Annotated in this window: 50 protein-coding genes (1 of these 50 cut by a window edge); 41 read left to right on the plus strand and 9 right to left on the minus strand. The window is 37.8% G+C overall.

What is annotated here, in order from left to right; all coding sequences use genetic code 11:
• Positions 1 to 115 precede the first annotated feature (115 nt).
• The 3 genes from AC4BB2_RS01275 to AC4BB2_RS01285 all read left to right on the plus strand — a co-directional run bounded on the left by AC4BB2_RS01275 (position 116) and on the right by AC4BB2_RS01285 (position 4,024).
• The gene (locus AC4BB2_RS01275) at positions 116 to 730 is read left to right on the plus strand and encodes a YesL family protein (RefSeq protein WP_490473665.1); all 615 of its coding nucleotides are present in this window, start codon (positions 116 to 118) and stop codon (positions 728 to 730) included.
• Complete coding sequence (locus AC4BB2_RS01280; protein WP_490473666.1) at positions 702 to 2,447, plus strand: sensor histidine kinase; 1,746 nt, start codon at positions 702 to 704, stop codon at positions 2,445 to 2,447. Before AC4BB2_RS01275 ends, AC4BB2_RS01280 begins: the two co-directional genes overlap by 29 nt.
• 80 nt (positions 2,448 to 2,527) lie before the next feature.
• Positions 2,528 to 4,024, plus strand: coding sequence for a response regulator transcription factor (locus AC4BB2_RS01285; protein ID WP_490473667.1), 1,497 nt, complete (start codon positions 2,528 to 2,530; stop codon positions 4,022 to 4,024).
• Positions 4,025 to 4,092: 68 nt separating this feature from the next.
• On the opposite strand, the gene AC4BB2_RS01290 is transcribed toward AC4BB2_RS01285, so the two are convergent.
• Both AC4BB2_RS01290 and AC4BB2_RS01295 read right to left on the minus strand, forming a co-directional pair.
• Positions 4,093 to 6,234 (minus strand): GH92 family glycosyl hydrolase, encoded by a 2,142-nt coding sequence (locus AC4BB2_RS01290; RefSeq protein ID WP_490473668.1) that lies wholly within the window; start codon positions 6,232 to 6,234, stop codon positions 4,093 to 4,095.
• Positions 6,235 to 6,237: 3 nt separating this feature from the next.
• Positions 6,238 to 7,272 carry a GntR family transcriptional regulator gene (locus AC4BB2_RS01295; protein ID WP_490473669.1) on the minus strand — a complete coding sequence of 345 codons (1,035 nt, stop codon included), beginning with the start codon at positions 7,270 to 7,272 and terminating at the stop codon, positions 6,238 to 6,240.
• A 160-nt stretch (positions 7,273 to 7,432) separates the two neighbouring features.
• On the opposite strand from AC4BB2_RS01295, the gene AC4BB2_RS01300 reads away from it, so the two are divergent.
• The 6 genes from AC4BB2_RS01300 (at position 7,433) to AC4BB2_RS01325 (ending at position 16,538) form a co-directional block, all read left to right on the plus strand.
• Positions 7,433 to 8,722 (plus strand): glycoside hydrolase family 125 protein, encoded by a 1,290-nt coding sequence (locus AC4BB2_RS01300; RefSeq protein WP_490473670.1) that lies wholly within the window; start codon positions 7,433 to 7,435, stop codon positions 8,720 to 8,722.
• Positions 8,723 to 8,745: 23 nt separating this feature from the next.
• Positions 8,746 to 11,436, plus strand: coding sequence for an alpha-mannosidase (locus AC4BB2_RS01305; protein WP_490473671.1), 2,691 nt, complete (start codon positions 8,746 to 8,748; stop codon positions 11,434 to 11,436).
• Positions 11,437 to 11,454: 18 nt separating this feature from the next.
• Positions 11,455 to 12,324 carry an ROK family protein gene (locus tag AC4BB2_RS01310; RefSeq protein WP_490473672.1) on the plus strand — a complete coding sequence of 290 codons (870 nt, stop codon included), beginning with the start codon at positions 11,455 to 11,457 and terminating at the stop codon, positions 12,322 to 12,324.
• Positions 12,321 to 13,619, plus strand: a complete 1,299-nt coding sequence (locus tag AC4BB2_RS01315; protein ID WP_490473673.1) for a beta-N-acetylhexosaminidase — start codon at positions 12,321 to 12,323, stop codon at positions 13,617 to 13,619. The genes AC4BB2_RS01310 and AC4BB2_RS01315 overlap by 4 nt, the downstream gene beginning before the upstream one ends.
• Positions 13,620 to 13,811: 192 nt before the next feature.
• A complete protein-coding gene (locus AC4BB2_RS01320) occupies positions 13,812 to 15,911 on the plus strand; it encodes an endo-beta-N-acetylglucosaminidase (RefSeq protein ID WP_490473674.1) in 2,100 nt (699 codons plus the stop codon).
• A gap of 15 nt (positions 15,912 to 15,926) precedes the next feature.
• Positions 15,927 to 16,538, plus strand: a complete 612-nt coding sequence (locus tag AC4BB2_RS01325) for a discoidin domain-containing protein (protein ID WP_490473675.1) — start codon at positions 15,927 to 15,929, stop codon at positions 16,536 to 16,538.
• Between the two features lie 185 nt (positions 16,539 to 16,723).
• Here the strand turns inward: AC4BB2_RS01325 and add are convergent, their stop codons facing one another.
• Positions 16,724 to 17,746, minus strand: coding sequence for an adenosine deaminase (gene add / locus AC4BB2_RS01330; RefSeq protein WP_490473676.1), 1,023 nt, complete (start codon positions 17,744 to 17,746; stop codon positions 16,724 to 16,726).
• A 307-nt stretch (positions 17,747 to 18,053) separates the two neighbouring features.
• Here add and AC4BB2_RS01335 point away from each other — a divergent pair, with 307 nt between their 5' ends.
• From AC4BB2_RS01335 to AC4BB2_RS01395, 13 genes are all read left to right on the plus strand, one after another.
• Positions 18,054 to 19,067 (plus strand): LacI family DNA-binding transcriptional regulator, encoded by a 1,014-nt coding sequence (locus AC4BB2_RS01335; protein ID WP_490473677.1) that lies wholly within the window; start codon positions 18,054 to 18,056, stop codon positions 19,065 to 19,067.
• A 137-nt stretch (positions 19,068 to 19,204) separates the two neighbouring features.
• The gene (locus tag AC4BB2_RS01340) at positions 19,205 to 20,506 is read left to right on the plus strand and encodes a pyrimidine-nucleoside phosphorylase (RefSeq protein WP_490473678.1); all 1,302 of its coding nucleotides are present in this window, start codon (positions 19,205 to 19,207) and stop codon (positions 20,504 to 20,506) included.
• Positions 20,507 to 20,523: 17 nt separating this feature from the next.
• Positions 20,524 to 21,186 (plus strand): deoxyribose-phosphate aldolase, encoded by a 663-nt coding sequence (gene deoC / locus AC4BB2_RS01345; RefSeq protein ID WP_490473679.1) that lies wholly within the window; start codon positions 20,524 to 20,526, stop codon positions 21,184 to 21,186.
• Positions 21,187 to 21,211: 25 nt separating this feature from the next.
• A complete protein-coding gene (locus AC4BB2_RS01350) occupies positions 21,212 to 21,607 on the plus strand; it encodes a cytidine deaminase (protein WP_490473680.1) in 396 nt (131 codons plus the stop codon).
• Positions 21,608 to 21,859: 252 nt separating this feature from the next.
• Positions 21,860 to 22,951, plus strand: a complete 1,092-nt coding sequence (locus AC4BB2_RS01355; protein ID WP_490473681.1) for a BMP family lipoprotein — start codon at positions 21,860 to 21,862, stop codon at positions 22,949 to 22,951.
• A 213-nt stretch (positions 22,952 to 23,164) separates the two neighbouring features.
• Positions 23,165 to 24,730: an ABC transporter ATP-binding protein gene (locus AC4BB2_RS01360; protein ID WP_490473682.1), complete on the plus strand. Its 1,566-nt coding sequence runs from the start codon at positions 23,165 to 23,167 to the stop codon at positions 24,728 to 24,730.
• Positions 24,723 to 25,859, plus strand: a complete 1,137-nt coding sequence (locus AC4BB2_RS01365) for an ABC transporter permease (protein ID WP_490473683.1) — start codon at positions 24,723 to 24,725, stop codon at positions 25,857 to 25,859. The genes AC4BB2_RS01360 and AC4BB2_RS01365 overlap by 8 nt, the downstream gene beginning before the upstream one ends.
• Entirely contained in the window at positions 25,859 to 26,821 is a 963-nt protein-coding gene (locus tag AC4BB2_RS01370; protein WP_490473684.1) for an ABC transporter permease, read from the plus strand. Before AC4BB2_RS01365 ends, AC4BB2_RS01370 begins: the two co-directional genes overlap by 1 nt.
• A 135-nt stretch (positions 26,822 to 26,956) precedes the next feature.
• A complete protein-coding gene (gene deoB / locus AC4BB2_RS01375; RefSeq protein WP_490473685.1) occupies positions 26,957 to 28,123 on the plus strand; it encodes a phosphopentomutase in 1,167 nt (388 codons plus the stop codon).
• A gap of 10 nt (positions 28,124 to 28,133) precedes the next feature.
• A complete protein-coding gene (locus AC4BB2_RS01380) occupies positions 28,134 to 28,952 on the plus strand; it encodes a purine-nucleoside phosphorylase (protein ID WP_490473686.1) in 819 nt (272 codons plus the stop codon).
• 26 nt (positions 28,953 to 28,978) lie between these two features.
• Positions 28,979 to 29,686, plus strand: coding sequence for a purine-nucleoside phosphorylase (gene deoD / locus AC4BB2_RS01385; protein ID WP_069635482.1), 708 nt, complete (start codon positions 28,979 to 28,981; stop codon positions 29,684 to 29,686).
• Positions 29,687 to 29,994: 308 nt separating this feature from the next.
• The gene (locus AC4BB2_RS01390) at positions 29,995 to 31,197 is read left to right on the plus strand and encodes an iron-containing alcohol dehydrogenase (protein WP_490473687.1); all 1,203 of its coding nucleotides are present in this window, start codon (positions 29,995 to 29,997) and stop codon (positions 31,195 to 31,197) included.
• A gap of 17 nt (positions 31,198 to 31,214) precedes the next feature.
• Positions 31,215 to 31,562, plus strand: coding sequence for a hypothetical protein (locus AC4BB2_RS01395; RefSeq protein ID WP_490473688.1), 348 nt, complete (start codon positions 31,215 to 31,217; stop codon positions 31,560 to 31,562).
• Between the two features lie 58 nt (positions 31,563 to 31,620).
• Here AC4BB2_RS01395 and gpmA read toward each other — a convergent pair whose 3' ends face one another.
• The 4 genes from gpmA to AC4BB2_RS01415 all read right to left on the minus strand — a co-directional run bounded on the left by gpmA (position 31,621) and on the right by AC4BB2_RS01415 (position 36,440).
• On the minus strand, positions 31,621 to 32,307 hold the full coding sequence (gene gpmA, locus AC4BB2_RS01400; RefSeq protein WP_490473689.1) for a 2,3-diphosphoglycerate-dependent phosphoglycerate mutase: 687 nt from the start codon (positions 32,305 to 32,307) through the stop codon (positions 31,621 to 31,623).
• Positions 32,308 to 32,531: 224 nt separating this feature from the next.
• Positions 32,532 to 33,119 carry a recombinase family protein gene (locus tag AC4BB2_RS01405; RefSeq protein WP_490473690.1) on the minus strand — a complete coding sequence of 196 codons (588 nt, stop codon included), beginning with the start codon at positions 33,117 to 33,119 and terminating at the stop codon, positions 32,532 to 32,534.
• A gap of 130 nt (positions 33,120 to 33,249) precedes the next feature.
• A complete protein-coding gene (rpiA, locus tag AC4BB2_RS01410) occupies positions 33,250 to 33,927 on the minus strand; it encodes a ribose-5-phosphate isomerase RpiA (RefSeq protein ID WP_490473691.1) in 678 nt (225 codons plus the stop codon).
• A gap of 104 nt (positions 33,928 to 34,031) precedes the next feature.
• Positions 34,032 to 36,440, minus strand: a complete 2,409-nt coding sequence (locus AC4BB2_RS01415; protein WP_490473692.1) for an Ig-like domain-containing protein — start codon at positions 36,438 to 36,440, stop codon at positions 34,032 to 34,034.
• Between the two features lie 270 nt (positions 36,441 to 36,710).
• On the opposite strand from AC4BB2_RS01415, the gene rpsL reads away from it, so the two are divergent.
• The 4 genes from rpsL (at position 36,711) to tuf (ending at position 41,152) form a co-directional block, all read left to right on the plus strand.
• On the plus strand, positions 36,711 to 37,130 hold the full coding sequence (rpsL, locus tag AC4BB2_RS01420; protein WP_010761696.1) for a 30S ribosomal protein S12: 420 nt from the start codon (positions 36,711 to 36,713) through the stop codon (positions 37,128 to 37,130).
• 56 nt (positions 37,131 to 37,186) lie between these two features.
• The gene (rpsG, locus tag AC4BB2_RS01425; protein WP_010761695.1) at positions 37,187 to 37,657 is read left to right on the plus strand and encodes a 30S ribosomal protein S7; all 471 of its coding nucleotides are present in this window, start codon (positions 37,187 to 37,189) and stop codon (positions 37,655 to 37,657) included.
• A gap of 80 nt (positions 37,658 to 37,737) precedes the next feature.
• Positions 37,738 to 39,825 (plus strand): elongation factor G, encoded by a 2,088-nt coding sequence (fusA, locus tag AC4BB2_RS01430; RefSeq protein WP_490473693.1) that lies wholly within the window; start codon positions 37,738 to 37,740, stop codon positions 39,823 to 39,825.
• A gap of 139 nt (positions 39,826 to 39,964) precedes the next feature.
• Complete coding sequence (gene tuf / locus AC4BB2_RS01435; RefSeq protein ID WP_207696468.1) at positions 39,965 to 41,152, plus strand: elongation factor Tu; 1,188 nt, start codon at positions 39,965 to 39,967, stop codon at positions 41,150 to 41,152.
• 152 nt (positions 41,153 to 41,304) lie between these two features.
• Here the strand turns inward: tuf and AC4BB2_RS01440 are convergent, their stop codons facing one another.
• Together AC4BB2_RS01440 and AC4BB2_RS01445 are read right to left on the minus strand one after the other, a co-directional pair.
• Entirely contained in the window at positions 41,305 to 41,697 is a 393-nt protein-coding gene (locus AC4BB2_RS01440; RefSeq protein WP_490473694.1) for a tautomerase family protein, read from the minus strand.
• 23 nt (positions 41,698 to 41,720) lie between these two features.
• Complete coding sequence (locus AC4BB2_RS01445) at positions 41,721 to 42,476, minus strand: DeoR/GlpR family DNA-binding transcription regulator (RefSeq protein ID WP_490473695.1); 756 nt, start codon at positions 42,474 to 42,476, stop codon at positions 41,721 to 41,723.
• A gap of 261 nt (positions 42,477 to 42,737) precedes the next feature.
• On the opposite strand from AC4BB2_RS01445, the gene iolA reads away from it, so the two are divergent.
• The 15 genes from iolA to rplB form a co-directional block, all read left to right on the plus strand.
• Entirely contained in the window at positions 42,738 to 44,198 is a 1,461-nt protein-coding gene (iolA, locus tag AC4BB2_RS01450) for a methylmalonate-semialdehyde dehydrogenase (RefSeq protein WP_490473696.1), read from the plus strand.
• Positions 44,199 to 44,217: 19 nt separating this feature from the next.
• Positions 44,218 to 45,036, plus strand: a complete 819-nt coding sequence (gene iolB, locus AC4BB2_RS01455) for a 5-deoxy-glucuronate isomerase (RefSeq protein ID WP_490473697.1) — start codon at positions 44,218 to 44,220, stop codon at positions 45,034 to 45,036.
• 17 nt (positions 45,037 to 45,053) lie between these two features.
• Positions 45,054 to 46,013, plus strand: coding sequence for a 5-dehydro-2-deoxygluconokinase (gene iolC, locus AC4BB2_RS01460; protein ID WP_490473698.1), 960 nt, complete (start codon positions 45,054 to 45,056; stop codon positions 46,011 to 46,013).
• 21 nt (positions 46,014 to 46,034) lie between these two features.
• On the plus strand, positions 46,035 to 47,948 hold the full coding sequence (gene iolD / locus AC4BB2_RS01465; RefSeq protein WP_490473699.1) for a 3D-(3,5/4)-trihydroxycyclohexane-1,2-dione acylhydrolase (decyclizing): 1,914 nt from the start codon (positions 46,035 to 46,037) through the stop codon (positions 47,946 to 47,948).
• Positions 47,949 to 48,091: 143 nt separating this feature from the next.
• On the plus strand, positions 48,092 to 49,096 hold the full coding sequence (locus AC4BB2_RS01470; protein ID WP_490473700.1) for a Gfo/Idh/MocA family protein: 1,005 nt from the start codon (positions 48,092 to 48,094) through the stop codon (positions 49,094 to 49,096).
• Between the two features lie 25 nt (positions 49,097 to 49,121).
• Positions 49,122 to 50,150: an inositol 2-dehydrogenase gene (iolG, locus tag AC4BB2_RS01475; protein ID WP_490473701.1), complete on the plus strand. Its 1,029-nt coding sequence runs from the start codon at positions 49,122 to 49,124 to the stop codon at positions 50,148 to 50,150.
• Between the two features lie 30 nt (positions 50,151 to 50,180).
• Entirely contained in the window at positions 50,181 to 51,074 is an 894-nt protein-coding gene (iolE, locus tag AC4BB2_RS01480; RefSeq protein WP_490473702.1) for a myo-inosose-2 dehydratase, read from the plus strand.
• A 24-nt stretch (positions 51,075 to 51,098) separates the two neighbouring features.
• Positions 51,099 to 52,700: a solute:sodium symporter family transporter gene (locus tag AC4BB2_RS01485; RefSeq protein ID WP_490473703.1), complete on the plus strand. Its 1,602-nt coding sequence runs from the start codon at positions 51,099 to 51,101 to the stop codon at positions 52,698 to 52,700.
• A 55-nt stretch (positions 52,701 to 52,755) separates the two neighbouring features.
• Positions 52,756 to 53,061 carry a PTS sugar transporter subunit IIB gene (locus AC4BB2_RS01490; protein WP_490473704.1) on the plus strand — a complete coding sequence of 102 codons (306 nt, stop codon included), beginning with the start codon at positions 52,756 to 52,758 and terminating at the stop codon, positions 53,059 to 53,061.
• Positions 53,062 to 53,442: 381 nt separating this feature from the next.
• Positions 53,443 to 55,227 (plus strand): Cna B-type domain-containing protein, encoded by a 1,785-nt coding sequence (locus tag AC4BB2_RS01495; protein WP_490473705.1) that lies wholly within the window; start codon positions 53,443 to 53,445, stop codon positions 55,225 to 55,227.
• 369 nt (positions 55,228 to 55,596) lie between these two features.
• Positions 55,597 to 55,905 (plus strand): 30S ribosomal protein S10, encoded by a 309-nt coding sequence (gene rpsJ / locus AC4BB2_RS01500; RefSeq protein ID WP_002389727.1) that lies wholly within the window; start codon positions 55,597 to 55,599, stop codon positions 55,903 to 55,905.
• A 24-nt stretch (positions 55,906 to 55,929) separates the two neighbouring features.
• Positions 55,930 to 56,559: a 50S ribosomal protein L3 gene (gene rplC, locus AC4BB2_RS01505; RefSeq protein ID WP_490473706.1), complete on the plus strand. Its 630-nt coding sequence runs from the start codon at positions 55,930 to 55,932 to the stop codon at positions 56,557 to 56,559.
• A 25-nt stretch (positions 56,560 to 56,584) separates the two neighbouring features.
• On the plus strand, positions 56,585 to 57,208 hold the full coding sequence (gene rplD / locus AC4BB2_RS01510; protein ID WP_490473707.1) for a 50S ribosomal protein L4: 624 nt from the start codon (positions 56,585 to 56,587) through the stop codon (positions 57,206 to 57,208).
• On the plus strand, positions 57,208 to 57,501 hold the full coding sequence (gene rplW / locus AC4BB2_RS01515) for a 50S ribosomal protein L23 (RefSeq protein WP_069635462.1): 294 nt from the start codon (positions 57,208 to 57,210) through the stop codon (positions 57,499 to 57,501). Before rplD ends, rplW begins: the two co-directional genes overlap by 1 nt.
• Before the next feature lie 39 nt (positions 57,502 to 57,540).
• Positions 57,541 to 57,671, plus strand: the 5' portion of a protein-coding gene (gene rplB / locus AC4BB2_RS01520) for a 50S ribosomal protein L2 (protein ID WP_490473708.1). Its footprint extends 700 nt past the window's final position; the window shows 131 of its 831 coding nt (coding positions 1–131); the start codon lies at positions 57,541 to 57,543; its stop codon lies off the right edge, out of view.

A 57,671-nucleotide genomic window follows, 5' to 3' on the forward strand; every position in this document is an offset into this window, starting at 1 on the left:
ATAAAAAAATAACCATCATTAATTGCGTATAATATCTTTAGTGGTGAGTTTTATATTTGGAATATGAGCCATAGTTATTTATTATATTAATGTAGTAGTAGAAAGGAAGAGTTAGATGGTTGGAAAAGCGCTGGAAACGTTATTCATCAAGATTTGGGTCATTGTGAAATTGAATTTATTCTTTTGGTTGTTGAGTTGTTGTGGATTGATTGTGGTAGGGGTTGGTCCTGCATTGAAAACAGTCAATGATTTATTTATCAGTCATGAATTTAATTATAAAGATATCACGTTAAAGGAAGGCTGGCGCTGTTTTAAACAAAATTTTGTTAGAGGGAATCTACTCTTTTTTGGTACAGGATTATTGTTAGCGGTTTTAGCATATAATTTATTTTTATCTGTTCAAATACAAGGACTGCTGTTTTTAGCGATTGATTTTCTTTTAGTTTTTGCTATGATTTATGGACTTGTTACGTTTCAATATGCGTTATTGTTAGATAGCTATTATGAAATCGGTTTAAAAAATTTACTGAAACTGGCGTTTATTTCGACGTTATCTAATTTTATGAATTTATTGAAGATTGCTATTGGAATCAGCGTAATCTTGTTTTTCACTTGGAAATTCAAAGGGTTAATTTTATTTGGTACATTTTCCATGATGCAAATTTGGAGTTTTACTGCAACCAAGTCTTGGCGACAAACTATTGACCAAAGATTGGGGTTTCATGGGTAGCAAGTCCCCTTCTTCTTTTAACAAAAAAACATTGTTGAACCGACTACTGAAAAATTATGCTGTGATTCTGGTTTCTTTGATTTTGATTGGCATGTTCAGTATTGGTATGAATACTTATTGGCAATCGATGGGAAGAGGGGAAATGACCGCACAAGAAGCAGTCGATGGGATTGGCCGATCCATCAATGATAAAAATTTACAAGGTAAAACGATGCTGAATGGTTTAGCGGATAATCAAGATAAGATCAAAAACTTAAATCGTTATATGGATTCTTCGATTTCGGATTATTTGAACTATTCCTATGACCAGCAATTAGAAACAGGCAATTATTTATTTCTACCTAGTCAGGTGAAAAATTTTTATACGATGTACGACAATATTGAATCGGTTATTATAGTATTGAATAATTATGAGGGCTATTATCTTTCTACCGCTAAAAATAAAGGTGGAGAAAAAAATAATGGTACGCCTCGTCTAAACAATAAATTTTATTTAGCGTATCCAATCACTAATCCAGTAACTTTAGAAGTTTTGGGAAGTTTTTATGTTGAATTTTCTCAAAAAGACATTATTGACAGTTTGACTCATTTGACTACTTTTGATGGGTTGTCAGCGTATGTATTTTCAAATACAAGGTATCAATTATTAACGTATACGGAAATAAATGACAAATTAGACCAGCAGTTGATTCAACAGGAAATGAAAGAAACATCCATGTTGCCAATCCAACTATTGAGCGATAAAAATTTGTTGGAGCATTTGAAAACAACCAGTGGTTTTGACATCTTGGTTACGGTATCTAAGCAAAAGATTCTTGAACATGTTTTTTTTGACTTGCGTATTTTAATGCTAGGTGGCTTAGTTTTAATTTTATTACTGTTGTATTTATTGTATCGAACATTTACAAAGTATTCACAACAGGTTGATATCATTATGGGATCGATGGCATTGGTTACTAAAGGGGAGCTGAATACACGAATCAATGAAGAGGCGACTCAATTTGAATTAAGAGAGCTTTCTAACGGTATCAATACGATGCTGGATAATATTGAGCAATATATAGCTGATATTTATAAGTTAGAGATCAAGCAGCAAGACGCCCATATGCGAGCGTTACAGTCTCAAATCAGCCCACATTTTTTATATAATACATTGGAATATATTCGAATGTATGCATTAAGTGAAGGCAGCGAAGAACTTGCTGACGTTGTTTATGCATTTTCAACATTATTAAGAAATAATACCGATCAGGCTAAAACAACGACGTTAGAAAAAGAATTAAGTTTCTGTGAAAAGTATGTTTATTTGTATCAGATGAGATATCCAGATCAAGTAGCCTATCATTTTGAGATTGATGAAGGGCTAAAAGAGCTTGTTTTACCGAAATTCTCAATTCAGCCTTTAATTGAAAATTATTTTGTCCACGGTATCGATTTTTCAAGAAACGACAATGCCATCAGTGTGAAAGCTCAGTTGGTTGATGGTCAAGTGAAAATTTTGATTCGTGATAATGGGAAAGGAATCTCAGAACAAAAGTTGACGTTGATCCGAAGAAAATTAGAGAGCCAACAAATTGAATTACATGACTCAATTGGATTGCAAAATGTCAACGAACGTCTTAGAGCTTATTTTGGTCCGACATTTTTGATGACAATCACACAAAATGAGACAAAAGGAATTACTATTCTACTGTCATTCAGTGATTTTATTTCTTAAAAATTAAATCTGACGTGAGAATAAGAGTAAAAATCAAGGCTCAATAAACACACTATTTTTCAAAGAAAAGGAGTGAGACCATGACATATAATGTTTTGTTAGTCGATGATGAGTATATGATTGTTAATGGTTTGAAGAAAATTATCTCTTGGGAAGCGGAAGGATTTTCGATTCAAGGAACGGCGAGAAATGCCATGGAAGCTTTATTAATGATGGAGACACAAGCTATTGATTTAGTAATCACAGATATTACCATGCCTGAAATGACAGGATTAGAGTTTATTGAAGCTGCTCAAAAAGAAGCGCGGCAATTTGAATTTATGATTCTATCTGGTTATCAAGAATTTGATTTCTTAAAAGGTGGTCTTCAGCTAGGTGCCATTAACTATTTGATGAAACCAGTAGATAAGTTGGAGCTTCTAAAGAGTGTGAAAAAGGCAAAAAAACGTTTAGATAGTCGTAATCAGCAGGAGACGAAGGCTGGTTTATACAGTGAAATTTTGTTATCTCAATGGGTTAATGGCGAGATTGACACGGATAATTATCAAGAGTTGGATCAATTGGTCAACACCTCAGAGAAAGCGGAATGGACAGTCTTGTTGATAGAAGTAGCTCGTGAGAAAAAGGCTAAAGTTGTTAAATGGTTAGAAGAACAACAGCAGTCATTATTTTTTTCGAGGAATTTAGGCGATAAAAGTTTGCTTGTACATATTTTTAAAGGTGGAAAATATCAGCTAAACCAATTACTTGCAGTCAATCCGCTACAATCGGATGAAGATGGCAGTTGGTTGATTAGTGTAGGCGAGACTGTTAACGATTGGGAGGATGTTCCAGATAGCTTTGAAAAAGCAAGTCAAACCTTACAACGGTATAAGTTTTATGAAGCAAGCGGCAGCAATTTGTTGTATTCGGTTTTTTCAGATGATTTTGATCTTTCCGCTGATATTATTAATTTTAATAAAACTTTGATGGTGGGAGATTTTACGACGATTGAAACAACGATTACTGATATTTTTGTTAAAACACAAAAAATCGGTGCTCGTCCAGAAGATGTCCGTCATATAACATTTATGCTTTTTATGGATATTTATCGTCGGTTTAATCATTTAGACGAAGGCGAGTATCAGCAAGTGTTAGATGATATCAACCATTCATCCAATGTGGATAAACTGCGGGAAATTTTAGCTATTACGGTTAAACAAATCACGCAGGAAAAATTAGCTTGTGATTATTCAGAAAATGTCCAAAACGTAATTGATAAAATCCGTTCTGAATACAACAACGAACTAACGCTAAAATGTGTGGCTCAATCGTTGCATTTAAATGTGATGTATCTGGGTCAGTTATTTAAGAAGGAAACGAAAAAAAGTTTTTCTCAGTACCTAAATCAATATCGTATGAAAAAAGCACAAAATTTACTGTTGTATTCAGATGATAATGTAAGCGAGATTGCTGATAAAATTGGCTTTAACAACAGTACGTACTTCTCTCAAATGTTTAAAAAAATGAATGATTTAACGCCTAAAGAATTTCGGGAAAAGTATAAACATCGTTATCATTCTGTTGTGGAAGAATAGTCGATAGGAATAGAAAGAACTGAATGGAAAGCTCGAATGTAGGAGCCTTTCATTCAGTTCTTTTTTGACTAAATACTAAATGGAAGTTGGGTTTGTGACAGTGTTCTTGGTTTGGGGACAACCCCAAGCGTAAAGTCGATGCTTCCACCATTCATCAGTTTTTCATGAGTAAAGAATAGATCCTCATGAATCTGTCCATTAGAACAAATGTGATCTACAAACTGCTGCTGCTCGTTATTTGGACTGGTAGTGACTGTTAACGTTTTACCATTCGATAAATGGATGATAGCTTTATCAAATAAAGGCATTCCAATCACGTATTCGCTTGATCCAGGACAGACGGGATAAAAACCAAGTGCACTGAAAATGTACCACCCAGCCATGCTGCCATTGTCCTCATCTCCAGGATAACCAGTAGGACTATCGTTAAATTCTTGGATCATTAGTTGTTTTAATAAAGGTTGAGCAAACTCTGGTTTTCCGAGATAGCTAAATAAATAAGGAAAATGAAAACTAGGTTGGTTAGAAATCGCTAATTGACCAAAATCAGCAGCAGCCATTTCACTCATTTCGTGAATCTCAAAGCCATATCCATCAACATCGAATGTAGGTGATTGGTTACATAGTTTGATTAATTTTTCTTGGAATTTTTCATTCCCGCCAAAAGCTGTAATCAACCCCTTAAAGTCATGATATACAGCAAAACTACTTTGCCACGCACTGCCTTCTGCATAATCTCCCCCCCAGCGATGACTGTTAAAAGGTTCTGTGAATGTTCCATCTGTTTGTTTTGCTCGCATAAAACCTGTTTCAGGATCAAAAATAGCCAAGTAATTTTTTACTCGTTTTTTATACTGTTCCGCTGTTTCATTATCGTTCAAAAGAGAGGCCACTTGGCTAATGCAAAAGTCACTATAACAATAATCTAACGTGTGATTGACTGACTCGTGATAATCCGCAGGAACATAGCCATAAGTCAAATAATCCTTCGTTCCTTGACGACCGTAATTAGGGTTTTCGCTTTGAACAGTTGCGCCTGTAATCATAGCTGTCAAAAACTCAGGCATTAAATCAGCACGGATATTTTTCACTGCAGCATCAGCGATCACGGCATCAATCAAGGTTCCAGGCATCAAGCCTCGCTCGTCTGGCGATAACCACTTAGGTAAATAGCCGCTTTCTCGATAGCTGTTTAAAAAACCTTCAAGCATTTCTGCATATTTTTCCTGAGCAATTAATGAATATAAAGGATAAACAGTTTTATAAGTGTCCCAGAAACCATTATTTGTATAAAGAAAACCTGGTTTTACCTCTTTGGCTAACGTGTCATAATGAATAATTTGATCCTTTGAATCTTTTTCATAAAAGGTTTGTGGAAACAAAAATGTGCGGTAAAGATTATGATAAAAGGTTGAACGACGTTGCTGATTTTTATCCTGAATGTCGATTTTATTCAAATAATGTGCCCATTGTTCCTGAGAATTTTTAAGATAATCTTCAGGCTGCCAATGAGACTCTCGAGACAAGTTTAATTTTGCTTGTTCTAAGCTAATAAATGAGGTGCCAAATTGAAGGGTTTGTTCTTCAATATCTCCGAAATAAAAAGTAATACAGCCATCTTCTCCTTTTATCTCTACAGATTTTTCAAAAATTAACGGCTGTTGAAAGTGAAGGGTAAAATAAAAAGAAAAATCAGAATCCTCGCAACCTGCGTAGTTTATTATAGAACCAGAAACGGTATGAGGATCCTCAATTATAAGTTGATACTTTCCAGGGAATGAAAGTAATAATCCTGCGGCTGGTTGTGTGTATGTCGCTGTTAAAACACCACCATACATACTTGGTATCAAGCGAGTGGTTAATTGATAGCGCTGCTGGGTAATTTCTAAATAACTAGGATTAAAAACGCTTTCATCTGATCGATAAGAAGACTGAGCATGAAATACAGTCTTCTCCTTTAGAGGTCCACTAAAAGGCAGCATGACGAAATAGCTGAAATCTCCCATCCAAGGACTAGGTTGATGCGTTAGACGGAAGCCTTGAAAGACCCGATCACGAGGATTAAACCACCAACTACCATTATCTCCATTTGTTTGTGGGGCGAAATAATTCATGCCCCAAGGGACACCTGTATAGGGGAGGCAGTTACCGTTTGAAAAAGAATGTTGATTATCTGTTCCGTGTCTAGTATCGATTAATGTTTGCTTCATTCTTTAGTTCTCCTTTGTTGAGTGTCGAATGATTTGTTTGACTGGGACTTGTTGGTCTGTGGGAATCACTTGATTTTCGATCCAATCAATCAGCAATGTTCCAGCAAGTTGTCCCATTCCTTTAAAATCCTGTGCAATAGTTGTTAGTGCTGGATCTACTAAGGCGGCAGCTTGAATATTATCGAAGCCGACAACTGACAGTTGATTGGGTATATCAATGTTTACTCGTTTTGCTTGATTCATCAAAGAAATAGCAACTAGGTCATTTTCACAGACAACACCGGTAATCGCATTTTCGCGAAGATAGGCAATAACGTTATCGTTTAAAAAGGCCTGTTTATCTGTCAAGGCAGTATGGAAGGCCAAATGTTGTTCTTTGGTTCCGTGGATATACCCTAAGTATCTTTGCCTAACTGATTGAGGTAATGTCGGCTCGCCGAAAATATAAGCAATTCGCTGATGCCCTTGTGAGGCTAAGAAAGTTGTTGCCATTTCACCACCAGAAAAGTTATCTGACTGAACAGTGGGGTAAGGCAAATCGTGAATTTTTTTATCTAAGATGATTACAGGGAATTGTTGGATAGATAACTCAAATAAAGTATCCAGAAAGTCTTCTGTATTATGAGCGTAATAGATCATCCCATCAAAATCGTCAATGATATCTGACGCCTGTTTATTAATTAAAAACTCTGCTGATGACATGATGACTTCATAATGGTGCTCGCTTGTTATGGGTGCAAGCCCTTCGTTGAAATTTCCTAATGAAAGATCGTTAACAAATGGGATTAAAAATAAAATACGAGCAACCCGTTTCTTCTTTGGTTTACGTTTTTGAACATAACTGCCTTTTCCTTGGATTCGGTAGATCAAGCCTTGGTTTTCCAGTTCCGTAAGCGCTCGTTTTGATGTGATTCTACTGACATTATAGCTTTGAGAGAGTTCTTTTTCTGTAGGAAGTTGCGCGTTCTCTGGCAATTTCCCGGTCTCGATAGCTTCCAATAAATCATCAATAATTTTTTTATATAAAGGTTTTGACATGATTGGTCTCCTAAATGTGAAATGATATATCATTGTTGTTAGTTTAACATAGATGGAAAAAGAGTTCAATTTAAAAATATCAGAATAAACACTAGACAAAACGCTTTCATTAGCATATACTTTCGTTGTGAAATGATATATCAACTAGCAGGAGGTAATTATGACTTATCAAAAAATACCAGATTCAGTTCAAGGATTTATGGATAAAATTACTCAGTTATGTGGAGAAAAACATGCTGGCTGGGCGGAAAATTTCAACGCCGCTTTTGCAAATACCTTAACTACAACGGTTAAAAAACAAGCGGATGGTACAACCTTTTTACTTACAGGGGATATTCCAGCAATGTGGCTAAGAGATTCGACAGCGCAAGTTCGTCCGTATTTGGTGATTGCAAAAGAAGACAAAGACTTAATGAATATGATTTGCGGATTAGTGCAGCGCCAATTTTTCTATATTACTATTGATCCTTATGCGAACGCTTTTAATGAAGGACCTAATGATGCTGGACATCAAACGGATCACACGAAGATGAACCCATGGATCTGGGAAAGAAAATATGAAATCGATTCATTGTGCTACCCTGTTCAGTTGGCGTATTTGTTATTTAAAAATACTGGCTGCCAGGCGCAATTTGATGAAAATTTCGTTGCAGGCGTGAAGAAGATTTTAACTGTATTCACTACTGAGCAAGATCATCAACATTCCCCTTATACATTCGAGAGGGACACCACTCGTTTAGAAGATACACTTCCAAACAATGGTAGAGGAACACAAGTTAAACCGACAGGTATGACGTGGTCTGGATTTCGTCCTAGTGATGATGCTTGCCGATATGGCTATTTAGTCCCTTCAAATATGTTTGCGGTAGTAATCTTAGGCTATATCGAAGAAATTTTTACCGAAGTCCTGCCAGATTCAAACATAGTGAATCAAGCAGCGAAATTGAGGGAAGAAATTGAGTTAGGAATCCAAAAATATGGACAAACTGAAAACCAAGAAGGCGAATCTGTTTATGCTTATGAAGTAGATGGTTTAGGAAATGCCAGCATCATGGATGACAGCAATATCCCTAATTTACTTTCAGCGCCGTATTTAGGTTATACCACTATCGATCATTCCATCTATCAAGCGACGCGAAAAACGATTCTCAGTAAAGAAAATCCTTATTTTTACGAAGGGAAATACGCTAAAGGAATTGGCAGTTCGCACACGCCAGAAAATTATATTTGGCCGATTGCCCTTGCGATGGAAGGCATGACAACAGATGATAAAACTGAGAAGGAACGAATTTTGAATTCTTTAGTTGCCAATGATGGCGGCACACATTTAATGCATGAAGGGTTTGACGTAGATAATCCCTCAAACTACACGCGTGAATGGTTTTCTTGGGCAAATATGATGTTTTGTGAGTTAGTAATGGATTATTTTGATATTCGCGTTGAAAAATAAAAGATGAAATGGAGTGTAAAATCATGAAGAAAAAAGTATATATCATCTCCCATTCCCACTGGGATCGTGAATGGTACATGCCTTATGAACAACACCATATGCGCTTGGTTGAGTTGATGGACGATGTATTAGAGCTTATCGAATCTGATCCAGCCTTCGAAAGTTTTCATTTAGATGGGCAAACGATTATTTTAGATGATTACTTGCAGGTAAAACCAGAACAAAAAGCAGCTGTGGAAAAAGCGATTACAGATGGGAAGTTGCGAATAGGACCATTTTACATTTTGCAAGATGATTTCCTAATTAGTTCTGAATCCAATGTCCGCAATATGCTGATTGGTAAAAAAGACAGTGAAAAATGGGGAACGCCTGTTGCGTTAGGTTATTTCCCAGACACCTTTGGAAATATGGGGCAAACACCGCAAATGATGAAACAGGCAGGTTTGGATGCAGCGGCATTTGGTAGAGGTGTAAAACCAGTTGGCTTTAACAACGAAGTTTTAGATGATGAAAATTACACTTCTCAGTATTCGGAGATGTGGTGGCAAGGGCCAGACGGCAGTACGGTCTTAGGGTTACTGTTTGCAAATTGGTACAGCAATGGGAATGAGATACCAGCAGAAAAAGAAGAAGCATTGGCATTTTGGGGAGAAAAATTGGCAGATGTTGAAAAATTTGCTTCCACTGATCATTTACTGATGATGAATGGTGTCGATCATCAGCCAGTTCAAAAAGATATTACAAAAGCAATTGCTTTAGCTAATGAATTATTCCCAGATTATGAGTTTGTTCATTCGAATTTTGATGAGTATTTAACGTGTGTTCGTCAAGAGTTGCCTGAAAAAGTTGGTACCGTTCACGGGGAACTGACTAGTCAAGAAACGGATGGGTGGTTTACTTTAGCCAACACGGCTTCTGCAAGAGTGTATTTAAAACAATGGAATACAAAAGTGGAGAGACAACTGGAAAATGTGACAGAACCACTGGCAGCAATGGCGTATGATTTAACTCAAAATTATCCTCATGATCAATTAGAGTATGCTTGGAAATTATTGTTGCAAAACCACCCTCATGATAGCATTTGCGGCTGTTCCGTAGATGAAGTGCACCGAGAAATGGTTCCAAGATTTGAAAAAGCGAATGAAGTGGGAAAATATTTAGCAGAAGAAGCATTGTCACAATTGACACAAGCAATCAATACAGAAGGATTTTCTGAGACAAGTTACCCATTTGTTGTGTTCAATACTTCTGGCTATCAGAAATCAGAAATCGTAAAAATAAAAGTTGAAATCGCTAGAAAACTTTTTAAAGAGGGAATACCACACGAATTATGGCAAGAATTAGCAGATAGCGATACGCCTGTTTTTGAGGTGGTTGATGGTCAAGGTCAAAGAATACCAGCAACAATATCGCAACCAGAAGTTTGTTTTGATTATGAGTTGCCAAAAGATCGTTTTAGAGTACCTTACATGGCTAAGTATGTGGAAGTTGAGTTGTCAATAAATGATTTGCCGGCATTTTCATGGAAAACATTTGCTTTACAAGAAGCGGAAATCTCGGAGCAAAAATCAACTTCCATGATTAAAAGTACAGAGAAATATACCCTGGAAAATAATTGTTTGAATGTAACGATAAATGAAGATGGAACCTTGAAAGTAACAGACAAAAATTCAGGGAAAATTTATGATCATTTACTGACCCTTGAAGATACTGGAGATATTGGGAACGAATATATTTTTAAACAACCAGAAGGGACAACGCCGATTGTATCTAACGGACATCCAGCAGAAATCTCTGTTGTAAAAGATGAATCTTTTATGACACAAATAAAGATTGTTCAGCGTATGATTATTCCAAAATCTGCAGATGAGTTATTGGAACAAGAACAACAAGCTGTCGTTGATTTTCGTTATAGAAAAGCAGGTCGTTCTGCAATGATGAAAGAGTTAACCGTTGAAACACTTGTAACGATGGAAAAGGATTCTGCCCGTCTAAGCTTTGAAACAACTCTTGATAATCAAATGAAAGATCATCGTCTACGGATGCTTTTCCCTACAGGAATCCAAGCAGATACCCACGAAGCTGATAGCATTTATGAAGTGGTGAAACGGCCGAATGAAGTAAGTAAAAGTTGGGAGAATCCAACGAATCCTCAACATCAGCACGCTTTTGTTAATGTTCACGATGAAAAAGGTGGGATGACGGTTTCCAATTTTGGCTTAAATGAATATGAAATTTTGCCTGAGAATAATACGATTGCTTTAACCCTTTTACGATCTGTTGGCGAGATGGGAGATTGGGGTTATTTTCCAACACCAGAGGCGCAATGTTTAGGCAAGCATGCGTTTGATTACGGAATTGATTTTCATGGAGAAGGCTTAGAGCGTTATGCTACCTATCAACGAGCATATGCTGCTCAAATTCCCTTTAGTATCAAACAAACAACGAAACACTCAGGTCAATTGAAAGCAGAAGATGCTTATTTAACAGTTGAAGGAAAAACATTTGCGGTAACCGCAATGAAAAATAGTGAGAAGGATCATTGTTTAGTTGTCAGAGGGTTTAACATGAGTGAGGAAGCAAGTGAAGTAAACATAGAAAAAAGTGGTAAGAAAGAGTCGTGCTTGCTGAACTTGCTGGAAGAAAAACAAAGTGGAAAAATCAGTTCAAAGCTAAACCCTTATGAAATTCGTACAATTGGTTTTGATCGATAGGAAGGGGAGAAAAATTAGATGGAATATTATGGATCGATTGAAGCTGGCGGGACTAAATTTGTCTGTGCTGTAGCAGATGAGGAGCTAAGAATTGTTGAGCGAATCAGTTTACCGACCACTTTACCAGAAGAAACACTAGCACAGGTTTTTGCTTTTTTTGATGCCTATCAATTAAAAGCTCTCGGAGTTGGGTCATTTGGCCCAATCGATGTCAATCATCAATCAAGCACTTACGGCTATATTACATCTACACCAAAATCAGGATGGAAAAATGTTAATCTTTTAGGTATGTTAAAAGAACGTTACAACATCCCCATTGCTTGGACTACAGACGTGAATGCAGCAGCTTATGGTGAAATGCATTTAGGAGCTGGGAAAAATACACAAAGCTGCATCTATTTGACCGTTGGAACAGGCGTTGGTGGAGGTGCTGTTGTAAATGGCCATGTGTTGCAAGGATTTAGTCATCCAGAGATGGGACATATTGTGGTTGCTCGCCATCCAGAGGATACATTGGAAAGTGCTTGCCCCTATCATACGGATTGTTTAGAAGGGTTAGCTGCTGGTCCGGCTTTGGAAAAAAGAACAGGCGTGAAAGGGCAATTATTGGAACCAACTGATGATGTATGGGAAATAGAAGCCTTTTACCTTGCTCAAGCTTTAATGAATTATACACTGACACTATCACCAGAAAAAATCATTTTAGGCGGAGGTGTAATGAAGCAAAGCCATCTTTTTCCGAAGATTCGTGAATCGCTCCTACAACAATTAGGTGGTTACGTTGAACTGCCTGATATAGATGGCTATATTGTTGGGTGTGATTTGGGTGATAATAGCGGAACGATGGGGTGTTTGTTGCTAGCAAAAGAACAGAAGGATTTAAAGTGAACGGCGACATGGCTTCTTTTTTGTATGAGGTACGGGAGATTCATTTTTTTCTAGATCCGAAGTTTGACAGGGAAAAAAATAGAGTCAAGTATCTATATAAACAGTTGTTAAATAAAAAAATCACTTTTGTTGATACGATTGAAGAGGCAGAAGTTGTTGTGCTGTTTTCAGAGGAGATGGACGATTCATTCGCTATAGATGTTGCTGATTTTTTAGTGATTCTAGCTGGAAATCCATTGGTGACTTTTCGAGGTATAATGTATTTAGCGAAGCAATTAAAAAGTGGTTCTAAAATCGAATCAGGGAAAATACGTGAGGTATTAGCTGAACGAATTGTGATGCTGGATATTGGCAGGAAATATTTTTCTCCAGAGATTTTGTATCAGATGTTAGAACTAATGGCATTAGATGGTTTTAATTATCTACAACTTCATTTTTCCGAAAATACAGGTTTTCGAATAGAGTCGGTCTGCCATCCAGAAGTTGTTTCTGAGGAGTTTTTGACCATTGCAGAGGTAGAAAAACTTATTCAATATGCCTCTTATCTATCAATTGAAATAATACCTGATATTGATACACCTGGGCATATGGAACATTTGTTAAAAGAGTATCCTGAATGGCAATTGACAGTAATAACAAAGCAGGGCAAACGTCAAAAAATGCCATCAGCGTTAGATGTTACAAATGAACAAGGCGTGTCTTTTGTCCTTTCGTTGTATCAAGAATATATGAATCTGTTTGCTGACAGTCGTTATTTTCATATTGGGGGAGATGAGTTTGTTGATTTTGAACAGCTTGAGAAGTACCCAGTATTAGCTGATAATGGCTTGGAAAAATTTGAATCCTATGTTAATACCATTGCAACGTTTGTTAGTAATCATGGATTTACACCAAGAGTCTGGAATGATGCTTTTTTTAGAAATGAAAGCCTATCTTCATTGACAAAAACTGCTGAAATCACATACTGGACCAAATGGCAAAAAGAGATGGCACCTGTCCAGAGATTTTTAGATCAAGGCTATTCAGTAATTAATTTCAATGATAATTATCTTTACTATGTACTTGGAGAAAATGCTGGGTATGCCTATCCTGTGGCTGAGAAAATAATGGATCATTGGCACCCCAACATGTTTGCGTCAGATCAATGGGTTTCATCCATGAATCAGATGCAAGTTAAAGGTGCGGCTTTAGCTGTCTGGTGTGATAGATCGGATGCCAAAGGTGAAAAAGAAATCTTAAGTGATCTTGTCAAACTAATGGAAGGTCTTTCTTTTCACTTTTATAAGATGGACTAATGACAATCGCTGAAATAAAGAGTTTAGCACTCGTTATTTTAGTGATTGTTTTTTTGATCAAATGAAACCTATGATTTTTGATATAAATGCTATAGTTTGTCTATTTATAACTTAGAAAGAAAGCGTTACCATTTTTGTGTAAGAATGAATAATGTCGAAATTTAGGCAAATGATTAAAAGGAGGTTCATTCATTGAAACAAAAAAACTGGAAAAATGTGTTTTGTTACTCAGCTACTGTTTTTGCTTTTACCTTAGGAGCAAACTGGATGTTCACGTCAACTGTTTATGGGGAATCATCTGAAACAGGTATTCCAGTAGTCGATCGAGTACCGGAATCTACGGCATTATTTCCCGATACGTTGTTAAATTGGAGCTTAACAAGTGATCCGGATGCGCCATTTAATATTTCCAAAGTTCCGTTGAAAGATCGAATTAAAGGGGAAAAAATGAATGCCGATCAAAGTACTGATGCAAAAGTTTTATCGATTGCCATAGTGAATCGGCATACGAAAGGAACCCCGTCACAAGGGGGAGAAGACAAAGCTGTCTATAATTTTACTAATTGGCAATATGTCGATACGCTAGTTGCCTGGGCAGGGTCTTCAGGTGAAGGAATCATTGTTCCACCTAGTGGAGATGTGACTGATTCTGCTCATAGAAATGGTGTGCCTGTAGTTGGAACAGTCTTCTTTCCACCCGAAGCTTATGGTGGTAAAAGTGAGTGGGTAGAACAACTGGTGCAAAAAGATCATAAAGGAAACTTTCCGATGGCGGATAAGCTTTTGGAAATGTCGACAGCATACGGTTTTGATGGTTGGTTCATCAATCAAGAAACCAATGTTGACGCACAAACAGCCAGTGCCATGAAAGAGTTTTTAAGTTATATGCAAGCTCAAAAACCGAAAAATCAGCAAGTTGTTTGGTATGATTCTATGATTCCTAATGGTAATGTTGCATGGCAAGGCGCGCTGAATGAACAGAATCAGGGCTATTTCCAAGAAGGAAAGAAGCGTGTGTCAGACAAGCTATTTATTGATTTTCGCTGGCGAGGATTGGAAGAATCTAGAGCAAAAGCGACTCAATTAAAACGTGATCCATATGATCTTTTCGCTGGAATCGACGTTCAAGCAAACGGTGTAAACAGTTGGCGTAAACCAAGCAGTATTTTAGGCAGTAACGGCCAACCCCTTGTTTCGTTAGGACTTTATGCTCCTGATTGGACGTTACGAGATGGTGGTCAATATGATATTGAACGTTATTGGGAAAATGAAAAATCACTTTGGATTAATCCGCAAGGTGATCCTCGCATAGTAGATAGTACTAAAAATGAATGGCAAGGTGTTTCTCGTTATTTTGTTGAAAAATCCCCAGTAACAAATACACCGTTTTTAACGAATTTTAACGTAGGTAACGGGGATGCCTTTTATCAAGATGGGACAAAAGTCAAAGATGGAGCCTATAATAATCGTAGTATTCAAGATGTTATGCCGACCTATCGTTGGGTCATTGATAATGATGCAGGCAATCAACTTGAAGCGAAAATTAGTTATGAAGATGTGTTTAATGGTGGCTCTTCCATCAAGTTATCTGGTCCCGTGACCGCAGATAAACAAACCCTTATCAAATTATACGCCTCTCAAGTAAAAGTCAGTGCTTCAGAAACAGCGTCAGTCATAACCAAAGGTGCAGATGACGTTTCTTTAGTCCTACAGATAAAAGGAAAAGACAAACCGTTAGTTATTCAAGGCAATCAGCAAAGGTTAGAAAATGGTTGGGTAAGAACTACGTATCCATTGAAACCTACAGCTTCTCAGACAATAACGACGATTGGTTTAAACGTAAAAAACACCCAGACTGGATTAGCTACAATTTATTTAGGGCAAATGATGATTGGAAAAGAAAAAACAACTTCGGTTAGTAACGTTAGTGAGGTTCATTTTCCAGGAAAAACAATTGTAGATGATTTAACAGAAAGTATTCGCGTGAGTTGGGAAACAAAAGGGGAAAATACAGCTTCTTATCGTATTTACCGAGAAGTTGATGGTCAATTACAATTTGAAGGTGAAACAGCAAACAATGCATACACGTTATTAAATCAAAAACGAATAGGAGAGACCGCCAAGTATCAAGTCGTTCCAGTTGATTATTACGGTCGGGAAGATCGAACTAAAGGCGCCAGTGCAGTTTATACCTTTGAAGCGCTAAAAAAACCAGAGATAGCGATCAATGCTAGCAGTACACTGGTTTCGGTAGGAGAAACAATGACTTTGTCAGCGACTGTTTCTAAATAAACCATTAACTGGGAAGTGCTTGGAGCTACGCCGCAAACAACATCTGGTAAAGAAGTCTCTTTGTCCTTTGCTAAGGCAGGTATTTATACTGTAAAAGCAACGGCGGTCAATGCATCTGGTGAAACTGAGATCATAAAAGAAAACTATTTACATGTATATGATCAAAACAGCGGAATCAAAAGAGAAAACCTAGCGTTATTACCGTCAACAACTGCTACACAAGGTTCAGGGTATACCAATGATCGTGAAAGTTATCGTTTTGCTTTAGATGGGGATCTAAAAACGAAGTGGTGTGATAATGGCAGTGATAAACCATGGATGATTGCCGATTTAGGGGCACAAAAAACAATTGCAGGTTTTGAACTCTTCCATGCCGGAGCAGGTGGTGAAAGTTCAGATTGGAATACTAGAGACTATGATATTTCAGTCAGCAGTGATGGAATTAACTGGACGACAGTTGTTCAGCATCGGAATAATACAGAAGATAACAGTAAAGATGCCATCAAGTTAGTCGAAGCCAGATATGTGAAGCTTTCTTTAGAGAAAGCCGAGCAAAATGGGAAGACAGCTAGAATCTATGGTTGGCAAATTATTGGTGTTAATCAAACGGGGATTGTTGAAGGATAGATATTTGGTACTATAAATCGATAATTTTGAGGCACTTTCCAGATCTTGGAAAGTGTTTTTTTATTTACAATAAAAAAAGTAATTGCTTTGATTAGTTCTCTCAACTAATACACAAAAAAACGTAACGAACCTACTAAAGATTCGTTACGCTCTCATACTGGGGTTTTACCGCAAAAAACCAACGATTATACCATGTCTAACTGGTAACCAGTCGTCAACTTCTCATGAAGTACCAGTTTTTCGTTATCAGAGATAAAAGCACCATTGATTGCATGTCGATTCAACAGCTCCATATCTTTATAAGTAATACCATACCATTCATATAGCTTCATGAATTCATCGGTCAACGTTGTATCAGAAACGGTTCGATTATCTGTATTGATACAAACGTTGATGCCAGAATCAAGAAATGATTGAAAAGGATAATCAGCTAATTGAGTGACTGTTTTTGTTTGGAAATTACTTGTAGGGCACATTTCGATTAAGATATCTTTTTCCTGTATTAATGAAAAATATTCTGGTGTATCTTTTAAGGCGATACCATGTCCAATTCGTTTGGCACCTAAATAAACAGCATCGACAACGTTTTTCCCGCAACCGCATTCGCCTGCGTGGAGTGTTAGTGGGATATTTAGTTGGTTAACTAATGCTAATGTTTCCTCGAAAGTATACGGTGGGAAATCTATCTCATTTCCTGCAAGGTCGAATCCTACGACTCCGTCTTCTTTGAACTCCTCAGCTAGATGGACGATCTTTTCAATTTCTGTTAATTCTTCGTGGCGCATACCACACAATAGTGCATTGCTTTTTACGCCAAATGCTTGTTGACCTTGATTAAGACCAGCTAAAACAGCGGTGACTATTTTCGGTAAAGAAAGACCTTTTCTGGTGTGAAGAGAAGGGGCAAAGCGAACTTCAATATATTGAATATTTTCTTCGGCTGCTTGACTAATAATATCAAAAGCGGCTGTTTGTAAAGCAGTTTCCGTTTGCAAGCAAGTTAAAACCAAATCAAATCGTTTTAAGTACTCATTTAAATTTTGACAATCTTGAGGTGCCACTAACAATTTTTTTAATTGTTCATCATCCGAAGGTAAAGGAATATTTTGTTGTTCTGCTATTTTCCGCAAGGTCTCAGGACGGATAGATCCATCTAAATGACAATGAAGCTCAATTTTAGGCAGTTTTTTGACAAGTTCACGTTTCACCGTATCATCCTCTCTTTTCTTGTAGAACTATTGCTCTTATTCGTTAAGTATTTTGAAGACTTTAACACGGGGAGTATTCTCTGTCAATAAGGTTGAATTGGTAAAGGAAAGAAAATACTTCTGGCTGTTTAAGGATTCGTTCGATTTTAGTGCTAGTTGAGTAGCGTCTTTTTTATGCAGTCATTGATTATGTAGGATTATGCTATTTTATTATGTAGAATTCTGATAAACTGAAATCATTCAGCAATATTTTTTTGAAAACGTTAGCAAAAATGGTAGGAGTTGTCAAAAAAAGGGAGAGTGGATCATGAAATTGACCATCAAAGAAATTGCAGATATGTCTGGTGTATCGATAACAACAGTGTCTCAAATTATAAACAATAAAGGCAGCCGATTTAGCGAGCAGACGAGAAAAAAAGTATTAGCTGTTGTTGAGGAGTATGATTACAAACCAGATTATTTTGCCTCTAACATTATTACCCGTCACTCAAAAACGATTGGCATGGTGGTGCCTGATGTAACTGATTTTTTCTTTGCTAAAGTAATTGAAGGTGTGGAGACGTTTCTTAATTCATTAGGATATATGATTTTATTATGCAATTCAAAACACGATGAAGACAAAGCGACGCAATATGTGACAGAACTGGTTCACCGATCAGTAGATGGGATTATCTTTGCAACGCCGAATATTTTACCGGCAAATCATATTTTAAAAAACAAAAGTAAACGAAAAGTACCAGTTATTCTTGTGGATCGAGGCATCAATCCACGTGAAAACGGTAGACTTATTGTGAAAGAATATGAAGGCGTTTACCATGCGGTGTGTTATTTGATCAAGCAAGGACATACACATATTGGCATGTTAAAAGAAAATGAAGGGTACTATCAGTTGACAGAACGAGTGACCGCTTATCAGCATGCGTTGAAAGATCATGGGATTCCAGTTAGAGAAGAATACATGTGTAGCGGTGACTTGAACTTAGGTGGTGGTTATACAGCGGCTAAAAATGTGTTGAAAAATAAAGAGATCACAGCAATCTTTTGCGGGAATGATGAAATGGCGATGGGGGCTTATCAGGCAATTGAAAGTTGCGGGAAGAAAATTCCTGATGATATCTCTGTTGTGGGTTTTGATGGACTGGAAATTTCAGAATACTTGGTTCCTGGACTAACAACGGTTTATCAGCCGAGTTTTGATATTGGCTTTTATGCTGCGCAATATTTAGTCGAAGCAATCAATCATCCTGAAAGAAAAATACCGAATAAAATTTTTGATACAACATTTATTATGAGAAATAGCACTAAATCGATTGACAAGTAGAGCATTTTGATTTAATGTTCGTGTTATAAGCGTTTACATTTTATGTAAGCGTTAGTAAACTGTTTTACTAAAAGGTTTTAACCTGAATGGTTTTAGTGTATAATACATCCTTGAGGATTGATTCGGAGGAAAAAAGCATGAGAATGGTAGATTTGATTGAGAAAAAACGTGATGGACAGGTTTTAACAGATGAAGAGATCCAATTCATTATTTCTGGTTATACTAAAGGAGCGATTCCCGATTATCAGATGAGTGCATTTTTGATGACCATTTTTTACGAAGATATGACGGATGAAGAAATTACGACCTTGACCTTGGCAATGGCTAATTCAGGAGAGATGATTGATCTTTCGTCAATTCAAGGAATCAAAGTAGACAAGCATTCTACTGGAGGTGTTGGTGATACAACAACCTTGATTTTAGCGCCGCTAGTTGCCAGTGTAGGTGTTAGTGTGGCTAAAATGTCTGGCAGAGGTCTTGGTTACACAGGTGGTACAATCGATAAGCTAGAAGCGATACCAGGTTTCCATGTAGAATTACCAGATGATGAATTTATCCGTTTAGTAAATGAAAGCCATGTTGCAGTTATCGGTCAATCAGGTGACTTAGCACCAGCCGACAAAAAACTATATGCCTTACGTGATGTGACAGCGACCGTTGATTCAATTCCATTGATTGCTAGCTCCATCATGAGTAAGAAAATCGCAGCTGGAGCAGACGCAATCGTATTAGATGTAACAACCGGTGAAGGTGCTTTTATGAAAAATATTGACGAAGCACGCCGATTAGCAGAAACAATGGTACGGATTGGACGCTTAGCGAACCGTCAGACTATGGCGGTGATTTCAGATATGTCTCAGCCTTTAGGGGAAGCAATCGGTAATAGCTTAGAAGTGGTTGAAGCAATCGAAACACTTCAAGGTAAAGGTCCAGAAGATTTAATTGAAATGTGCTATATCTTAGGCAGTCAAATGGTAGTTTTAGCGGAAAAAGCGGATACATTAGAAGAAGCTAGAAAGATGCTAAAAGAAGCTCTAGAATCTGGAAAAGCCTTAGATAAATTCAGAGAAATGATTCGTAATCAAGGTGGAGATGATAGTATCATCGATCATCCTGAACGATTATTAACAGCCAAATATCAAATAGAACTACCTGCAAAAACATCAGGTGTTGTACAAAAAATCGTTGCTAATGAAATCGGAATTGCAGCGATGCTTTTAGGTGCGGGCAGAGCTACTAAAGAAGACAAGATCGATTATGCAGTAGGAATCAAATTACACAAAAAAGTCGGTATGCCTGTTGAATCAGGAGAGTCATTACTAACCATCTATTCCAATTCTGACTCAATCGATGACGTAAAAGAACTCTTGTATAAAAATATCGAAATCGGCAGTTCTGGAACAGAACCTGCGCTGATTCATGATATAATAACAGCATAAAGGATGTGTCGGAAATAATGGAATTAAATCAAATGATTGATCACACTATTTTAAAAGCAGATGCAAAAGAAGAGGACGTTTTACGAATTATTGAAGAAGCGAAAAAGTATGAATTTTTCTCAGTTTGTATTAACCCCTGTTGGGTTGCTTTAGCCAATGAACACTTAGCGGAAACCTCTGTTGATGTTTGTACAGTCATTGGATTTCCTTTAGGCGCGAATACATCAGAAGTCAAAGCATACGAAACAACAGATGCTATCAACAATGGTGCAACAGAAGTTGATATGGTCATTAACATTGGTGCATTGAAATCAAAACAATACAAAAAAGTGTTAAAAGATATTCAAGCAGTTGTTGATGCAGCGAGAGGTAAAGCGTTAGTTAAAGTGATTATTGAGACAGCTTTATTGACAGATGAAGAAAAAGTTAAAGTCTGTGAATTAGCGAAAGAAGCAGGTGCTGATTTTGTTAAGACATCCACTGGTTTTTCAACAGGTGGAGCAACTGTCGCAGATGTTAAATTGATGCGTAGCACAGTAGGACCTGATATGGGTGTGAAAGCATCAGGGGGCATTCATAATGAGGAACAAGCTAGAGCGATGATTGAAGCAGGAGCTACAAGGATCGGAACAAGCGCTGGCGTGGCAATTATGGAAGGTTCTACAGGCGCAGGATATTAAAATTAAGAAAGAAAGCAGTGGGCAAATGACAGCAAAACAAGAATGGATAACAATCGCAGAAGATGCGTTGACCAAAACCTACGTACCCTATTCTCACTTTTCAGTTGGAGCGTGTCTCGTAACTAAAGAGGGAAAAACGTATCAAGGCGTCAATATAGAGAATGCCTCTTATGGATTGACCAATTGTGCCGAACGAACAGCAATCTTCAAAGCTGTTTCTGAAGGTGAACGAGAGTTTCAACATTTAGTTATTACAGGGAAAACGCCAGAACCAATCTCTCCATGTGGTGCTTGTCGACAAGTAATGGCTGAATTTTGTGAGCCTAATATGCCAGTTACGTTAGTCGGTGAACATGGCGTAACAAAGGAAACGACGGTAGGGGAACTATTGCCGTATGCATTTAGTGAAAAAGATTTATAATAGACCATTATTTTGCATGTGGATTTGCAAAATTTAGCTACATGAACAAACCTCTCAACATATAGAGAAAATGATAGAAAGATAAAACGCATCGTTTTATCATTTCCTAATTGCTTTGATAGACAATAGGATTTTGATTTGATGTTGAAAAGTACAAGGCAAATGAAGAGAGAGTTGTTTCAACTATTATCTTGTTTCATTCAGTCATCCGGCTGTTGAAAATATAAAACTATTTTAGGGGGCTTTACAGAAATGAAAAAAGCAAAAATATTTGGTTTTAGCTTAGCTATATTTGGACTAACGGTTGCGTTAGCAGCGTGTGGCGGAGGTAAAAAAGATTCAGCAGGTGGGGATTCAAACGGCAAAGACCATAGTGTCGTAGTCATTACTGATATCGGCGGTGTAGATGACCGTTCGTTTAACCAATCAGCTTGGGAAGGTCTACAAGCTTGGGGTAAAGAACATGGCTTGAAAAAAGGAGCAGAGGGATTTGATTATATTCAATCAAACGATGCTTCAGAATACGTAACAAATATTGATACAGCAATCTCTAACGGTTTTAAAACTGTATTTGGTATTGGCTACTTGTTAGCTGATTCTGTCAGTACAGCAGCGGATGCAAATCCAGATACGCAATTTGGTATCATTGATAGTGTTATTGAAGGAAAAGATAATGTTGTGTCTGCAACATTTAAAGATCAAGAAGCATCATACTTAGCGGGTGTAGCAGCAGCTCGTACAACAAAGACAAACACTGTCGGCTTTATCGGTGGTGAAGAAGGAGCAGTTATTGACCGCTTCGAAGCTGGATTCCATCAAGGTGTTGTCGATACAGCAAAAGAATTGAAAAAAGATATAAAAGTTGAAGTTGAATATGCGGCTTCATTTGGTGATCCTGCAAAAGGAAAAGCTTTAGCAGCATCTATGTACCAAAAAGGTGCTGACATTATTTACCATGCGGCAGGTGGTACAGGACAAGGTGTTTTCCAAGAAGCAAAAGATTTAAATGAAACAGGTTCAAAAGACAAAGTTTGGGTTATTGGTGTAGATAGTGACCAAGATAAAGAGGGCGCCTACAAAACAAAAGACGGTAAAGAAGATAATTTCACTCTAACATCAACACTTAAAGGTGTAGGTGCTGCAGTACAAGATATTTCTAATCGTGCGTTGGAAGATAAATTCCCTGGCGGCGAACACTTAGTTTACGGTTTGAAAGACGGCGGTGTAGATTTAACAAAAGGTTATTTAACAGATGATACAGAAGCCGCTATTAAAAAAGTAAAAGAACAAATTATTGCTGGCGAAATCACTGTGCCAGAGTCTCCTAAAGAAGTAAAAGAATAATTTTGTCCTTGATGAGATCTTGTTAGAGCAAAAGAGCTTACCCCTCTTTTGTTCCAACCTCATCAAGATTTTCTTACGCCTTTAAAGAAGGAAAACGAAAGATTCAGCTAGTCATTTTCTTTCTTTAAGAGCCTAAAAGCTACTTTATTTATTTTTTTAGAAGTACCGTGTTAACAGATGATGCAGTGATTAAATTGTTAGGATGTGAAAAATGTGGCTCAAGAAAATTATGTAATTGAGATGCGTAACATCACTAAGCAGTTTGGAATCTTTAAGGCCAATGACAATATCAACTTAACTGTCCGGCCAGGAGAAATCCATGCTTTGCTTGGAGAAAACGGCGCAGGGAAATCGACCTTGATGAATATCTTATCCGGTTTGTTAGAACCTACATCTGGAGAAATATTTATGAATGGGTCAAAAGTATCAATTAATGGACCGACTGCAGCAAATCGTTTAGGAATCGGAATGGTTCACCAGCACTTTATGTTAGTGGATGCGTTTACAGTGACAGAAAATATCATTCTAGGAAGCGAACCTACGAATGCAGGTGTTTTGAACCGTAAAAAAGCCACAGACGAAATTAAGCGAGTATCTGAACAATATGGACTGTCAGTGGATCCAGGCGCATATATTCGTGATATCTCTGTTGGAGCGCAACAAAGGGTAGAAATATTGAAAACTTTGTACCGGGGTGCAGACGTTCTAATTTTTGATGAACCGACAGCTGTTTTGACTCCGCAAGAAATCGATGAGTTGATGGAAATCATGCGTGGTCTTGTAGAAGAAGGAAAATCAATTATTTTAATTACCCATAAACTAGATGAAATCAAAAAAGTAGCGGATCGTTGTACAGTAATTCGCCGTGGGAAAAGTATCGACACAGTTAATGTGAAAGATGTATCCTCACAACAATTAGCCGATATGATGGTTGGACGTTCTGTTTCATTTAAAACAGAAAAGAAACTGGCAGAACCTAAAGAAGTAGTTCTTTCAATTAAGGACTTAGTTGTAAAAGAAAGCCGTGGACTAGACGCTGTTAAAAGTCTTAGTTTAGATGTGCGTGCAGGTGAAGTCGTTGGGATTGCTGGTATTGACGGTAATGGGCAAACAGAGTTGATTCAAGCTTTAACTGGATTACGTAAAGTAGAAAGTGGATCAGTTGAATTGAGAGGATCGACAATCACGAACAAACGCCCACGTGAAATCACAGAAGCAGGTGTTGGTCATGTACCAGAAGATCGTCATAAATATGGACTGATTTTGGATATGACATTAGCTGAAAATATTGCCTTACAAACATACTATAAAAAACCTCTAAGTAAAAGTGGGGTATTAAACTACAACCAAATCAATTCCTATGCACGTAAATTAATCGAAGAATACGATGTACGGACAACGAATGAACTGGTTCCAGCTAAAGCTTTATCTGGAGGTAATCAGCAAAAAGCAATCATTGCTCGTGAAGTGGATCGAGATCCTGACTTGTTGATTGTTTCTCAGCCGACTCGTGGCCTAGACGTTGGTGCGATTGAATACATCCATAAACGCTTGATCGAACAACGAGATAAAGATAAAGCAGTCTTGTTAGTTAGTTTTGAGTTAGAGGAAATTTTAAATGTATCAGATCGGATTGCTGTAATCCATGCCGGGAAAATCGTCGGAATCGTTGATCCAAAAGAAACGACTGAAAACGAATTAGGTTTACTAATGGCTGGCTATTCATTAGAAGAAGCGAGAGCAGAATTAAGTCAAGAGGCAGGTGAGGCAGTTGAATAATCAGACAGAGCGATTACGGAATATTTTAGTTCCTATATTATCAGTTTTAATGGGATTTATTCTTGGTGCAATTATTATGCTTATTTCAGGACAAGATCCTGTTGCAGGATATCAAGCGATGCTTAAGACTGCGTTTCAAAGTCCAAAGAGTATTGGGGAAATTTTCGTAACAGCAGGTCCCTTGATTTTTACGGCGTTAGGATTTGCGGTAGCAAATTCAGCTGGGTTCTTTAATATCGGACTTTCAGGGCAAGCGTTGTGCGGTTGGGTTACAAGTATTTGGGTAGCGTTGTCCATGCCGGATGCGCCTCGTATGATTGTTTTACCTGCGGCAGTACTTGCTGGAGCTTTAGCAGGAGCAGGAGCTGCAGCCATTCCAGGATTGCTACGTGCTTTCTTTGGCACCAGTGAAGTAATTGTTACGATCATGCTGAATTATGTTTTTCTTTATACAAGTACACACATTGTTAACAATGTCATGGCACCAAGTGTGCTAGGTACTAATAAAGGTGTGACGAAAATTATTGGAGAAAACGCCAGTTTACGAACAGACTTCTTAAAAGAACTAAGCAGTGGCTCACGTTTAAACATTGGTATTTTTCTAGCGCTTATTTTCTTAGTATTGATTTGGTTCCTTATGAAAAAAACCACATTAGGTTATGAAATCCGTTCGGTAGGGTTGAACCCCTTTGCCTCTGAATATGCAGGGATGAGCAGTAAACGGACGATTGTTATGTCGATGGTCATTTCAGGTACTTTAGCTGGTTTAGGTGGCGTGGTTTTAGGATTAGGAACATTTGGAAACTTCTTTGTGCAAGGATCTTCATTGAGTATTGGGTTTGATGGGATGGCTATTTCTCTCCTTGGGGCAGGTAGTTCTGTAGGGATATTCTTATCTGCGATTCTCTTTAGTGTGTTGAAACTTGGCGGACAAGGCATGCCTTTACGTGCAGGTGTACCTATCGAATTAGTTGATGTGGTTATTGCGGCTATTATTTTCTTTGTCGCAATTAGTTACTTGATTCGCTTCTTGTTGGCAAAAGCTTCAGGCAGCAAAAAAGAAGTTGCCATTGTTGAAGAATTGGATGGAAAATCAGATCCTACAAGTCAAGAAGGAGGAAAAATCTAATGAATATTGCATTAATCGCTGTATTGGCGCCGATTATTACACAAACTTTGGTTTATTCTACTCCTTTAATCTTTACGGCTTTGGGCGGGACTTTTTCTGAGCGTAGTGGTATTGTAAACGTAGGGCTAGAAGGTATCATGGTTATGGGCGCCTTTAGTTCCGTTGTATTTAATTTAACTTTTGTTGAAACGTTTGGTGCAGCAACGCCTTGGCTTGCTTGTTTAGTAGGTGGCGTTGTTGGAATGCTCTTTTCTTTGCTTCATGCTGTTGCTACGATTAATCTAAGAGCAGACCATATTATTAGCGGAACCGTTATTAATTTGATGGCGCCAGCGTTAGGTATTTTCCTGATTAAAGTAATCTATGGAAAAGGACAAACAGATACAATTAAAGAGTCTTTTGGTTACTTCTCGTTTCCTGTTTTGAAGGATATTCCGATTCTAGGAGAGTTATTCTTTAAACAAACATCATTACCATCTTTTGTTGCGATTCTTGTCGCAATTCTTGCATGGTTTGTGCTATTCAAAACTCGTTTTGGTTTGCGTCTGCGTTCAGTAGGTGAAAATCCTCAAGCGGCAGATACACTTGGAATTAATGTTTATCTTATGCGTTATTCAGGCGTGTTGATTTCTGGGTTTTTAGGCGGTATCGGAGGAGCAGTCTTTGCCCAAACAATTGCGGGACGTTTTGCAGTAACAACGATTGCTGGTCAAGGGTTCATTTCGATGGCAGCGATGATTTTTGGTAAATGGAATCCGTTAGGTGCGATGGGTGCGGCATTATTCTTTGGCTTTGCTCAAAATATCAGTATTGCTGGATCAAGTTTACCAGTTATTTCATCAATACCAGCTGTCTATTTACAAGCAGCACCGTATGTTTTAACCATTATTGTTTTAGTCGTTTTCTTAGGGAAAGCTTCTGGACCAAAAGCGATTGGGAAAAACTATATCAAATCAAAATAAATAATTTTAGTATAAAAGGGCGGGGCTATTAAGGTTGTGCAAAAAGCGTTTAGCTTCGAAAGAGCTACTTTTTCACACTGTTTTCTCCAGCCCTTTTTATCAATAGTAAGTAAAAATAAGAAAGAAGGATGGATTATGTTTAAACGCGTGCATTTAATTGTTATGGATTCAGTGGGAATCGGTGAAGCACCAGATGCTGAAAAATTTGGTGATGTTGGCAGTGATACATTAGGTCATATTGCTAAAGAAGCTGGTTTGACAATTCCTAACTTGGAGAATCTGGGTCTTGGAACGATTGCTCCTCTTAAAGATGTAGAAGCTGTAGCGGATCATATTGGCTATGCGACAAAATTAGAAGAAGTTTCTGTAGGGAAAGATACAATGACTGGACATTGGGAAATTATGGGCTTGAACATCCAAAAGCCATTCAGAGTATTCCCAGATGGCTTTCCAGAAGAGTTGTTAAAAAAAATAGAAGACTTTTCAGGTCGTAAAATTGTTTGTAATAAACCGTATAGCGGAACAGCAGTCATCGATGATTACGGCAAACATCAAATGGAAACAGGAGATTTGATTGTTTATACATCTGCTGATCCTGTTTTGCAAATCGCAGCTCACGAAGAGATTATTCCTTTGGAAGAGTTATACCGTATTTGTCAATACGTTCGTGATATTACAAAAGATGAACCTTACATGATCGGTCGCATTATTGCACGCCCTTATGTGGGTGAACCAGGCAACTTTACCAGAACAAGTAATCGCCATGATTATGCCTTAGATCCTTTTGGTCATACGGTTTTGGATTCATTAAAAGAAAACGGTAAAGAAGTGATTGCTGTTGGGAAAATCAATGATATCTTTAACGGCCAAGGAATCACAGATTCTGTCCGCACGAAAAGTAATATGGATGGTGTAGATCAATTGCTTAAGGTTATGAGAAAAGACTTTGAAGGAATGAGCTTCACCAACTTAGTTGATTTTGATGCGTTATATGGTCACCGTCGTGATGTGGTAGGCTATGCGCATGCAATCGAAGCCTTTGATTTAAGACTTCCTGAAATCATCGATGCAATGGAAGCAGATGATTTATTGATGATTACCGCTGACCACGGAAATGATCCAACATTCCCAGGAACAGATCACACAAGAGAATATGTTCCTTTGTTGGTTTACAGCAAAAAAATGAACGGTCAAGGCGAGTTACCTCAAGGTCACTATGCGGATATTTCAGCGACGATTGCTGAAAATTTTGCTGTTCCTAAAACGGAAAATGGCGAAAGCTTTTTAAATAAACTGGTATAGGAGAGAAATAATGACAAAACTAAGTGAACTGTTAAAAGAGACAACGAGCTTTTTGAAAGAAAAAGGCATTCAAGAAGTTGATTTCGGTTTGATTCTTGGGTCTGGTTTAGGAGAATTAGCGGATGAAATAGAAGATGCTATTGCAATTCCATTTTCCGAAGTTCCACATTTTGCTGTTTCAGCAGTTGTAGGTCATGCTGGAAAATTAGTGTACGGAACGCTTTCAGGAAAAAAAGTTTTAGCTATGCAAGGCCGTTTCCATTATTATGAAGGACACTCGATGCAAACAGTGACTTATCCAGTTCGTGTCATGGCGGCAATGGGAGCACATTCAATCATTGTAACAAATGCTGCTGGTGGAGTGAATGTGAACTTTACGCCAGGTAATTTGATGTTGATTACTGATCACATCAACTTCACAGGAGACAATCCTTTGATTGGTGAAAACGAAGATGCTATGGGCCCACGTTTCCCAGACATGAGCCATGCCTATACGCCAGAGTATCTTGAAATAGCGAAAAAAGTAGCGAAAGAGCAAAATGTAACGCTACAAGAAGGTGTGTACATGGGATATTCTGGTCCAACTTATGAAACACCAGCTGAAATTCGGATGTCACGTGTGATGGGTGCTGACGCTGTTGGTATGTCGACAGTTTCTGAAGTGATTGTTGCAGCTCACAGTGGGTTGAAAGTCTTAGGAATTTCATGTATTACTAACTTAGCTGCTGGGATGCAAAGTAGCTTGAATCACGCAGAAGTTGTTGAAACAACAGAGCGTGTTAAAGTTCAGTTTAAAGAAGTAGTCAAAGCAACATTAGCTGCACTATAAAAGATTTATTATAAAGGAGAAAAAATATGAGCGTTCATATCGAAGCAAAACAAGGTGAAATCGCAGATAAAATTTTATTACCGGGAGATCCGTTACGTGCGAAATACATTGCTGAAACGTTTTTAGAAAATCCGGTATGTTACAACCAAGTAAGAGGGATGTTGGGGTATACAGGTACGTATAAAGGCGAACGAATTTCTGTTCAAGGAACAGGGATGGGCATGCCTTCTGCGACTATCTATGCCCATGAATTAATCAATTCATATGGTGTGAAGAAATTAATTCGAGTAGGGACATGCGGTTCAATCTCAGAAAAAGTCAAGGTTAGAGATCTAGTAATTGCCCAAGCTGCAGCGACACCGTCATCAATGATTCGTAATGATTTTCCAAAATACGATTTTCCACAAATCGCTAATTTCGATTTACTATTAAAATCGTATACGACTGCAAAAGAAAAAGGATTTACGACTCATGTAGGGAATGTCTTATCAGATGATGTTTTCTATAAAGATAGCATGGATGGCGTGTTTGAATTAGGTAAACTAGGCGTTTTAGCTATTGAAATGGAAGCTGCAGCATTATACTATCTAGCAGCTAAATTTGATGTGCAAGCACTAGCCATAATGACCGTAAGCGACAGTCTAGTAACAGGCGAAGAAACAACCGCTGAAGAACGCCAAACAACATTCAATGATATGATTGAAGTAGGACTTGAAACAGCATTACACAGTTAATAAATTAAGAGATTGAGAGCAGCTATTCGCCTCAATCTCTTTTTATTGCAAATCACAGCGATTGCATGCAGAGCTGATGATGCGCAATACTTGGCGAGCGAAGAGAGCGAAGTTTCATTCGTCAAAATCACAGCGATTGCATGCAGAGCTGATGATGCGCAATACTTGGCGAGCGAAGAGAGCGAAGTTTCATTCGTCAAAAATCACAGCGATTGCTTGCAGAGCTGATTATGCGCAATACTTGATCAGATCAAAGCTAGAGAAGTTTCAGCGATCCTAGTCTATAATAGAATAAGGACCCTAATTGAATGGAGGAAGAAAAATTGGATAATTTTAGATTTTATGTACCGACAGATATTCGTTTTGGGAAAGACCGCTTAGCTACAGAGCTGACAGACGTGCTAAATGTCTATGGTAAAAATGTCCTTTTGGTTTATGGGGGCGGCAGTATTAAGAAAAATGGCTTGTATGGTCAAGTCATCGACTTGTTTGAGAAAAATCAAAATACCGTTGTAGAACTTAGCGGTGTAGAACCCAATCCGCGTATTGAAACGGTTCGCCGAGGGATTGAGTTATGTCGTGAGAATCAGGTAGATGTGATTTTAGCAGTGGGTGGCGGTTCAACGATTGATTGTGCTAAAGTTGTTGCGGCAGGTTTTTATTCTGATAAAGATGTCTGGGATCTAGTTTTAGCAAAAGGTTATGGTGGGAAAGCATTGCCGCTAGTGACTATTTTGACATTAGCTGCAACAGGCAGTGAAATGAATGCTGGTGCTGTGATTTCTAATTTAGCTTCAAACCAAAAATTAGGAATGGGTGGTCCTTCGATGATTCCGAAAGTGTCCTTCTTAGATCCGCAAAATACATTTACTGTTCCAAAGAATCAAACAGCAGCAGGTTCTGCAGATATTCTTAGTCACTTGTTTGAGAATTACTTTAAACAAACGACTGGGACAGATGTTCAAGATTTTGTTTCAGAAGGCTTGATGAGAACAGTGATTAAAAATTGTCCAATAGCCATTGAAACACCCAATGACTATGATGCACGTGCAAATTTAATGTGGGCTAGCAGTTTAGCTTTAAATGGGTTGACTGGCAGTGGTAAAGGCGGAACGTGGTCTTGTCATGCGATGGAACATGAATTAAGCGCATTTTATGATATTACTCATGGCGTCGGTTTAGCAATCTTGACTCCTCGATGGATGAATTACGTCTTATCGGATCAAACAGTGGATAAATTTGCTCAATTTGCCAAAGATGTTTGGGGAATCACTGAAACAGATAAGATGAATGCTGCGAAACAAGGAATCCAAGCAACTTATGATTTCTTTAAAGCTTGCGGGATTCCAATGACTTTACCAGAAGTGGGGATCAATGAAGATAAATTTGCGGAGATGGCTAAACAAGCGGTCGCACACAGCACAATCAAAACGAATGCTTATGTTCCGTTAGCAGAGTCAGATGTTGAGGCGATTTATCGTGAATGTTTAACTGAGTCGAGTTTTGTATAGAAATGAGGATAAACGCAATGAAACAATTATTTGATGAAACGTATTCGGAAAATCGTACGCTTTGGTATGGTTATTTTATGAATCTAGAGCAAATGGATTTGATTAAAACAATCAGTCAAATAATCCAAACGGATTTGCAGAAGTCTAGGGCTGTTTCTGCAACAAGCTGGATATTTTATCGTGAACAGACGCAAACGGATGCTCTAGATGAAACTATAAGATCTTCTATCATGATTCGATTGGTTGATGAAAGGTACTATGTTCACTATAATATGTCTGATTTTGAGTTTGTTACACAGCGAGATCGTATTGAACTTTGGCTTAAGCAGTTAAAAAATCACTTAGAAGAATCTAGTAAGGCATAAAAAATGACCACCCACGCTTCTGTTAGATAATAATAGAAGTGTGGGTGGTCATTAATTTTTATAAGTAGTATTTTTTAGCTACTGTAAGATCATCGTTTAATTCATAAACAAGTGGTTGACCTGTTGGGATTTCAAGATCCATGATATCTTCATCTGAAATACCTTCGATATGTTTAGCTAAAGCACGTAAAGAGTTACCGTGAGCTGCTACTAAAACAGTTTTGTTGTCTAGTAAGGCAGGTGCAATTTCGTCTTGCCAGAAAGGTAGCGCACGCTCTAGAGTTACTTTTAAGTTTTCTCCACCAGGAACATCACGTTGATCCAACATTGCATAACGGCGATCGTTTGCAGCTGAACCTTCATCATTAGCATCCATCAATGGAGGAAGAGTATCGTAAGAACGACGCCAAATGTGTACTTGGTCATCTCCATATTTTTCAGCTGTTTCTTTTTTGTTTAAACCTTGTAATTTACCATAGTGACGTTCGTTTAAACGCCAAGATTTAATTTGAGGCACCCATAATTGATCAGAGTTTTCTAAAAGTAAGTTACATGTTTTGATGGCACGAGTTAAGACAGAAGTGTAGGCTACATCAAATTCGATTCCAGCTTCTTTGATTTTGCGGCCGCCTTCGATGGCTTCTTCAACACCTTCTGGTGCTAAATCAACGTCAGCCCAACCAGTAAATTGATTCAAAGCATTCCATTCACTAAGTCCGTGACGAGAAAAAACTAATTTTGGCATGTATAGCTCTCCTTTGAGTTGTAGTTTCTGAAACTTTCATTTCCTTTTCTATTGTACACCGTTTTAAAACAGATTTCCATTGTAAATTAGTAGGGAATAGTGAAAGTGATCGCTTAATGAGTTTATTGAGATAAGGATAGTTTTTTTTAAGAGGATACAAGTAAGGAGATTACAACTAAAAGTTGTAATCTCCTCTTCTGTAAAATGTTTCTACTAAGAAAAAATTATTCTTGTGAAATCTTAGCGGCATCTGCTTCAGACAAATTGATGTATTTGTAGCAAGTGCCGACAGAAACATTGCATTTTGAGGAAATGAATTGAATCGTTTCCTTTTTTTCATGATACAAGTGTCTGATTTTTTTAACGATTTTTTTATCTATCTTAGGACGACCGCCGATTTTTCCTTTTTTTCGAGCATTATTCAATCCAACTAATGTACGTTCTTTTATCAGATCGCTTTCCATCGCAGCTAATCCGTTCATTAACTTAAAATAAACTTCCCCCATTGGATGTCGTGTATCGATGTTCTCCTCTAAGCTGACTAAATGGATGCCGGACCCCTTAAAAGCTTGTGAGAGTTCGGTCAACTGGCGAGTAGAACGTCCTAATCTATTTAAACGGCAAATAACTAAAGTGTCGCCAGCGTTTAAGTTGTTGAGAACATTCTCCAATTCAGAGACGACATGCTTGGGATTTGTGATATCGAAAGATTCGTGGGAAATTTCATCACAACCGTAGTCAGACAATACTTTGATTTGGGCATCTAGATCATTATCGTTGATTGTTGTACGTGCATAACCAATTATTTTCATCGTTCGTCCTTTCTAGTAAAAAAGTAAATAGGATACTAAAAATGTAGCATATAACCAGACGAAATGATAGTTGTTTTTTTATCTTTTTTTAATGTTCTTCTTCTTTTTCAAACCGTATTCAAATGATTCGTTACTCTGGAACGTGGATAGTTCTTGGGCCGTTTTCTCCGCCAACAATAACAGTTGAAACAATTTGAAGAAATAATCCGTGTTCTACAACACCAACTAGATGATCTAAATAAGCACCTAAAGCAATAGGGTCATTAATCTCTTCTAAATGAAGATCAATAATATAATGGCCGCCGTCGGTCACTAAGATTTCTCCATTTGCTGTCTTACGTAAAATAGGAGCAAAACCTTTTTCTTCAAACAAGTGAACTAACTGCTGACTGCCATAAGGGATCACTTCAACAGGTAATGGGAATTTTCCAAGTTTTTTTACTAACTTAGAGTCGTCGACGATCCAAATGCATTTTTTTGAATATGTTGCGACGATTTTTTCAAACAATAAAGCTGCACCTCCGCCTTTGATACCTTGGAAATCTTCACTGATTTCATCGGCTCCGTCAATTGTTAAATCCACATAAGGAACCTCATCAATACTTTTTAAAGGGATGCCCAATGCTTGTGCTTGGCGCTCTGTTTCTTTTGATGTAGTAACACCAATGATAGATAAACCTTCTTCTTTCACACGTCGACCAATTTCGTCTACCATAAATTTTGCGGTAGATCCTGTTCCCAGACCTACGATCATACCATCGTTTACATATTTTGCGGCTTCAATTCCTGCCATTTGCTTAAGATTCATTACAAATATCCTCTCCTTTTCAGCTCTCACACAAATATAATACATGCAAGCAATTAAAAAAGATAGCTGATTGAATGGGTTTAGTGAGATTTTTAATCCTAAACTTATTTAGCGAAATAAAGATTAAACATATTTGATGAAGCGGGTTTTATCCCGTCAGCGATTGTAGTTGTTGATGTGCCATACCAATAGTGTCCTTTTTTTAGCTGAATCGGTAATATAGGTTTTCTCTTATCTTCTTCTTGTAAGTCATTTACTTTCAACTTTAAATAAACAGTAAGCCTCAAGCTATCAGTGACTTTTGGTGCATAACGGATTCTAAATCCTTCGAATTCGTGAAGGGCTGGTTTTTGTGAAGAGAAATTCACCCCATCTTTGGTATATTCAATAACCTCTTCAGTAACTGGTTTGGTAGCATTGAACCAAGTGATAACAGGATAATCTACAGCTTCAAGAATTCTTCTTTGTTGCGATGTTAAATGGAATTCAATCCAATTATCTGTTGAATTTCTCTGAAGTCCCGCACCGTACTGGAAGTAAAGGTTGTCTTTTGTAGAATCATCAACGGTAAAGTAAGAACGACCGGTGCTAACCTGTGAATCAGTTGCCCAACTAATGCGGTAATAATTAAAGAGACCGTCTCTTGAATTCACTGTTACCTCACAACTTGCTTTCGCTGAACCGTCTTCAGTGGTAGCTGTAATTATAGTCGTACCTAGATCTCTCGAAGAGACATTTCCGGTTTGATCAACAGTTGCAACGAATAAATTGCTTGATGTCCAAATGATTTTTTGCGGCTGAGCATTTTCTGGGAAGCTTTGTACATTTAGAGTTGTTGTGCCAGATTCCTCTAAGTTAAGAGAAGTTTGGCTAAGTTGTATGTTTTGAATTTTAGGTAAAGCATTCACAGTAATGGAAACCTCTTTTTTTATAGACGGATTTCGAGTAGAGAACGCTTCTATTTTTGTTTCACCAATATTTACGGCAGTGATTGCTCCGTTAGAATTAACCGTTGCGATATGAGGGTCAAGACTTCTAAAACCGATGGATGGATAAGTTGCGTTTTTAGGAGTCAATGAAGCTGCTAATTGTTCTTGAGCGCCAATTGAAAGAGAAAACTGGTCTTTTTGTACCGTAATCGACTGGGGTTTTGTTTCGGATAGTTGTTCTGTAAACCCACTGATAAAGAAGGATCGAATGTTCTCTTCATACCACGTTCCATCATTGTTCAGTGAGTAGCTACTACCATTATTTAGTCCTAATTTTTCAATAGGACTTACAGGTAGATTTTGCCGATTCTCTTTATCGGAAGAGCGATAAACTACTGCAATAGAAAAATCTTTGCCAGTCAAGGTAATAGGTTGTTTTAGACGAATAGTTTCTGTTCCGATTTCATGTTTTGTTCCTTCTTGCACTTTAGTAAATCCAGCTAGATTTTTTGAAGGTTTTCCATTAGGAAGGACATAGATTTCATAATTTATGTCACTCGTTAAAGTTTTTATGGAAACGGCAGATAACTGCTCTGGCGTGTCCAGAGTACGGGAATAAGAAGTTGCCAGTGTTCGCTCTTTACCAGGCAATAATGCTACTAGCTGTCCTGCAGTGAAATAAGCAACATTGTATTTTTTATAGTAGTTATCCTTGTTTTCTATAGAAGTAAAAATGTTGATATCCGCTTGTTTTAATTGGAAGTCATCGTAAGAAATATAATAATATCCTTGATCTCCCCAATCGGCTCCCCAACTATTTTTAACAATGAAGGCCCCATCTTGCGAGGGTGTATAGACAAATCGCTCTTTACTGAAGGAGTCATCCCATCCGACAATCGTGGTAGAGTGGTTAAAGGTGCCTACACGATCTTTTGGAATGTATTGTGAATGGTAACGTGTTTCGTAACCTGTAAACATGCGGTTGTTATGAACTGCATTCCCATAACGATGAACATATTCTTTAATGGTTTTGACCCGCAGATTATTTTCCTCTTGAGAAATATCAGATGAAACTTTAGGTAATGTTACCTGACTTTGGACATGCTTTTCAGCAGTCAAATTTTGCCATTTTGAAACTGGCTGAAATCCTGTAATCGTGTCTGGAAAAGCACTTTCGTATACTGGACCAGACCAGTCTTGGGTAGCATCGGCAGCGGGTTCATGAGTAAATCCTGTATTTAATATACCGCCATTACTAATAGTAGTTGCATAAGGATTCTCACCTGTATTTCCTGTTGCATCGATAGCGATTAAGTAGTTAAAGTAATTTTCCGAAAAATCATGTTGTTCTCCATTTTTCGCTAAGTAGCTTTCTATTGCTGCGGTAGTAGCATATGTCCAACAAATATCTTTTGTTTGCTTTTTAACTGGAGTAACTTGTCCAGTTTCACGAGGATCATATTTTTGAGGTAATTCGTTTTCTTCACCAAAGGCTTTTTGTGGTAAAAAAAAGAAACAAATAAATAGAATGGCGATTAAGAATCTTGTTTTTGCAGAACCAGATACAGTGCTAATGTTTTTCATGATATTCCCTCCTTTTTTATGTATATATTGTACATTATTCTGTTCAAAAAGTGTATTTTTGTTCTTTTTATAAAAGAGATTGACAAACGAATTGTGTCATGATATGCTATCAAAGGTGCTTTATCTACAGGTCTCTCGTTGGAGACGTGCTGACTGTCTATCGAAGCATATTTGATAATGAGTGCAGAGATTGCATTATTTTTTATCGCTAAAAAAGAACCACCTGGATGTGTGGAACTAGATGCGAAATGAGGAAGGAGGAAACAAGGAATGCCTACAATTAATCAATTAGTACGTAAACCTCGTAAATCAAAGGTGGAGAAATCTAATTCACCAGCGTTGAACAAAGGATATAATAGTTTTAAGAAATCTCAAACGAACGTAAACTCACCACAAAAGCGTGGGGTTTGTACTCGTGTGGGAACAATGACACCTAAAAAACCTAACTCGGCTTTACGTAAATATGCCCGTGTTCGTTTGTCTAACTTAATCGAAGTAACAGCTTATATCCCAGGAATCGGTCACAACTTACAAGAACATAGCGTGGTACTATTACGCGGTGGACGTGTAAAAGATTTACCAGGGGTACGTTATCATATCGTACGTGGTGCGCTTGATACAGCCGGTGTTACAGATCGTAAACAAAGCCGCTCTAAATATGGTACTAAAATGCCTAAAGCTGCTAAATAATTTGACAATCACTAAGGTCTTATATAATAAAGAATTTTCGGAAGGAGGAGTTACGGATGCCACGTAAAGGTCCTGTTACAAAACGCGATGTTTTACCAGATCCAATTTATAACTCAAAATTAGTAACTCGCTTAATTAACCGTGTAATGGTTGATGGGAAACGCGGGATTGCTGCTAATATCATCTATAATTCATTTGATATCATCAAAGAATCTACAGGTAATGATCCATTGGAAGTTTTCGAGCAAGCAATGAAAAACGTTATGCCTGTCTTAGAAGTAAAAGCTCGCCGTGTTGGGGGTTCTAACTATCAAGTACCAGTTGAAGTTCGTCCAGAACGTCGTACAACTTTAGGTTTACGTTGGGTTGTTAACTATGCTCGCCTACGCGGTGAACATACAATGGAACAACGTCTAGCGAAAGAAATCATGGATGCTGCCAATAACACTGGTGCTTCTGTTAAAAAACGTGAAGACACACACAAAATGGCGGACGCTAACCGTGCGTTTGCACACTATCGTTGGTAAGATCCTCTCTGTATGTAATTTAACTTTACTGCAGACAGTCACTTTACAATCGATTTAAATAAAGAGAGGAGAAACCTAGAATGCCAAGAGAATTTTCGCTAGAAAACACTCGTAATATCGGTATTATGGCGCACGTTGATGCGGGTAAAACAACAACAACAGAGCGTATTTTATACTATACTGGTAAAATCCATAAAATTGGTGAAACGCACGAAGGTGCATCACAAATGGACTGGATGGAACAAGAACAAGAACGTGGTATTACTATCACATCTGCTGCAACAACTGCAGAGTGGAAAGGTTACCGTGTAAATATCATCGATACACCAGGACACGTGGATTTCACTATTGAAGTTCAACGTTCACTACGTGTATTGGATGGTGCTGTAACCGTTCTTGACTCACAATCAGGTGTAGAACCTCAAACTGAAACAGTTTGGCGTCAAGCAACTGATTATAAAGTTCCACGTGTTGTTTTCTGTAATAAAATGGATAAAATCGGTGCGGATTTCTTATACTCTGTAAACTCATTACATGATCGTTTACAAGCAAATGCACATCCAATCCAATTACCAATTGGTGCAGAAGATAACTTCACAGGGATCATCGATTTAATTACGATGAAAGCTGAAATCTATACAAATGATTTAGGTACAGACATTCAAGAAACTGAAATTCCAGAAGAATATATGGAACAAGCGGTTGAATGGCGTGAAAAATTAGTTGAAGCTGTTGCTGAAACTGATGAAGACCTAATGATGAAATATCTTGACGGTGAAGAAATTACTATTGAAGAATTAAAAGCGGGTATCCGCCAAGCAACGATCAACGTTGAATTCTTCCCAGTAATGGCTGGTTCTGCCTTTAAAAATAAAGGTGTTCAATTAATGCTTGATGCAGTTCTTGATTACTTGCCATCACCACTTGATATCGAAGCGATCAAAGGGATCGACGTTAAAACAGACGAAGAAACAACTCGTCCTGCTGATGACGAAGCACCTTTTGCATCACTAGCATTTAAAGTTATGACTGACCCATTCGTAGGTCGTCTAACATTCTTCCGTGTTTATTCTGGTGTCCTTGAAAGTGGTTCATACGTATTGAACGCTTCTAAAGACAAAAAAGAACGTATCGGTCGTATTCTACAAATGCACGCGAACACACGTAAAGAAATTGACAAAGTGTTCTCAGGAGATATCGCTGCCGCTGTTGGATTGAAAGATACAACAACTGGTGATACTTTATGTGCGGTAGATTCACCAGTTATCCTTGAATCAATCGAGTTCCCAGAACCGGTTATCCAAGTAGCTGTTGAACCTAAATCAAAAGCTGACCAAGATAAAATGGGTGTGGCTCTGCAAAAACTTGCAGAAGAAGATCCATCATTCCGCGTTGAAACAAACGTTGAAACTGGTGAAACAGTTATCTCTGGTATGGGCGAATTGCACTTAGACGTATTAGTAGACCGTATGAGACGTGAGTTCAAGGTTGAAGCAAACGTTGGTGCTCCACAAGTATCATACCGTGAAACTTTCCGTGCTCCTGTTACTCAGGCAGAAGGTAAGTTTGTACGTCAGTCTGGTGGTAAAGGTCAATACGGACATGTCTGGGTTGAATTTACACCAAACGAAGAAGGTAAAGGTTTTGAATTTGAAAATGCTATCGTCGGTGGTGTGGTTCCTCGTGAGTACATCCCAGCGGTTGAAAAAGGCTTGGCAGAATCTATGAACAACGGTGTTCTTGCTGGATATCCATTAGTTGATATTAAAGCAAAACTTTACGATGGTTCATACCATGATGTCGATTCAAATGAAACAGCCTTCCGTGTAGCTGCTTCTATGGCACTACGTGCGGCTGCTAAAAAAGCAATGCCTGTAATTTTAGAACCAATGATGAAAGTAACGATTACTGTACCAGAAGATTACTTAGGTGATATCATGGGACACGTTACAAGTCGTCGTGGACGTGTTGAAGGTATGGAAGCACACGGTAACTCACAAATCGTTAACGCGATGGTGCCTCTAGCTGAAATGTTCGGTTACGCGACAACATTACGTTCAGCAACACAAGGTCGCGGTACGTTTATGATGGTCTTTGACCACTATGAAGATGTACCAAAATCTGTACAAGAAGAAATCATTAAGAAAAATGGCGGAAACAACGCTTAATAGTTAAGAAATAGCCACGTGCTTATTTATGACTAGGATTTTCTGACGATTTCAGGTAAACTAATTAAAGATGATCAGGTAGTTGTCACTATCTATCAAATAAAAATAAAATTCATATATTTTAGGAGGAACATTTAAAATGGCTAAAGAAAAATTTGACCGTTCTAAACCCCATGTAAACATTGGTACTATTGGACACGTTGACCATGGTAAAACTACATTAACTGCTGCAATTGCAACTGTGTTAGCTAAACACGGTGGCGGTGAAGCTCAAAACTATGCTGATATCGATAACGCTCCAGAAGAAAAAGAACGTGGTATCACAATCAACACTTCTCACATCGAGTATGAAACTGATGCTCGTCACTATGCCCACGTGGATTGCCCAGGACACGCGGATTACGTTAAAAACATGATCACTGGTGCTGCACAAATGGATGGAGCTATCTTAGTAGTATCTGCTGCTGATGGTCCTATGCCTCAAACTCGTGAGCACATCTTGTTATCACGTAACGTTGGTGTACCATACATCGTTGTTTTCTTAAACAAAATGGATATGGTAGATGACGAAGAATTATTAGAATTAGTAGAAATGGAAGTTCGTGATTTATTATCTGAATATGACTTCCCAGGTGACGACACTCCTGTTATCGCTGGTTCTGCTTTGAAAGCTTTAGAAGGCGACGCTTCATACGAAGAAAAAATCATGGAATTAATGGCTGCAGTTGATGAGTATATCCCAACTCCAACTCGTGATACTGACAAACCATTCATGATGCCAGTCGAAGACGTATTCTCAATCACTGGACGTGGTACTGTTGCTACAGGCCGTGTTGAACGTGGAGAAGTTCGCGTTGGTGACGAAATCGAAATCGTTGGTATCAAAGAAGATACTGCTAAAACAACAGTTACTGGTGTTGAAATGTTCCGTAAATTGTTAGACTACGCTGAAGCTGGCGATAACATCGGTGCTTTATTACGTGGTGTTGCACGTGAAGATATCGAACGTGGACAAGTATTGGCAAAACCTGCTTCAATCACTCCACACACAAAATTTAAAGCTGAAGTTTATGTTTTATCAAAAGAAGAAGGCGGACGTCACACTCCATTCTTCACAAACTACCGTCCTCAGTTCTACTTCCGTACAACTGACGTAACTGGTGTAGTTGAATTACCAGAAGGTATCGAAATGGTAATGCCTGGTGATAACGTAGCAATGGACGTTGAATTAATCCACCCAATCGCTATCGAAGACGGAACTCGTTTCTCTATTCGTGAAGGCGGACGTACTGTTGGTTCAGGCGTTGTTTCTGAAATCACTAAATAATTTAAATTTAACGATTTAATATAAAGCAATAAAACCGACGTAAAACATCGGCGTACTCGGACGTAAGTCGAAGGGATTTCCCTTCGGCTTTTTTTGTTTTTGAAGTTAAAAAATAAGGCTGAAGGAATGCCCCTTCAGCCTTATTTTGAGTATTAAAGTTCCCCAGTTAAAAACTGCGCTTTTCCAAATCCGAAACTCCAATCTGCATCCCCGTTAATCACGAATGAAACAAGTAAATTTTTAGACGCAATTCCACACAGCTCCTCTAATCGCTGTGCAAGTAAAAGATAAAAAGTTTCCTTTTGCGAAGTTGTCCGTTCACGACTAATAATAGTTAGAGCAATCATTTTATCAGGTTCTCGCTGGAATCCTAAACCAGTATCGCCTAGAACCATTTCATAAGCTTTATGTTGAGTGACAATTTGATATCTGTCACCAGCAGGTACTTGGAAAGATTCTAAAACAACTGTGTGAGTAACGTCAAGAATTTGTTGTATCTCTGTTTCGCTATGACCTTCGATTAAATCAAATTTTAATAAAGGCAAATTGTTCCCCCCTTTTTTATTTCCTAATTACTATATAAAAGCTGAATACCATGTAAGTCACAAAATTCCACATACTTTTGTGGGATTTCTTTTGTTGTAATGATGCCCTGGGTGTTTTCTAAAGGTGAGTAAGTGAGCAAGGTAGAATGATCGAATTTTGAACTGTCTGCTAATAGATAAATCTCTTTCGCTCTTTCCACGATCATTTTTTTTATTCTATACTCCATTAAATCGGAATTAGTCAGACCACTTGCAATTGATACGCCAGTTGCAGCCATGAAGGCTTTGTTTATATTATATTTTGTCACCACGGCTTCATCTTCTATGCCAACAAAAGAACGTGTTTTCCTTTTGTAACTATTACCGATAAGGATAAGCTGAACATTTTTCATCGTTGCGGCTGAATTAATAATATCAAGATTATTTGTTAGGAGAGTAAATGGCAACTCTGGATCTACATTTTTTAAAATTTGGCTAGTTGTTGTCCCTGAGTCGATGAAAACTAAATCATCCTCTTCTATGAGAGTAGCAGCGATAGCGCCAATCTCTTCTTTTTCTTTTTGATTATGAATGTTGCGGTTTTCAAAAGAAACGAGGTTATTTTCGACGTAGACCACACCACCGTAGACTTTTTTTAACGTTCCCCTTTTTTCTAACTCGTTGATGTCTCGACGAATCGTATTTTTAGAAACATTGAAGACGCGGCATAATTCATCTAAAGAGATACTGCCTTGTTGCTGAATATAATTTTCAATTTGCTGAATCCGTTGTAATTTCATGCGTTGTAACCTTTCCACTTCGTGTATTGAATTTACTATAACATATGCTCTTAATGTAATCAACATGTAACCATTTTCTGTTTGGCTTGATAGTTATAAATTAGTTCAATTATCAGGATTTGATTAATTGAAGTTAATTTTTAAGAAAAAATAGGTTGACTATCTGATTTTGTAATTGTACAATGTAATCAAAAGTTGACCAAACTTAATCAACATATGACCATCGGGTTGGTTTTTAATAAAACAAGGAGGACAAGCAGAATGACGGAGATACGTAGGTTGAAAAATTATATAGGTGGAAAATGGATAGAAAGTCATACTGATACGTATGAAAAGGTTTATAATCCTGCTACTGAAGAAATATTGTGTGAAGTGCCGATTTCGACAAAAGAAGACTTAGAAATCGCTGTAAAAGTTGCTAAAGAAGCTTTTGAAACATGGAAAGAAATAGCTGTACCAAGGCGTGCACGAATCTTGTTTAATTTCCAACAATTATTGGTGGAGCATAAAAATGAATTGGCTCGTTTGATTACCATTGAAAATGGTAAAAATCTTACGGAAGCGTTAGGCGAAGTTCAAAGAGGAATCGAAAATGTAGAGTTTGCTGCGGGAAGTCCAACCTTGATGATGGGAGACTCATTATCCTCGATTGCGACAGATGTAGAAGTAGCAAATTATCGCTACCCAATTGGCGTTGTTGCAGGGATATCCCCCTTTAATTTTCCTATGATGGTTCCTTGTTGGATGTTTCCAATGGCTATCTCATGTGGAAATAGCTTTATTTTAAAACCATCAGAACGGACACCTTTGTTGACGGAACGATTGGTTGAATTATTTACAGAAGCAGGGTTACCGCGAGGAGTATTCAATGTTGTTTACGGGGCACATGATATTGTAAATGGTGTTTTAGAACATCCTGAAATTAAAGCGATTTCATTTGTTGGATCAAAACCTGTGGGGGAATATGTTTATACCCAAGGAAGTAAATATTTAAAACGAGTACAAGCATTGACGGGTGCAAAGAACCATTCAATTGTTTTAAAAGATGCGGATTTAGATGATACGGTAACGAATATTGTATCTGCAGCATTTGGTTCTGCTGGAGAGCGCTGTATGGCTTGTGCTGTTGTGACAGTTGAAGAGTCAATTGCAGATCAATTTATTGAAAAATTGAAAGAAAAATCAGTAGGAATAAAAATCGGAAATGGCTTAGATGATGGAGTGTTCTTAGGACCTGTCATTCGTCAAGAAAATCAGGAGCGAACTCTAGCTTATATCGAAAAAGGAATTGCTGAAGGAGCGACTTTAGTAGCGGATGGCAGAGAAAACAAACCCGATCAAGGCTATTTCATTGGGCCAACGATTTTTGACGGTGTCACAACAGAGATGACGATTTGGCGTGATGAGATTTTTGCTCCTGTCCTTTCTATTATCAGAGTAAAAAATCTAGAAGAAGCAGTCGCAACAGCGAATCGTTCAGAATTTGCAAATGGCGCATGTCTTTTCACAAATAATGCTTCTGCTATTCGTTATTTTAGAGAAAATATCGATGCAGGTATGTTAGGAATCAATTTAGGTGTTCCAGCTCCGATGGCCTTTTTCCCTTTTTCTGGATGGAAATCTTCATTTTATGGCACACTTCATGCAAACGGAAAGGACAGTGTGGACTTTTACACTCGTAAAAAAGTAGTGACAGCCCGTTACCCGAAAGCAAATATCTAAACAGAGAGTAGGAATAAATATGGCTCGATTAAAACATGAATCGATTTCAAGAACAATTGGAAGTGGAGTGGAGCTACTTCAACATATCCATCAAGAAAATACCCCACTTCATTATATTGAACTAAAAGTGATTGAAATGAGTCCAGGCAGCCGATTACAAGAAACCTTAAAGAAACAAGAAGTGTGTATCGTTGCCTTAACTGGGAAAATCACTGTAACCGATGGTACCCAGACCTTCAATGAAATCGGTACAAGAACTAGCGTATTTGAAAAAATTCCAACAGATAGTGTTTATATCCCAATAGAGGAAACATTTGAACTTACAGCTATAACTCAAGCGACGGTTATTCTATGTTATTCACCTACTGAAAAAAAACAAGAAACGGTTTTAATCAAAGCGTCTGATAATACTGTTGAGCATCGGGGAATATACCAAAATAAACGCTTGGTTCATAATATTTTACCAGATTCAAGTTCAATTGCAGATCGTTTGTTAGTGGTTGAAGTATTTACGGATGGCGGGAACTGGTCCAGTTATCCCCCTCATAAACACGATCAAGACAATTTACCTAAAGAGTCACTGCTTGAAGAAACCTACTACCACGAAATGAATCCACGCCAAGGATTTGTTTTTCAACGGATTTATACAGATGATCGATTGTTAGATGAGACGATGGCAGTTGAAAACGGGGAGGTTGTTGTTGTTCCAAAAGGATATCATCCAGTTGGAGTACCGGATGGTTATGATTCTTATTATCTAAATGTGATGGCTGGACCAACAAGAAAATGGCAATTTCATAATGATCCTGACCATGAATGGATTTTAAATAGAAAATAAACGAAGGAGTGATGAGGATGACAAAAAAATTTGATTTAATTGCCCTAGGTCGTGCCTGTATTGATTTAAATGCTGTGGAATATAATCGCCCGATGGAAGAAACGATGACCTTTAAAAAATATGTAGGTGGCTCACCAGCGAATATCGCTATTGGCAGTGCTAAATTAGGCTCGCAGGTTGGATTTATCGGGAAAGTTTCGGATGATCAGCATGGACGATTTATACAAAGATTTATGAAAGATGCAGGAATTGACACAAGCCAACTGTATGTGGATAAAGAAAATCATAAATCAGGATTAGCTTTCACTGAAATTAAAAGCCCGGAAGAATGCAGTATTTTAATGTATCGAGATCAGGTTGCCGATTTGTATTTACAACCAGAAGAAATCAGCGAAGATTATATTAAAAAGACAGATCTTTTATTGGTTTCAGGAACAGCTTTGGCTCAAAGTCCATCTAGAGAAGCTGTTTTAAAAGCAATTTCTTATGCTAAAAAAAATCAGGTGAAAGTCGCTTTTGAATTAGACTATCGACCGTATACTTGGCAATCCCCAGAAGACGTTTCTGTGTATTATTCAATCGTTGCAGAAAATGCTGATATCGTTATTGGGACGAGAGATGAATACGACGAAATGGAAGGAAAAAAAGGGGGGACCAATCAGGCTACAATTGACTATTTATTCCAGCATCATCCCAAGTTGTTAGTGATCAAACATGGAGTGAAGGGTTCATTTGCTTATACTAAAGAAGGTAAAGCCTATCAAGCTGGATCTTACAAAACCCAAGTGTTAAAAACCTTTGGTGCAGGTGACTCTTATGCAGCGGCATTTTTATATGCATTAAAGGCAGGCAAAGATTTGGAAACAGCCTTAAAATACGGAAGTGCTTCAGCGGCAATCGTTGTTAGTAAACATAGCTCATCAGAAGCAATGCCGACAGTAAATGAAATCGAAGCATTGATTGCAGAACAATCTTGATAAAAGTAAGGTGGAAAATTAATGACTAAAAAAATTCGACTAACCACTGCACAAGCACTTATCAAATTCTTAAATCAGCAATACATCCATGTTGATGGAGAAGAATTTCCATTTGTTGAAGGGATATTCAATATTTTCGGTCACGGGAATGTACTGGGAATCGGGCAAGCACTTGAGGAAAATTCAGGACATTTAAAAGTGATTCAAGGGAAAAATGAACAAGGCATGACACACGCAGCTGTTGCTTACAGTAAACAGAAGTTACGTCAGAAGATTTTTGCAGTAACAGCTTCTGCGGGACCTGGATCAGCGAATATGATTACTGCCGCAGCTACCGCCTTTGCTAATAATATTCCTGTATTGATTTTGCCGGCAGATACATTTGCAACAAGACAACCTGACCCTGTACTGCAACAATTGGAGCATGAAACAAGTGCAGCAACTACAACCAATGATGCGTTTAAAGCTGTTTCTAAATATTGGGATCGCATTCAACGGCCAGAACAGTTGATGAGTAGTTTACTAAGAGCTTTCGAAGTGATGACAAATCCGGCGACAGCGGGACCTGCGACGATTTGCATCTCCCAAGATACAGAAGCAGAAGCCTATGATTATGATGAAGATTTTTTCAAAAAAAGAATCCATTATATTAATCGACCACTTCCAACATCTCGTGAGTTAGATGGTGGCGTTAAACGAATTAGAGAAAGCAAGAAACCTGTAATCATCGTTGGTGGTGGCGCGAAATACTCTGAAGCTCGTCAAGCACTGATGGATTTATCTAACCAATGTGCTATTCCTTTAGTAGAAACTCATGCTGGGAAATCAACAGTGGAAGCTGGGTTTAAAAATAATTTAGGTGGTACAGGCGTATTAGGTACATTAGCAGCAAACAAAGCTGTTCAACAAGCTGATTTGATTATTGGTATTGGTACTCGATACACCGATTTTACGACATCATCTAAAACAGCGTTTAATTATGAACAAACAAAGTTTATGAATATCAATATTAATCGCATGCAGGCATATAAATTTGATGCATTTCAACTTATTGGCGATGCGAAAGAAACCCTTGAAGCGCTCATTCCAATGTTGGAAGGCTATCAAACTGATTTTGGAACAGAAATTCAGAGATTGAAAGATGAATGGACGATAGAACGAAATCGTTTGAGAGACGGTGTGTTTTCAAAAGAAAATTTCACGCCAGAAATCAAAGGACAATTTAACCAAGAGGAGTTAAATGAGTATGCAACAGCTTTAGATACAGAATTTCTTCAAACTAGAGCGTTTATTACGATCAATGATCATGTTGCAAAAGACAGCATTGTTGTTGCATCAGCAGGCTCCTTACCAGGTGATATGCAGCGTTTATGGAATCCAGCTGTTCCAAATACGTATCATTTAGAATACGGTTATTCATGTATGGGCTATGAAATCGGCGGAGCTTTAGGAGTGAAATTAGCGCAGCCAGAACAAGAAGTTTACGCTATGGTGGGAGATGGCAGCTTCTTGATGCTTCATTCAGAACTAGTCACAGCCCTTCAATATAATCAAAAAATCAATATTATGTTGTTTGATAATTCAGGATTCGGCTGCATCAACAACTTACAGATGGAAAACGGCAGTGGTAGTTATAAGTGTGAGTTTAGAGACTCAAATAACCAAATTATGGCTATTGATTATGCCAAAATAGCAGAAGGATATGGAGCTAAAGTGTTTCGTGCCAATACGAAAGAAGAGTTGGAGACTGCGCTAAAAGATGCTGCTAAGCAAGAAAAATCAACGTTGATTGAAATGAAAGTATTACCAAAAACGATGTCAGACGGCTATGAAAGTTGGTGGCATGTGGGAGTCGCAGAGGTATCAGGTAGTCAGGATATCCATGAAGCCTATGAGCGTAGTCAAAAAATGTTGAAAAAAGCTAAAACTTATTAATTATATACCTAAACGATCATTATAAAAAAACAAGTAGTCCACTTATATGGAGTTAGTTAGGTGACTAAAACCATTTGAGTGCGCATACGATTCATGCTTATAAGACGATATATTCACACAAATAAAATACTGGAGGCAAAAAAATGGATTTAAAAGTTGGTGTTATCGGAACAGGCGCAATTGGAATCGAACATATTAAAAGAATCAATGAAAAGGTACAGGGTGCATTTGTTACTGCCGTTTCTGATATCAATGTTGATCAGGCAACGAATTTAGCAAATCAGATTAACGCAGTCTTTTTTGAAACAGGAGAAGAATTGATAGCTTCATCAAATGTGGATATTGTTGTTGTGACCTCGTGGGACCCAACCCATGAAAAATACGTTCTAGAGGCAATCAAACATGGAAAATATGTATTTTGTGAAAAACCGCTTGCGACAGATAGTGCAGGATGTAAACGAATTGTTGATGCAGAAATTGCAGCTGGGAAAAAATTAGTTCAAGTTGGCTTTATGAGAAGGTATGATCGAGGCTATATTGAACTGAAACAGGCAATTGAAACGAGACAATTCGGGGAACCTTTAATGTTACATTGTGCCCACCGAAATCCCACAGCAGATGAAAACTATCTAACACCGATGGCAATCATTAACACAGGCATTCATGAAATTGACGCACTACGTTGGTTGTTGCAGGAAGATTATGTCTCAGCCCAAATGATTTTACCGAAACAAACAAGCTTTACTCATGAAAAATTACATGACCCGCAAATGCTGATCTTAGAAACAACATCTGGTATCCATATTGATTTAGAGATTTTTGTTAACTGTCAATTTGGTTATGACATCAAGTGTGATGTGGTTTGTGAAACCGGAGAAATTGGCTTAGAAGATCCAGCTTATACACACGTAAAATCAAAAGGAAAAAACTATACAAACATCTCCCCGGATTGGCAAACTCGTTTTGTTGAAGCCTACGATTATGAATTTGAATTATGGGTACGTTCGATTCAAGATGGCAACTTGGCCGGTCCTACTGCGTGGGATGGCTATGTAGCAGCTATTACGATGGATGCGTGTGGAAAAGCACGAGAATCAGGAGAGAAAGTCAAGATTCAATTAGAAGATTGTCCTGCATTATACAAATAAATTAATTAATCGGAGGTCAGAAGATATGGAGAAAATAAAAGTTGGTATTGTCGGATTAGGCCGTTTAGGAAAAGTTCATGCAAAAAACTTAGCAGAAAACATTCAAGGATGTCAGTTGATTGCGGCCTGTAGCTTTGTTCAAGAAGAACTAGATTATGCAATCGCAGAGTTAGGGGTAAAAGAAACCTATAAAACGTATGAAGAAATGGTCAAAAGTCCAACGATTGATGCCATATTTATCGTTTCTCCATCTGGCTTTCATTGCCAACAAATCCAGTTGGCGATGGAACACGGCAAACATGTATTTAGTGAAAAACCCATCGGCTTAGATATAGATGAAATAAAAGAAACCCAAAAAGTGATCCAAAAACATCCAGATCTAGTCTTTATGCTTGGGTTTATGCGTCGTTACGATGACTCGTATCGCTATGCTAAACAGTTAGTAGAAGCAGGTGAATTAGGGGAACTTACTGTTATTCGCTGTTACAGTATTGATCCGAGTTCAGGAATGGAAAGTTTTGTCAAATTTGCAGGAGCTAGTGATAGTGGCGGAATATTCGTTGATATGTCGATTCATGATATTGACTTAGTTCGCTGGTTTACAAAAAAAGAAATTCAAACAGTCTGGGCAATTGGCAAAAATGCTGCTTATCCAGAGCTAGATAAAGTAGGCGAGCTGGAAACAGGAACTGCACTTATGCAGTTGGAAGATAAAACAATGGCCATCTTAGTTGCTGGTCGGAATTGTCATCATGGTTATCACGTAGAAACTGAGCTGATTGGAACTAAAGGAATGTTGCGGGTGGCGGCAGCTCCAGAGAAAAATTTAGTGACAGTTATGAACGAACAAGGTGTTGTACGGTCTTGTTCACAAGATTTTCCAGAGCGTTTTCGAGAAGCCTTCATAAACGAAGCAAAAGAATTTATTGCCTGTATCAAAGAAAAAAGACAACCAGAGATTTCAGCCAATGACGGATTACAGTCAACAAGAGTGGCGTTAGCATGTAAAGAATCATTTGAAACGCATAAACTAATTACTATTGAAAATAAATAAGAACTACCAAAATAGAAAGGGGAGAAAAAAATGAATCAACAAAAAATCCGTCTAGGTATTGCACCGATTGCTTGGACGAACGATGATATGCCTGAACTAGGCAAAGAAAATAGCTTTGAACAATGTATCAGTGAAATGGCTTTAGCAGGATTTACGGGAACCGAAGTGGGAAATAAATATCCGAAAGAGCCAGAAGAGTTAAAGTCTTATCTTGATATTCGAGGACTATCGGTAGCAAGTGCGTGGTTTAGCGCTTTTTTAACCACGAAACCTTATGAAGAAACGGAACAAGCTTTTATTGATCATATGAATTTTTTATATGAAATGGGAGCCAAAGTAATTGTTGTTTCCGAACAAGGGCACAGTATTCAAGGACAGATGGAAACAGCGCTTTTTAAGGAAAAACCAGTTTATACGGATGAGGATTGGAAGATGTTAGTTGCAGGTTTAGAACGACTAGGAGAATTAGCGAACACCAAAGACATGTCGATCGTTTATCATCACCATATGGGGACGGGGGTTCAAACCGCAGAAGAAATTGACCGTTTGATGGAGTTAACTGATCCGGAAAAAGTGTCATTACTTTTTGATACAGGCCATTTAGTTTTTTCTGGTGAAGATCCTATTTCTGTTTACCGAAAACATCAAAAACGAATCAAACACATTCATTTTAAAGATATTCGAGAAGCTGTTGCAAAACAAGTCAAAACCACGGAACAAAGTTTTCTGAATGCAGTTAAAGCCGGGGTGTTTACTGTTCCAGAAGATGGAATGATTGATTTTATCCCGATTTGGGAAGAGATTGAAAAAAGTGGCTATAGTGGATGGATTGTAGTAGAAGCAGAGCAAGATCCAGCAAAAGCTAACCCTTTTGAATATGCAGTGAAGGCGAGAAAGTATATTCGTGAGATCACGAATATATAAAATCCGAAAAAAGGCGGGGGAGTTATGAATATATTTTCTCTTATTAGTTTTGTCGTAATTGTAGCATGTGTGTGGTTGTTTGCTTACAGCCGCTCAAGAGGTGTAGATACATCAGGGTCGGAAGGTTTTTTCATGGGAGGAAGAAGTCTAACGGCTTTGCCGATTGCAGGATCCATTATTATGACCAACTTATCTACAGAACAAATCGTTGGGCAAAATGGCCAAAGTTATCATGCTGGTATGGAAGTGATGGCTTGGGAAGTAACGGCGGCTATTGCTATCGTTGCGTTGGCAGTCGTTTTTTTACCGAAGTACTTTAAATATGGAATTAATACTGTTTCAGATTTTATCGAAATTCGGTATGATACGTTAACTAAAAGAATTATCTCAATTCTATTTATTGTTACGTATATGATTTCTTTTTTACCTGTGGTTTTATATTCTGGCTCATTAGTGTTCAATAAAATTTTTCATATTGATGAACTACTAGGCGTTCGTCCAATTATCGCTATTATTTTGGTTGCCTTGATTATTGGTGTTATCGGTATTTTATACTTACTGATTGGTGGTTTATCATTAAGTGCAAATAGTGATACCGTTTATGGCGTAGGGTTGTTGCTTTGCGGATTGTTGGTGCCGATTCTAGGTGTGATGAAGTTAGGTAGTGGGAATTTTATCGGAGGACTTGATTATATTGTGGATCATACGCCATGGTTGCTTAATTCTGTTGGGGCGATCGACTCAGCGATTGTGCCGTGGCCGACGTTACTTACAGGAATGTTGTTTAATAATTTATATTTCTGGTGTACCAATCAAATGATCGTCCAAAAAGCGTTATCTGGGAAAAACTTAGCAGAAGCACAAAAAGGAACATTCTTAGTGGGGATTTTTAAAGTATTTGGGGCCTTGTTCTTGGTATTTCCAGGGATTGTTGCTCGTAATATTTTCGGTGATGCATTGATGAGTAATCCTGATAATGCCTATCCCAATCTGGTGACAGAAGTTTTACCGCAAGCTTTGTTTGGTGTTTTTGCTGCAGTGATTTTTGGCGCGATTCTCTCCTCTTTTGCAGGTGCTTTGAATGCCACCGCAACACTATTTTCCCTAGATTTTTACAAACCGGTAATTAATAAACAAGCCAATGACCATCAAATTGCACGGGCAGGGAAAATTGTTACTATAATAGTTGGAATAATCTCGGTTGTTGTAGCACCGTTCATATCATTTGCACCCGCAGGATTATATCAATTTGTACAAGAGTTTAATGGATTGTATAATATGCCGTTGTTGGTGATTATTCTATTTGCTTTTTATTCAAAGAAAGCAACAGCAGTTGCAGCGAAAGCGACGATTGCCATACACATTGTTTTGTATGCGCTGTCAAAATTCTTTTTAAAAGACATTCACTTTCTGTATGTATTAAGTATCCTATTCTTTTTAGATGTTTTGATTATGTTAGCAATCTCTAAATGGAAACCAGACGGAAGCTTTGTGCTAGAGTCATTTGATACAAAAGTGGACATTAAGCCATGGCGTTATACAAAAATCGTATCTGTTGCTTTAGTGTTGATCGTTATTCTAACATATGTTGCTTTTTCCCCCATGGGTTTGGCTAGTTTGAAATAAGTGCTAGTATTGAGTTGGTTAGGGAATTAATTATCAAAGGTACAGGAGGATTACTATGGAAAAGACAATTTTAATTATTTGTGAATCGGGAATAAGCGCATCATTATTAGTGTCAAAAATTCTTGAAACAATAAAAGAAAAGCATTTAGACTACATCATTGATTACGCCCCAATAAGCAGAGTAAAAGAGAAGATTGACTTTAAAAATTATGATGTACTTCTTTTGACGCCGCAAGTTGCCCGGCACAAAGAGAAAATACAAACGATCATTGATCAAAAAAAATGCACGTCTGAAGTTATATTTATTAAACCAGAAGACTTTCAATACATGAATGTGGAAAAAATTATTAGTGCATTTTGAGAAAGTGTAAAGTAGTAGGAAAAAACTATATAATTATGAAATAAGTAAATAGGAAAAAGAGTGAATAAAACATCTTCATTTCAATATGAATTGTATTTAAAATAATTCAATTCGTGTTGAAGTAAAGATGTTTTTTTCTTTTGTCTCACACTCTGCTAGATAGAATAGTTAAGGATGATATAAAAGGATTGTTTATATCGGATGTATTAAAAAAATATATAAAAGGATGGTTAAGTTTGTATTATGTTATAATAATAGTGTTGTTGATATGAATCCAAAACGAGAATGGGAGGAAATAAATAGAATAATTGAGTGAAAAAAAGTTGGGTAAACATAATGAAAAATTTTTAAGTTTGTTGAATGACAACTAAGGAGAAAATTATGTTTAAAAAAATTATCGGTTTAGTAACTATTTTAGTACTGTTTGTTGGATTATTTTCATTAAGTACGTTGAGCAAAGCGCAGGAGCTTTCAGATCAAAAGTTTATAGACAACTTTACTTTTGATAAGGAAGAAGTCCAAGTAGGTCAAAATTTAAAATTATCGTTTGAGTTTAGTGAGAAAGAAGAATATGATTTAAAAAGTGGAGACACCTTAACATTGAAGTTACCACCTGAATTAAGAGGATTTCATACAGACTTTCCTTTAAATGATGCAAATGGTACTAGTTTTGGTATGGTGCATGTGGTAGATGACCAAATTCAAATTGTATTCAATGATACGGTAGAAAAACTATTGAATATCCGAGGTAAATTTGTTGTCACTGCCCAAGCGCAAGGGGTGGAATCAGGAGAGTCGAAAGAAGTGACAACTAATTTTGGGAAAGAAACGATTCCCTCTAAAACAGTGACCATTCACAACCCAGAAGGCGGTGGAGAAACACCAGATATATTCTTCTATAAAACAGGAGATATTTTACCAGATGACCCTTCAACCATTCGTTGGTTTTTGAATTTTAATATCAATGAACAAGAACTGCCCGATCAACCAGTTCGCCTCGCGGATAAATTTGGTCAGGGGATGTTGATGAAAGATGGTGTGCTGGAGTTGCGCTTTTCAGATGGTCAAACTTTTACCCCGGAAGAATTCAATGAGAGTGGTTATGGATCGATTAATACTGAAAAGACAGGATTAGATATTGAGGTTTCAGGTAGCTTTTTGTCTAAGAAAAATTTGACTGTCTATTATGAAGCCGAAATCACTGAATTTGGGCACATGTTGGAAAAATTTGATAACTACTATCAGCTTGACTATCATGACATGTCAGGTATTGTTGAGGACTCAAACGGAGCAATAGTCACAAACATTTCTTATGGCGGAGAAATCATTGGGGAACTACCAGGGAAAAGCGAATTAAAAATTATTAAGTATGTAACGGGACATCCAGATGAGCGAATCAAGAATGTAGCATTCTCCTTGTACACCAATGACGGTACACTTTTGGATGACAAGTTAATGACGAATGAAGCTGGCGAAATTCTGGTAACGGATTTACTAGAAGGGACCTATTATATAAAAGAAACAGCCGCTCCGGCAAATGTGATTTTTGATGCTAATCAGGAGTATTGGTTCAGTATTCAATCTGGAGATGAAAAAGGGGTCTTACTGGCTGTTGAAAATGAAAAAAATGACACGCCGACAGTGTTTCGTGGTGAAAAAATTTGGGCAGATGATAATGATATAAAAAAGAAACGTCCAGAAAGCATTACAGTCAATTTGCTACAAAATGGAATGAAAATAGCTAATCAAGAAGTTAGTTCGTCCGAAGCAGGCCAGTGGCTATATGCTTTTGAAGGTCTTGAGAAATATGATGAAGAAGGAAATCTTTATCAATATACAGTCTCGGAAGAACCTGTTCCCTATTACGAATCTAGTATTCAAGGGACGACAATCATTAATACATTTATAATAGAAGAAACAGGTACTTCAGAAGATGAAAAAAATGATCCAGAAGAAATAAAAGAGGAACAGGTCTTGACGGTTCAGTCTGAAAAACATGATGAACCAAAAAAACAGTCGGACAAAAAAGAAGAAAGTCAGAAGAAGTTGCCTAATACAGGGGAGAAGATACCTAATTTAACGGCTCTTTTGTGGATGATTTATATAATTGGTAGTTTTATGTGCTGCTATCGTTTTGTAAAAATAAATGAGCAATCTATTAAGTAAGGTTGGTTAGAAATAGAGAATGTCGCAAACAAGTCATTCGATGAACTGTCGAACGAACTTTTTTTGCGGTGTTTTCTATTTTTACGTTCTTTACATTTAGAAGCTAAAAATGAATACTCACCTTATAAAAAACAGATAAAAAAAAGTTGATTTTTCGAAAAAAAACCTTGCTATTACAGTGTTTCTGTAATATACTTACAAAGGTGCTATTTACAGAAGTGTGAAAAGCATTGGTAAATCAAGCTTTTGATCTACCGGCTAAGAAACGAGAGGTTGCGACACGCCCGGACGCTTTGCCACGAACGAGCGTGACGGAAAAATTTTCGTGGAGCTATGTCTACTTTCAAAATAGGCGAAGGAGGGAACAAGATGGCAAAACAAAAAATTCGTATCCGTTTAAAAGCGTATGAACATCGTATTTTAGATCAATCAGCGGATAAAATTGTGGAAACAGCAAAAAGAACTGGAGCTGACGTGTCAGGACCAATTCCATTACCAACAGAACGCTCGCTTTACACAGTTATTCGTGCGACTCATAAATACAAAGATTCACGCGAACAATTCGAAATGCGTACGCACAAACGTCTAATCGACATTGTGAACCCAACACCAAAAACAGTTGATGCTTTAATGAAGCTTGACTTACCATCTGGTGTGAATATTGAAATCAAACTATAAAATCAAGATGATGGAGGTGTACTCATGACCAAAGGAATCTTAGGAAAAAAAGTGGGAATGACACAAATCTTTACTGAGTCTGGTGAATTAATTCCAGTAACAGTAGTTGAAGCTACGCCAAACGTAGTGTTACAAGTAAAAACTATTGCAACTGACGGATACGAAGCTATCCAAATCGGTTACCAAGACAAACGTGAAGTTTTATCGAACAAACCTGCGAAAGGTCATGTTGCAAAAGCAAACACGGCTCCTAAGCGCTTCATTAAGGAATTCAAAAATGTTGAGCTGGGAGAATATGAAGTAGGTAAAGAAATTAAGGTAGATGTTTTCCAAGCAGGAGACATTATTGATGTTACAGGAACTTCGAAAGGTAAAGGATTCCAAGGCGTTATCAAACGTCACGGACAAAGCCGCGGACCAATGTCTCACGGTTCTCGTTACCACCGTCGTCCTGGGTCAATGGGTCCAGTAGCACCTAACCGTGTATTTAAAAATAAAAAACTTGCTGGCCGTATGGGTGGCAACCGCGTAACAATTCAAAACCTTGAAATTGTTAAAGTGGACGCTGAAAGAAATGTAATCATGATCAAAGGTAACATTCCTGGAGCGAAAAAATCATTAATCACAATCAAATCAGCTGTGAAAGCTAAATAAGCGTAGAGAAAGGAGGAACTAAGGAATGCCGAATGTAGCATTATTTAAACAAGATGGAACTCAAAATGGTGAAATCACTTTAAACGAAGAGATTTTTGGAATCGAACCAAATGAAACAGTTGTCTACGATGCAATCATCATGCAACGCGCTTCATTAAGACAAGGCACACACTCAGTAAAACACCGCGGAGAAGTTCGTGGCGGCGGCCGTAAACCATGGCGCCAAAAAGGAACTGGACGTGCTCGTCAAGGTTCAATCCGTTCACCACAATGGCGTGGAGGTGGCGTAGTCTTCGGACCAACACCGCGTTCTTACAGCTACAAACTTCCTAAAAAAGTTCGTCGTTTAGCAATGAAATCTGTATTGTCAGATAAAGTTGCTGAAAACAACTTGGTTGCTGTTGATGCGTTAAGCTTCGATGCACCAAAAACAAAAGAATTTAAACAAGTTCTTACAAACTTATCTATTGATACTAAAGTATTAGTTGTTCTAGAAACTGAAAATGATTTCGCAGCGTTGTCTGCACGTAATCTACCAAACGTTTCTGTAGTAACTTCTGATAACGTAAGTGTTCTAGATATCGTTTCTAATACTAAAGTATTGGCAACACAAACTGCTCTTACTCAAATTGAGGAGGTGCTTGCATAATGAACTTACTAGACCTAATCAAACGCCCAGTGATCACTGAAAAATCCATGCTAGCTATGGACGAAAAGAAATACACTTTTGAAGTGGACACTCGCGCAAACAAAACATTAGTAAAACAAGCTGTAGAATCAGCTTTTGAAGGTGTTAAAGTAAAAAACGTAAACATCATGAACGTACGTCCTAAATTCAAACGTATGGGTAAACATGCTGGATACACTAAAAAACGTCGCAAAGCAGTTGTGACATTAACAAATGATTCAAAAGAAATTCAAATTTTTGATGCTGCTGAATAAGCAGTCCATGTTTAACTACTAAATGGGAGGGAAAAAGACGTGGCGATTAAAAAGTATAAACCTACCACAAATGGCCGTCGTAATATGACAGCATCTGATTTCGCTGAAATCACGACATCAACACCAGAAAAAACGTTGTTGGCGCCATTAAAAAACCATGCCGGTCGTAA

This window comes from Enterococcus sp. AAFC-DPL-5146 (assembly GCF_058216635.1).

Bases quoted from the DNA above. Each gene is read 5' to 3' on its own strand.
- AC4BB2_RS01390 (WP_490473687.1), top strand. From the start codon at position 29,995: ATGGAGGAAGAAAAATTGGATAATTTTAGATTTTATGTACCGACAGAT.
- AC4BB2_RS01395 (WP_490473688.1), top strand. From the start codon at position 31,215: ATGAAACAATTATTTGATGAAACGTATTCGGAAAATCGTACGCTTTGG.
- iolA (WP_490473696.1), top strand. From the start codon at position 42,738: ATGACGGAGATACGTAGGTTGAAAAATTATATAGGTGGAAAATGGATA.
- AC4BB2_RS01295 (WP_490473669.1), bottom strand. From the start codon at position 7,272: ATGTCAAAACCTTTATATAAAAAAATTATTGATGATTTATTGGAAGCT.
- AC4BB2_RS01445 (WP_490473695.1), bottom strand. From the start codon at position 42,476: ATGAAATTACAACGGATTCAGCAAATTGAAAATTATATTCAGCAACAA.
- AC4BB2_RS01305 (WP_490473671.1), top strand. From the start codon at position 8,746: ATGAAGAAAAAAGTATATATCATCTCCCATTCCCACTGGGATCGTGAA.
- AC4BB2_RS01310 (WP_490473672.1), top strand. From the start codon at position 11,455: ATGGAATATTATGGATCGATTGAAGCTGGCGGGACTAAATTTGTCTGT.
- iolE (WP_490473702.1), top strand. From the start codon at position 50,181: ATGAATCAACAAAAAATCCGTCTAGGTATTGCACCGATTGCTTGGACG.
- AC4BB2_RS01350 (WP_490473680.1), top strand. From the start codon at position 21,212: ATGACAGCAAAACAAGAATGGATAACAATCGCAGAAGATGCGTTGACC.
- AC4BB2_RS01340 (WP_490473678.1), top strand. From the start codon at position 19,205: ATGAGAATGGTAGATTTGATTGAGAAAAAACGTGATGGACAGGTTTTA.
- AC4BB2_RS01275 (WP_490473665.1), top strand. From the start codon at position 116: ATGGTTGGAAAAGCGCTGGAAACGTTATTCATCAAGATTTGGGTCATT.
- AC4BB2_RS01495 (WP_490473705.1), top strand. From the start codon at position 53,443: ATGTTTAAAAAAATTATCGGTTTAGTAACTATTTTAGTACTGTTTGTT.
- AC4BB2_RS01355 (WP_490473681.1), top strand. From the start codon at position 21,860: ATGAAAAAAGCAAAAATATTTGGTTTTAGCTTAGCTATATTTGGACTA.
- rplW (WP_069635462.1), top strand. From the start codon at position 57,208: ATGAACTTACTAGACCTAATCAAACGCCCAGTGATCACTGAAAAATCC.
- AC4BB2_RS01300 (WP_490473670.1), top strand. From the start codon at position 7,433: ATGACTTATCAAAAAATACCAGATTCAGTTCAAGGATTTATGGATAAA.
- rplC (WP_490473706.1), top strand. From the start codon at position 55,930: ATGACCAAAGGAATCTTAGGAAAAAAAGTGGGAATGACACAAATCTTT.
- deoD (WP_069635482.1), top strand. From the start codon at position 28,979: ATGAGCGTTCATATCGAAGCAAAACAAGGTGAAATCGCAGATAAAATT.
- AC4BB2_RS01380 (WP_490473686.1), top strand. From the start codon at position 28,134: ATGACAAAACTAAGTGAACTGTTAAAAGAGACAACGAGCTTTTTGAAA.
- rpiA (WP_490473691.1), bottom strand. From the start codon at position 33,927: ATGAATCTTAAGCAAATGGCAGGAATTGAAGCCGCAAAATATGTAAAC.
- AC4BB2_RS01470 (WP_490473700.1), top strand. From the start codon at position 48,092: ATGGATTTAAAAGTTGGTGTTATCGGAACAGGCGCAATTGGAATCGAA.
- rpsL (WP_010761696.1), top strand. From the start codon at position 36,711: ATGCCTACAATTAATCAATTAGTACGTAAACCTCGTAAATCAAAGGTG.
- rplD (WP_490473707.1), top strand. From the start codon at position 56,585: ATGCCGAATGTAGCATTATTTAAACAAGATGGAACTCAAAATGGTGAA.
- fusA (WP_490473693.1), top strand. From the start codon at position 37,738: ATGCCAAGAGAATTTTCGCTAGAAAACACTCGTAATATCGGTATTATG.
- AC4BB2_RS01415 (WP_490473692.1), bottom strand. From the start codon at position 36,440: ATGAAAAACATTAGCACTGTATCTGGTTCTGCAAAAACAAGATTCTTA.
- iolB (WP_490473697.1), top strand. From the start codon at position 44,218: ATGGCTCGATTAAAACATGAATCGATTTCAAGAACAATTGGAAGTGGA.
- AC4BB2_RS01285 (WP_490473667.1), top strand. From the start codon at position 2,528: ATGACATATAATGTTTTGTTAGTCGATGATGAGTATATGATTGTTAAT.
- rpsG (WP_010761695.1), top strand. From the start codon at position 37,187: ATGCCACGTAAAGGTCCTGTTACAAAACGCGATGTTTTACCAGATCCA.
- gpmA (WP_490473689.1), bottom strand. From the start codon at position 32,307: ATGCCAAAATTAGTTTTTTCTCGTCACGGACTTAGTGAATGGAATGCT.
- AC4BB2_RS01490 (WP_490473704.1), top strand. From the start codon at position 52,756: ATGGAAAAGACAATTTTAATTATTTGTGAATCGGGAATAAGCGCATCA.
- AC4BB2_RS01485 (WP_490473703.1), top strand. From the start codon at position 51,099: ATGAATATATTTTCTCTTATTAGTTTTGTCGTAATTGTAGCATGTGTG.
- deoC (WP_490473679.1), top strand. From the start codon at position 20,524: ATGGAATTAAATCAAATGATTGATCACACTATTTTAAAAGCAGATGCA.
- AC4BB2_RS01335 (WP_490473677.1), top strand. From the start codon at position 18,054: ATGAAATTGACCATCAAAGAAATTGCAGATATGTCTGGTGTATCGATA.
- AC4BB2_RS01290 (WP_490473668.1), bottom strand. From the start codon at position 6,234: ATGAAGCAAACATTAATCGATACTAGACACGGAACAGATAATCAACAT.
- iolC (WP_490473698.1), top strand. From the start codon at position 45,054: ATGACAAAAAAATTTGATTTAATTGCCCTAGGTCGTGCCTGTATTGAT.
- deoB (WP_490473685.1), top strand. From the start codon at position 26,957: ATGTTTAAACGCGTGCATTTAATTGTTATGGATTCAGTGGGAATCGGT.
- AC4BB2_RS01405 (WP_490473690.1), bottom strand. From the start codon at position 33,119: ATGAAAATAATTGGTTATGCACGTACAACAATCAACGATAATGATCTA.
- rpsJ (WP_002389727.1), top strand. From the start codon at position 55,597: ATGGCAAAACAAAAAATTCGTATCCGTTTAAAAGCGTATGAACATCGT.
- iolD (WP_490473699.1), top strand. From the start codon at position 46,035: ATGACTAAAAAAATTCGACTAACCACTGCACAAGCACTTATCAAATTC.
- AC4BB2_RS01370 (WP_490473684.1), top strand. From the start codon at position 25,859: ATGAATATTGCATTAATCGCTGTATTGGCGCCGATTATTACACAAACT.
- iolG (WP_490473701.1), top strand. From the start codon at position 49,122: ATGGAGAAAATAAAAGTTGGTATTGTCGGATTAGGCCGTTTAGGAAAA.
- tuf (WP_207696468.1), top strand. From the start codon at position 39,965: ATGGCTAAAGAAAAATTTGACCGTTCTAAACCCCATGTAAACATTGGT.